General features: G+C 70.9%; 55 protein-coding genes, 1 tRNA gene and 1 pseudogene (1 of these 57 cut by a window edge). 27 read left to right on the top strand and 30 right to left on the bottom strand.

All coding sequences use genetic code 11. From position 1 onward, the window contains the following. The 3 genes from ACIQ7Q_RS33030 to ACIQ7Q_RS33020 form a co-directional block, all read left to right on the top strand. Nucleotides 1-1,097: the 3' portion of an acyl-CoA dehydrogenase family protein gene (locus tag ACIQ7Q_RS33030; protein WP_403870492.1), read on the top strand. Its footprint begins 55 nt before the window's first position; 1,097 of the gene's 1,152 nt are visible here — the last part of the coding sequence; its start codon lies off the left edge, out of view; its stop codon occupies nt 1,095-1,097. Between the two features lie 85 nt (nt 1,098-1,182). Next, nucleotides 1,183-1,470 carry a YiaA/YiaB family inner membrane protein gene (locus ACIQ7Q_RS33025; protein WP_100106388.1) on the top strand — a complete coding sequence of 96 codons (288 nt, stop codon included), beginning with the start codon at nt 1,183-1,185 and terminating at the stop codon, nt 1,468-1,470. Between the two features lie 67 nt (nt 1,471-1,537). Beyond that, the gene (locus ACIQ7Q_RS33020) at nt 1,538-2,176 is read left to right on the top strand and encodes a TetR/AcrR family transcriptional regulator (protein WP_403870489.1); all 639 of its coding nucleotides are present in this window, start codon (nt 1,538-1,540) and stop codon (nt 2,174-2,176) included. A gap of 3 nt (nt 2,177-2,179) precedes the next feature. Here the strand turns inward: ACIQ7Q_RS33020 and ACIQ7Q_RS33015 are convergent, their stop codons facing one another. Further along, nucleotides 2,180-2,641 carry a MaoC family dehydratase gene (locus ACIQ7Q_RS33015; protein WP_403870486.1) on the bottom strand — a complete coding sequence of 154 codons (462 nt, stop codon included), beginning with the start codon at nt 2,639-2,641 and terminating at the stop codon, nt 2,180-2,182. A 100-nt stretch (nt 2,642-2,741) separates the two neighbouring features. Here ACIQ7Q_RS33015 and soxR point away from each other — a divergent pair, with 100 nt between their 5' ends. Next, nucleotides 2,742-3,221: a redox-sensitive transcriptional activator SoxR gene (gene soxR, locus ACIQ7Q_RS33010; RefSeq protein WP_403870484.1), complete on the top strand. Its 480-nt coding sequence runs from the start codon at nt 2,742-2,744 to the stop codon at nt 3,219-3,221. Nucleotides 3,222-3,276: 55 nt separating this feature from the next. Here the strand turns inward: soxR and ACIQ7Q_RS33005 are convergent, their stop codons facing one another. Then, the gene (locus ACIQ7Q_RS33005; RefSeq protein ID WP_403870481.1) at nt 3,277-4,350 is read right to left on the bottom strand and encodes an RNA ligase (ATP); all 1,074 of its coding nucleotides are present in this window, start codon (nt 4,348-4,350) and stop codon (nt 3,277-3,279) included. A gap of 144 nt (nt 4,351-4,494) precedes the next feature. On the opposite strand from ACIQ7Q_RS33005, the gene ACIQ7Q_RS33000 reads away from it, so the two are divergent. Then, nucleotides 4,495-5,241, top strand: coding sequence for a hypothetical protein (locus ACIQ7Q_RS33000; RefSeq protein ID WP_403870479.1), 747 nt, complete (start codon nt 4,495-4,497; stop codon nt 5,239-5,241). An 87-nt stretch (nt 5,242-5,328) separates the two neighbouring features. Here the strand turns inward: ACIQ7Q_RS33000 and ACIQ7Q_RS32995 are convergent, their stop codons facing one another. The 4 genes from ACIQ7Q_RS32995 to ACIQ7Q_RS32980 form a co-directional block, all read right to left on the bottom strand. After that, nucleotides 5,329-5,940, bottom strand: coding sequence for a hypothetical protein (locus ACIQ7Q_RS32995; protein ID WP_403870476.1), 612 nt, complete (start codon nt 5,938-5,940; stop codon nt 5,329-5,331). A 101-nt stretch (nt 5,941-6,041) separates the two neighbouring features. Further along, the gene (locus ACIQ7Q_RS32990) at nt 6,042-7,346 is read right to left on the bottom strand and encodes a serine-threonine protein kinase (protein WP_403870473.1); all 1,305 of its coding nucleotides are present in this window, start codon (nt 7,344-7,346) and stop codon (nt 6,042-6,044) included. A 78-nt stretch (nt 7,347-7,424) separates the two neighbouring features. After that, on the bottom strand, nt 7,425-8,741 hold the full coding sequence (locus ACIQ7Q_RS32985; RefSeq protein WP_403870470.1) for an erythromycin esterase family protein: 1,317 nt from the start codon (nt 8,739-8,741) through the stop codon (nt 7,425-7,427). 85 nt (nt 8,742-8,826) lie between these two features. Then, on the bottom strand, nt 8,827-10,065 hold the full coding sequence (locus ACIQ7Q_RS32980; RefSeq protein WP_403870467.1) for an exo-beta-N-acetylmuramidase NamZ domain-containing protein: 1,239 nt from the start codon (nt 10,063-10,065) through the stop codon (nt 8,827-8,829). Between the two features lie 162 nt (nt 10,066-10,227). Here ACIQ7Q_RS32980 and ACIQ7Q_RS32975 point away from each other — a divergent pair, with 162 nt between their 5' ends. Genes ACIQ7Q_RS32975 through ACIQ7Q_RS32965 form a run of 3 tightly spaced genes read left to right on the top strand, consistent with a single transcriptional unit; the run spans nt 10,228 to nt 13,285 of the window. After that, a complete protein-coding gene (locus ACIQ7Q_RS32975; protein WP_403870465.1) occupies nt 10,228-10,992 on the top strand; it encodes an SDR family oxidoreductase in 765 nt (254 codons plus the stop codon). After that, nucleotides 10,989-12,644: an AMP-binding protein gene (locus tag ACIQ7Q_RS32970; RefSeq protein ID WP_403870462.1), complete on the top strand. Its 1,656-nt coding sequence runs from the start codon at nt 10,989-10,991 to the stop codon at nt 12,642-12,644. The genes ACIQ7Q_RS32975 and ACIQ7Q_RS32970 overlap by 4 nt, the downstream gene beginning before the upstream one ends. A 47-nt stretch (nt 12,645-12,691) precedes the next feature. Beyond that, nucleotides 12,692-13,285, top strand: a complete 594-nt coding sequence (locus tag ACIQ7Q_RS32965; protein WP_403870459.1) for a TetR/AcrR family transcriptional regulator — start codon at nt 12,692-12,694, stop codon at nt 13,283-13,285. Between the two features lie 368 nt (nt 13,286-13,653). Here ACIQ7Q_RS32965 and ACIQ7Q_RS32960 read toward each other — a convergent pair whose 3' ends face one another. The 9 genes and pseudogenes from ACIQ7Q_RS32960 to ACIQ7Q_RS32920 all read right to left on the bottom strand — a co-directional run bounded on the left by ACIQ7Q_RS32960 (nt 13,654) and on the right by ACIQ7Q_RS32920 (nt 19,873). Next, nucleotides 13,654-14,868: an acyl-CoA dehydrogenase family protein gene (locus ACIQ7Q_RS32960; RefSeq protein WP_403870456.1), complete on the bottom strand. Its 1,215-nt coding sequence runs from the start codon at nt 14,866-14,868 to the stop codon at nt 13,654-13,656. Between the two features lie 7 nt (nt 14,869-14,875). After that, the gene (locus ACIQ7Q_RS32955; protein WP_403870454.1) at nt 14,876-15,895 is read right to left on the bottom strand and encodes a phosphotransferase family protein; all 1,020 of its coding nucleotides are present in this window, start codon (nt 15,893-15,895) and stop codon (nt 14,876-14,878) included. 183 nt (nt 15,896-16,078) lie between these two features. After that, nucleotides 16,079-16,993, bottom strand: coding sequence for an MBL fold metallo-hydrolase (locus tag ACIQ7Q_RS32950; protein ID WP_403870452.1), 915 nt, complete (start codon nt 16,991-16,993; stop codon nt 16,079-16,081). Between the two features lie 135 nt (nt 16,994-17,128). Next, nucleotides 17,129-17,425 carry a hypothetical protein gene (locus ACIQ7Q_RS32945; protein WP_403870449.1) on the bottom strand — a complete coding sequence of 99 codons (297 nt, stop codon included), beginning with the start codon at nt 17,423-17,425 and terminating at the stop codon, nt 17,129-17,131. A 193-nt stretch (nt 17,426-17,618) separates the two neighbouring features. Next, a pseudogene (locus ACIQ7Q_RS32940) lies at nt 17,619-17,784 on the bottom strand (IS630 family transposase); the annotation flags it as partial. A 68-nt stretch (nt 17,785-17,852) separates the two neighbouring features. Beyond that, nucleotides 17,853-18,392 carry a GNAT family N-acetyltransferase gene (locus ACIQ7Q_RS32935; protein ID WP_403870446.1) on the bottom strand — a complete coding sequence of 180 codons (540 nt, stop codon included), beginning with the start codon at nt 18,390-18,392 and terminating at the stop codon, nt 17,853-17,855. Between the two features lie 210 nt (nt 18,393-18,602). After that, a complete protein-coding gene (locus tag ACIQ7Q_RS32930) occupies nt 18,603-18,899 on the bottom strand; it encodes a DUF202 domain-containing protein (RefSeq protein WP_403870444.1) in 297 nt (98 codons plus the stop codon). Beyond that, complete coding sequence (locus ACIQ7Q_RS32925; protein WP_403870441.1) at nt 18,896-19,288, bottom strand: YidH family protein; 393 nt, start codon at nt 19,286-19,288, stop codon at nt 18,896-18,898. Before ACIQ7Q_RS32925 ends, ACIQ7Q_RS32930 begins: the two co-directional genes overlap by 4 nt. Nucleotides 19,289-19,336: 48 nt before the next feature. After that, nucleotides 19,337-19,873 carry an NUDIX domain-containing protein gene (locus ACIQ7Q_RS32920; protein ID WP_403870438.1) on the bottom strand — a complete coding sequence of 179 codons (537 nt, stop codon included), beginning with the start codon at nt 19,871-19,873 and terminating at the stop codon, nt 19,337-19,339. An 83-nt stretch (nt 19,874-19,956) separates the two neighbouring features. On the opposite strand from ACIQ7Q_RS32920, the gene ACIQ7Q_RS32915 reads away from it, so the two are divergent. From ACIQ7Q_RS32915 to ACIQ7Q_RS32905, 3 genes are all read left to right on the top strand, one after another. Beyond that, a complete protein-coding gene (locus tag ACIQ7Q_RS32915; RefSeq protein ID WP_403870435.1) occupies nt 19,957-21,612 on the top strand; it encodes an FAD-binding dehydrogenase in 1,656 nt (551 codons plus the stop codon). 218 nt (nt 21,613-21,830) lie between these two features. Then, a complete protein-coding gene (locus tag ACIQ7Q_RS32910; RefSeq protein ID WP_403870602.1) occupies nt 21,831-22,496 on the top strand; it encodes a molybdopterin-dependent oxidoreductase in 666 nt (221 codons plus the stop codon). Further along, entirely contained in the window at nt 22,438-23,088 is a 651-nt protein-coding gene (locus ACIQ7Q_RS32905) for a cytochrome b/b6 domain-containing protein (RefSeq protein ID WP_403870432.1), read from the top strand. The genes ACIQ7Q_RS32910 and ACIQ7Q_RS32905 overlap by 59 nt, the downstream gene beginning before the upstream one ends. 56 nt (nt 23,089-23,144) lie before the next feature. Here the strand turns inward: ACIQ7Q_RS32905 and ACIQ7Q_RS32900 are convergent, their stop codons facing one another. Both ACIQ7Q_RS32900 and ACIQ7Q_RS32895 read right to left on the bottom strand, forming a co-directional pair. Next, nucleotides 23,145-24,542 (bottom strand): gluconate:H+ symporter, encoded by a 1,398-nt coding sequence (locus ACIQ7Q_RS32900; RefSeq protein WP_403870429.1) that lies wholly within the window; start codon nt 24,540-24,542, stop codon nt 23,145-23,147. A 9-nt stretch (nt 24,543-24,551) separates the two neighbouring features. Continuing rightward, the gene (locus ACIQ7Q_RS32895) at nt 24,552-25,061 is read right to left on the bottom strand and encodes a gluconokinase (RefSeq protein WP_403870426.1); all 510 of its coding nucleotides are present in this window, start codon (nt 25,059-25,061) and stop codon (nt 24,552-24,554) included. 152 nt (nt 25,062-25,213) lie between these two features. On the opposite strand from ACIQ7Q_RS32895, the gene ACIQ7Q_RS32890 reads away from it, so the two are divergent. The 4 genes from ACIQ7Q_RS32890 to ACIQ7Q_RS32875 all read left to right on the top strand — a co-directional run bounded on the left by ACIQ7Q_RS32890 (nt 25,214) and on the right by ACIQ7Q_RS32875 (nt 29,461). Then, entirely contained in the window at nt 25,214-25,915 is a 702-nt protein-coding gene (locus tag ACIQ7Q_RS32890; protein WP_403870423.1) for a FadR/GntR family transcriptional regulator, read from the top strand. 223 nt (nt 25,916-26,138) lie between these two features. Next, complete coding sequence (locus ACIQ7Q_RS32885) at nt 26,139-27,596, top strand: amino acid permease (protein WP_403870420.1); 1,458 nt, start codon at nt 26,139-26,141, stop codon at nt 27,594-27,596. Nucleotides 27,597-27,746: 150 nt separating this feature from the next. Beyond that, a complete protein-coding gene (locus ACIQ7Q_RS32880) occupies nt 27,747-28,832 on the top strand; it encodes an S-(hydroxymethyl)mycothiol dehydrogenase (RefSeq protein WP_403870417.1) in 1,086 nt (361 codons plus the stop codon). After that, the gene (locus ACIQ7Q_RS32875; RefSeq protein WP_403870415.1) at nt 28,832-29,461 is read left to right on the top strand and encodes an MBL fold metallo-hydrolase; all 630 of its coding nucleotides are present in this window, start codon (nt 28,832-28,834) and stop codon (nt 29,459-29,461) included. The genes ACIQ7Q_RS32880 and ACIQ7Q_RS32875 overlap by 1 nt, the downstream gene beginning before the upstream one ends. Here ACIQ7Q_RS32875 and ACIQ7Q_RS32870 read toward each other — a convergent pair. From ACIQ7Q_RS32870 to ACIQ7Q_RS32860, 3 genes are all read right to left on the bottom strand, one after another. Further along, nucleotides 29,434-30,378 (bottom strand): RluA family pseudouridine synthase, encoded by a 945-nt coding sequence (locus ACIQ7Q_RS32870; protein WP_403870412.1) that lies wholly within the window; start codon nt 30,376-30,378, stop codon nt 29,434-29,436. The two genes, ACIQ7Q_RS32875 and ACIQ7Q_RS32870, sit on opposite strands and share 28 nt — an antisense overlap. A 21-nt stretch (nt 30,379-30,399) precedes the next feature. Beyond that, entirely contained in the window at nt 30,400-30,723 is a 324-nt protein-coding gene (locus ACIQ7Q_RS32865) for a DMT family transporter (protein WP_403870409.1), read from the bottom strand. A 73-nt stretch (nt 30,724-30,796) separates the two neighbouring features. Next, nucleotides 30,797-30,884, bottom strand: a tRNA-Leu gene (locus ACIQ7Q_RS32860). A 192-nt stretch (nt 30,885-31,076) separates the two neighbouring features. Between ACIQ7Q_RS32860 and ACIQ7Q_RS32855 the strand changes: the two genes are divergently transcribed. The 3 genes from ACIQ7Q_RS32855 (at nt 31,077) to ACIQ7Q_RS32845 (ending at nt 33,739) form a co-directional block, all read left to right on the top strand. After that, on the top strand, nt 31,077-32,402 hold the full coding sequence (locus ACIQ7Q_RS32855; protein ID WP_403870406.1) for a M20/M25/M40 family metallo-hydrolase: 1,326 nt from the start codon (nt 31,077-31,079) through the stop codon (nt 32,400-32,402). Nucleotides 32,403-32,576: 174 nt separating this feature from the next. Further along, nucleotides 32,577-32,810, top strand: a complete 234-nt coding sequence (locus ACIQ7Q_RS32850) for a chaplin (RefSeq protein WP_403870403.1) — start codon at nt 32,577-32,579, stop codon at nt 32,808-32,810. A 143-nt stretch (nt 32,811-32,953) separates the two neighbouring features. Beyond that, nucleotides 32,954-33,739 (top strand): chaplin family protein, encoded by a 786-nt coding sequence (locus ACIQ7Q_RS32845; RefSeq protein ID WP_403870401.1) that lies wholly within the window; start codon nt 32,954-32,956, stop codon nt 33,737-33,739. Between the two features lie 102 nt (nt 33,740-33,841). Here the strand turns inward: ACIQ7Q_RS32845 and ACIQ7Q_RS32840 are convergent, their stop codons facing one another. Beyond that, nucleotides 33,842-34,030 carry a DUF5703 family protein gene (locus ACIQ7Q_RS32840; RefSeq protein WP_100106356.1) on the bottom strand — a complete coding sequence of 63 codons (189 nt, stop codon included), beginning with the start codon at nt 34,028-34,030 and terminating at the stop codon, nt 33,842-33,844. A gap of 47 nt (nt 34,031-34,077) precedes the next feature. Here ACIQ7Q_RS32840 and ACIQ7Q_RS32835 point away from each other — a divergent pair, with 47 nt between their 5' ends. Beyond that, complete coding sequence (locus ACIQ7Q_RS32835; RefSeq protein ID WP_403870399.1) at nt 34,078-34,737, top strand: hypothetical protein; 660 nt, start codon at nt 34,078-34,080, stop codon at nt 34,735-34,737. 79 nt (nt 34,738-34,816) lie between these two features. On the opposite strand, the gene ACIQ7Q_RS32830 is transcribed toward ACIQ7Q_RS32835, so the two are convergent. Together ACIQ7Q_RS32830 and ACIQ7Q_RS32825 are read right to left on the bottom strand one after the other, a co-directional pair. Continuing rightward, entirely contained in the window at nt 34,817-37,174 is a 2,358-nt protein-coding gene (locus ACIQ7Q_RS32830; RefSeq protein ID WP_403870396.1) for a helix-hairpin-helix domain-containing protein, read from the bottom strand. After that, nucleotides 37,171-38,154: an aldo/keto reductase gene (locus tag ACIQ7Q_RS32825; RefSeq protein ID WP_403870393.1), complete on the bottom strand. Its 984-nt coding sequence runs from the start codon at nt 38,152-38,154 to the stop codon at nt 37,171-37,173. Before ACIQ7Q_RS32825 ends, ACIQ7Q_RS32830 begins: the two co-directional genes overlap by 4 nt. Before the next feature lie 130 nt (nt 38,155-38,284). On the opposite strand from ACIQ7Q_RS32825, the gene ACIQ7Q_RS32820 reads away from it, so the two are divergent. From ACIQ7Q_RS32820 to ACIQ7Q_RS32810, 3 genes are all read left to right on the top strand, one after another. Beyond that, nucleotides 38,285-39,334: an LLM class F420-dependent oxidoreductase gene (locus tag ACIQ7Q_RS32820; RefSeq protein ID WP_403870390.1), complete on the top strand. Its 1,050-nt coding sequence runs from the start codon at nt 38,285-38,287 to the stop codon at nt 39,332-39,334. A 223-nt stretch (nt 39,335-39,557) separates the two neighbouring features. After that, nucleotides 39,558-40,343: a ferritin-like domain-containing protein gene (locus tag ACIQ7Q_RS32815; RefSeq protein WP_403870388.1), complete on the top strand. Its 786-nt coding sequence runs from the start codon at nt 39,558-39,560 to the stop codon at nt 40,341-40,343. A gap of 1 nt (nt 40,344) precedes the next feature. Beyond that, entirely contained in the window at nt 40,345-41,886 is a 1,542-nt protein-coding gene (locus ACIQ7Q_RS32810; protein ID WP_403870385.1) for a hypothetical protein, read from the top strand. A 45-nt stretch (nt 41,887-41,931) separates the two neighbouring features. Here ACIQ7Q_RS32810 and corA read toward each other — a convergent pair whose 3' ends face one another. Next, nucleotides 41,932-42,924, bottom strand: coding sequence for a magnesium/cobalt transporter CorA (corA, locus tag ACIQ7Q_RS32805; RefSeq protein WP_403870382.1), 993 nt, complete (start codon nt 42,922-42,924; stop codon nt 41,932-41,934). A 68-nt stretch (nt 42,925-42,992) separates the two neighbouring features. Here corA and ACIQ7Q_RS32800 point away from each other — a divergent pair, with 68 nt between their 5' ends. The 4 genes from ACIQ7Q_RS32800 to mshC all read left to right on the top strand — a co-directional run bounded on the left by ACIQ7Q_RS32800 (nt 42,993) and on the right by mshC (nt 46,527). Next, nucleotides 42,993-43,694: a histidine phosphatase family protein gene (locus tag ACIQ7Q_RS32800; RefSeq protein WP_403870380.1), complete on the top strand. Its 702-nt coding sequence runs from the start codon at nt 42,993-42,995 to the stop codon at nt 43,692-43,694. A 129-nt stretch (nt 43,695-43,823) separates the two neighbouring features. After that, complete coding sequence (locus ACIQ7Q_RS32795) at nt 43,824-44,414, top strand: DUF3090 domain-containing protein (RefSeq protein WP_403870377.1); 591 nt, start codon at nt 43,824-43,826, stop codon at nt 44,412-44,414. Beyond that, the gene (locus tag ACIQ7Q_RS32790) at nt 44,378-45,205 is read left to right on the top strand and encodes an SCO1664 family protein (protein ID WP_403870374.1); all 828 of its coding nucleotides are present in this window, start codon (nt 44,378-44,380) and stop codon (nt 45,203-45,205) included. Before ACIQ7Q_RS32795 ends, ACIQ7Q_RS32790 begins: the two co-directional genes overlap by 37 nt. Nucleotides 45,206-45,297: 92 nt before the next feature. After that, entirely contained in the window at nt 45,298-46,527 is a 1,230-nt protein-coding gene (gene mshC, locus ACIQ7Q_RS32785) for a cysteine--1-D-myo-inosityl 2-amino-2-deoxy-alpha-D-glucopyranoside ligase (protein WP_403870371.1), read from the top strand. A 233-nt stretch (nt 46,528-46,760) separates the two neighbouring features. On the opposite strand, the gene ACIQ7Q_RS32780 is transcribed toward mshC, so the two are convergent. From ACIQ7Q_RS32780 to ACIQ7Q_RS32755, 6 genes are all read right to left on the bottom strand, one after another. Then, the gene (locus ACIQ7Q_RS32780) at nt 46,761-47,864 is read right to left on the bottom strand and encodes a PAC2 family protein (RefSeq protein ID WP_403870368.1); all 1,104 of its coding nucleotides are present in this window, start codon (nt 47,862-47,864) and stop codon (nt 46,761-46,763) included. Between the two features lie 174 nt (nt 47,865-48,038). Further along, entirely contained in the window at nt 48,039-48,713 is a 675-nt protein-coding gene (locus ACIQ7Q_RS32775; RefSeq protein ID WP_403870365.1) for a FadR/GntR family transcriptional regulator, read from the bottom strand. A gap of 104 nt (nt 48,714-48,817) precedes the next feature. Continuing rightward, a complete protein-coding gene (locus tag ACIQ7Q_RS32770) occupies nt 48,818-50,446 on the bottom strand; it encodes an FAD-dependent oxidoreductase (RefSeq protein WP_403870362.1) in 1,629 nt (542 codons plus the stop codon). 12 nt (nt 50,447-50,458) lie between these two features. Next, the gene (glpK, locus tag ACIQ7Q_RS32765; RefSeq protein WP_403870360.1) at nt 50,459-51,985 is read right to left on the bottom strand and encodes a glycerol kinase GlpK; all 1,527 of its coding nucleotides are present in this window, start codon (nt 51,983-51,985) and stop codon (nt 50,459-50,461) included. 53 nt (nt 51,986-52,038) lie between these two features. After that, nucleotides 52,039-52,830, bottom strand: coding sequence for an MIP/aquaporin family protein (locus tag ACIQ7Q_RS32760; RefSeq protein ID WP_403870357.1), 792 nt, complete (start codon nt 52,828-52,830; stop codon nt 52,039-52,041). A 234-nt stretch (nt 52,831-53,064) separates the two neighbouring features. Further along, entirely contained in the window at nt 53,065-53,829 is a 765-nt protein-coding gene (locus tag ACIQ7Q_RS32755) for an IclR family transcriptional regulator (RefSeq protein WP_403870354.1), read from the bottom strand. Nucleotides 53,830-54,068: 239 nt separating this feature from the next. Here ACIQ7Q_RS32755 and ACIQ7Q_RS32750 point away from each other — a divergent pair. After that, nucleotides 54,069-54,292 (top strand): homocysteine S-methyltransferase family protein (locus ACIQ7Q_RS32750; RefSeq protein WP_403870351.1); only part of this gene is annotated, 224 nt, incomplete at its 3' end.

Genomic DNA, 54,292 nt, shown 5'->3' with positions numbered 1-54,292 from the left:
TCGTCGACCGTGAGATCACCCCGCACGTGGTCGAGTGGGACCGCGCGGAGAGCGTCGACAAGGCCATCGTGAAGAAGCTGGGATCGCTCGGCTTCCTCGGCCTCACGATCGACGAGGAATACGGCGGCTCCGGCGGCGACCACCTCGCGTACTGCCTGGTCACCGAGGAACTCGGCCGTGGCGACTCCTCGGTGCGCGGCATCGTCTCCGTGTCGCTGGGCCTCGTGACCAAGACCGTCGCGGCCTACGGCACCGAGGAGCAGAAGCGCCACTGGCTGCCCAGGCTCACCGCGGGTGACGCGCTCGGCTGCTTCGGCCTCACCGAGCCCGGCACCGGCTCCGACGCCGGGAATCTGACCACCAGAGCGGCAGCCGACGGCGACGACTACGTGATCAACGGCTCCAAGATGTTCATCACCAACGGCACCTGGGCCGATGTGGTGCTGCTGTTCGCCAGGACCAACGACACGCCCGGCCACAAGGGCGTCTCCGCCTTTCTCGTCCCCACCGACACCCCCGGGCTCACCCGCCGCACGATCCACGGCAAGCTCGGCCTGCGGGGACAGGCCACCGCCGAGGTCGTCCTCGAGGACGTGCGCGTCCCGGCGTCGGCCATGCTCGGGCCCGAGGGCAAGGGGTTCTCCATCGCCATGTCCGCGCTCGCCAAGGGGCGGATGTCGGTCGCCGCGGGCTGCGTGGGCATCGCGCAGGCGGCGCTTGACGCCGCCGTCGGCTACGCGAAGGAGCGCGAGCAGTTCGGCAGGTCCATCGCGCACTACCAGCTCGTCCAGGAGCTGATCAGCGACATCGCCGTCGACGTGGATGCCGCGCGGCTGCTGACCTGGCGGGTCGCCGACCTGATCGACCGCGGCCAGGACTTCGCCACCGCCGCTTCGAAAGCCAAGCTGTTCGCCTCGGAAGCCGCCGTCAGGGCCGCCAACAACGCCCTCCAGGTCTTCGGAGGCTACGGCTACATCGACGAGTACCCGGTCGGCAAGCTGCTGCGCGACGCGCGCGTCATGACCCTGTACGAGGGCACCAGCCAGATCCAGAAGCTCATCATCGGCCGCGCCCTGACCGGGGTCTCCGCGTTCTGAACACCCGGGCGCGGCATGCCGGGTGAGTACGCACCTGAGTAGTAGCGCGCATGCCGGGCGCGCTGCGGGCCGCGAAGCTGGGCGCATGAGCGAGACACCCGTCAAGCAGCAGAACACCGCGGCGTATTACGGTCAGGCCGTGGCCTCCTTCGGCATCGCGCTGGGGGCCGTCGCCGTCGGTATCTTCAACATGGAAACGGACGCCTGGGTGCGGGCCTTCCTCGGCATCGCGGTCCTCTATCTGACGACCTCGGCCTTCACCCTGGCCAAGGTCGTACGCGACCGGCAGGAGGCCGGTCAGATCGTCAGCCGCGTCGACCAGGCCAGGCTCGAGAAGCTGCTCGCGGAGCACGATCCGTTCCAGAAGCTCTGATCAGGCTCTAAGCGCTTGCTCACCGTCGGGGTATGGTGTTCGTCCTGTGCCACGGAAGGGACGAGTGATGAGTGCGGCTGACCAGACGGCGGGCCCGGAGGCCGACGAGGACAAGCCGTGGGACGAGGTCACCCCGGAGGCGGCGAGGAAGCTGCTCGTGGCCGCGGTCGAGGCCTTCGCGGAGCGCGGATATCACGCCACCACCACGCGGGACATCGCCGGCCGCGCCGGTATGAGCCCGGCGGCGCTCTACATCCACTACAAGACCAAGGAAGAGCTGCTCCACCGGATCAGCCGGATCGGGCACGACAAGGCGCTCGAGATCCTCAACGCCGCGTACGACGGCCCGGGCGCGCCCACCGAGCGGCTCGCCGACGCGGTGCGCTCCTTCGTCCGCTGGCACGCCGGGCGGCACACCACCGCCCGCGTGGTGCAGTACGAGCTCGAGGCGCTCAGCGACGCCCATCGCACCGAGATCTTCGGTCTGCGCCGGCAGAGCGACGCCGTGGTGCGCCGCATCCTCGAGGAGGGCGTCGAGGCAGGCGAGTTCGACGTGCCGGACGTGCCCGGCACCGCCGTCGCCGTGCTGTCGCTCTGCATCGACGTGGCGCGCTGGTTCAACACGCAGGGCCGCCGGACGCCCGACGAGGTCGGCGCGCTCTACGCCGACCTCGTCGGGCGCATGGTGAGCGCTCAGAAGAAGTAACGCTCAGAAGAAGTAACGGGACACCGACTCCGCCACGCACACCGGCTTGTCGCCGCCCTCGCGCTCGATCGTGACGAGGGCGGTCACCTGTACGCCGCCGCCCGCCTCCTCGACGCCCTGGAGCACCGCGGTCGCGCGCAGCCGCGAGCCGACCGGCACGGGGGAGGGGAAGCGGACCTTGTTGCTGCCGTAGTTGATGCCCATCTTCATGCCCTCGACCCGCATGACCTGGGGCACCAGTGCCGGCAGGAGCGACAGCGTCAGATAGCCGTGGGCGATCGTCGTGCCGAACGGTCCGCTCGCGGCCCGCTCTGGGTCCACATGGATCCACTGGTGGTCACCGGTCGCGTCGGCGAAGAGATCGATCCGCTTCTGGTCGACCTCCAGCCAGTCGCTGTGACCCAGTTGCTCGCCGACCCCGGCGCGCAGCTCCTCGGGGGAGGTGAAGATCCTCGGCTCTGCCATGTCCCTGGCCCCTGACTCTCGACGACTGATGTCTAAGCGCTTGCTCAGCATGGTCGGGCAGGCGCCCTCCTGTCAACGACGGACCAGTAGGCTTCTGGGAGTGCCACAGATTCCAGAGAAGATCCACGAGCTCACGGTCGGCCAGCTCTCCGCGCGAAGCGGCGCCGCCGTGTCCGCCCTGCACTTCTACGAGTCCAAGGGCCTCATCAGCAGCCGCCGCACCAGCGGGAACCAGCGCCGCTACAGCAGGGACGCCCTGCGCCGCGTCGCCTTCGTGCGCGCCGCGCAGCGTGTCGGCATCCCACTCGCCACCATCAGGGACGCCCTCGCGGAACTGCCCGAGGAGCGGACGCCCGACCGCGACGACTGGGCGCGGCTCTCCGAGGCCTGGCGCGGTGAACTCGACGAGCGCATCACGCAGCTCGGCCGGCTCCGCGACCACCTCACCGACTGCATCGGCTGCGGTTGCCTCTCCCTGGAGACGTGCGTCCTGTCCAACCCGGACGACGTCTTCGGCGGCCAACTCACGGGTTCGCGGCTGCTGCCGGAGCGGCGGCGCGCCAAGGACGACGGCGCCTGACACACGTGAGGGCGGGCCCGCACCCCCGTGCCGGGCCCGCCCTCCTGCGCGGGTCCTACTCGTACTCCGTGCCGCCCTTACGGGTCAGATACGCCGGGCTCACCGCCTTGGCGATGGCGCGCCCGCCGGTGACCGGGCTGTACCGCTCCACCGCGGAACGGACGACCACGCCCTCGCGCATATGCAGCTTCCTGCCCGACACCGTCTCGCGGCCGCTCGCCAGCTCCAGCACCTCGTCCGCGTCGTACGGGCCCTCGAACAGCCTGGGAACGACCGGCAGTTCACCGTGGAGCACGGTCGCCGGATCCAGCCAGCGCAGCCGGCCGTCGATCTCCGCCGAGATGTCGAAGACGGCGTAGCCCAGTCCGTCCTCCGCCCGGGCGTTCTTGCCGTAGCCGAGGTCCTGGACGCCGGCACCGTACACCTCGGCGAACACCCCCACCCGGCTCGCACCGAGCCGTTCGGCGATGCGCGCCGCGATCTTGGGCACGCCGTTCCCGAGGACCGCGCGCCAGTACAGGTTGGCCGAGTCCCTCCTGAGCGCCAGGCCCTTGGCGCCGAACCCCTTCGAAGAGACCTGCACCCGTCCGCCGTCCGCAGTGCTGTACGTGGTCAGGCAGGCCGTTCCGTGCAGCTTCTCGGTGATCACGACCGGCTCGCCGGGCTCGAAGATGCCCGGGTAGCGCTGCAGGTTCTCGATGTCCACCCACGGCAGCAGGTCCGGCGCCGCTTCGACGTCGCCGCTCATCCGGGGCGGGATCGGAGGCGACCACTTGGTGATCGAAAGCCGCTCGGCGAAGTCCGTGCCGTCGGCGGCCGCCCGCACCAGGTCGACGTCCACCAGCGCGCTCGGCCGGCACACGATTCCCTGCGACAGTTCGCCGCGCAACCGCACCGCCTTGACCCGGTTGGCGTCCCCGCCCGCGAGCCGACCGGTCAGACCCAGCTCGTCCACGAGCTCCGCCGGGAGCACGGCCTGCTCCGGGATGTAGAGCGCGGCATCGCCGGTGCGGTAGACGCCCTTGGCGACGACCGCCCGGTAGAGGCCCACCTGGGCCAGCTCCAGGGCATTGGCGTTCGGGTGCTCGTGCACGGTCAAGAGTTCGGCGGTGACGCGCAGCGTCGACATGTCAGGGCTCCTTGATGGTGTTCCGCATCGCCGCCAACTGTGCCGCCGCGGAATCCGGTTGGCCCACCGGTTTGCCGACTGGTAGCGTCGCGCTCTTCGGCGGGCCGAGGTCGCGCCCGGAGTACTCGACGGGACGTGGCGCACATGGCCTCCCCAGCACTCACCGCCGCGGTGGACCGCATACGCGCGGTCTTCTCCGGCATGACGAGCCCCGGTGAGACGGGCTGCGGTCTGTGCCATCTGCCGGAGGAGACGGCGCTGTTGGGCGTCCCCGACGTGGAGCTGCCCGGTGACGTCCTGGAGATGTTCGCCCGCGAGGTGCCGGACCACTTCGACGACCACTCCGCCGCCATGCGCCGGATCCTGCCGCAGCTCGCCGAGCGGCTGGCCGCACGCCGATTCGGGTCGCTGAATGCCTACGACCTGACCGGACTCGGGCGCTCCGGCTGGCGGACCTGGCCGACGGAACAGTGCGACGCGATCCGGGAGTTCCTCGACGCGTGGTGGGCCGACACCGTCAGCACCCCCCTCGATGTCCCCTACGTGCTCGAGGTCTTCCAGGCCTGCGTGACCGCAGGCCTCACCGTGACGCCCTGTCTCGCCACGTGGGCGGCGCAGCCCACCGGCGGGCCGGCCGACGCGTATCTCGAGGCCTTCGTCGCTTGGTGGATCGAGGAGCTGCTCTACGAGGACACGCGGGTCATTCGCTGGTGGTGCGACAGCACACGCGACGAGCCTGACGCGGAGCTCCGGGCGTGGGTCCTCGAACACGCCCCCGCCCGGCTCCGCGCACGAGGCGCCGACCCACTGCTGCTCTTCCAGACCGGCCTGCTGGCACTGCCCCGCGAGCAGCGGTTCACCGAAGAGGCCTGGGCCGGCGCCCCCGTCTGACGCCTCCGGCCCGGCCCACGGTGGTCCCGGGTCCACGCGCCGGAACCAGCGAGTCCCGGGCCCCCGTCCCGGGACTGCGGTGCCGCGTCATGCGACGGAGGCGAGCTCCCGGCGTCCTGCCCGCTTCGCCGCCGCCACCGCGTCCGGCGTCAGCACCGGCTGCGGCACCACGATGCCGCAGCCCGCGCAGACCGGTCCGATCCACGGCTCGTGCTCCAGGTCCTGGCGCCAGACGATGTGCGTTCCCCCGCACACCGGGCAGGCCGCCGCCGGCTCCGCCTCCAGCGCGCCGATCAGCCGGCGCAGCACCTCGCCGAGCGGTGCCGACGGGTGCTCCGCCGGTACGTCACAGCGGGCCACCCCGTTCCCGCCCCAGGTCCTTCGGTGCCAGTCGTCGATGTGTCCGGGCCGCCGCAGCCCCTCGTGCTTCTCCCGTTTGCGGCGGTCCGCGAAGTTGTCCTCGTAGGCGAGCCAGACGGCCCGTGCCTCTTCCAGTTCGTCGAGCGCGGCCACCAGCCGCGCCGGATCCGGGGCCCTGTCCTCGGGATCGATACGGTGCCTGCCGCACAGGTGATCCCACGTCGCCCGGTGCCCGTACGGTGCGAACCGCTCCAGGCACTTGCGCAGCGAATAGCGCCGTAGCGCCAGATCGCACCTCGGGTCGCGCACCTGTCTCGCGAGACTCCGGAAACCGGCCATAGCACTGCCACCTCCGTCGCTGGTACATCGGCGTTGAAGAATGGACGTAGGAGTGCCCGATTCGGCTCCATCGAAAATACCGACGCGCCTCTTCGGCCGGATCACGCCCCTGGCCCGGTGTCCCCGATCCGGGCCGCCGTGAGAATCATCCGGGCGAGTTCCTCATGACAGATGTCGCCGTGTGCGCCCGTCGGAGGCCCTCCCCGGCGCACCACCCGCGAGGCGTCGACGCTGACGCAGCCCGACGCCGGCAGCCCGGACCGCAGCGCCTCCTCGAGCGTCGGCCGGGGCGTGTTCGCGACGGCCTGTATGCCGTCGTGGCCCATCGCCCACCAGCGGCGGTCGGTCCCCACCGCGGCCGGATCGCCCGCGAGGCCCGACACCAGCGGGTAGAACACCCCGAGCGCGGTGTCGTGGCGCGAGTGGCAGGCCACCACGGGCCCGTCGACCCGGTGCTGGAGGCCGGCCAGCACACCGCAGCGGTGCGGGGCGTGGGGGAGGCTGCCGGCGAACGCGTAGTGCGAGAAGGAGGCTTGAAGCAGCGTCACCGACTTCACGTTCCGCGCGCCCTCGGGCAGGCCGCGCAGCGCGAACGCGGCCAGCCGTGCGCCGTGGCTGTGGCCGACGAGATGCACCCGCACTGCGGCCGCGGACCGGGACAGCCGTCCCAGCAGCGGGCCGAGGCCCAGCTCGCCGACCGTGCCCGCCCGCCGCTTCATCGCGTAGTACGTCGTCTGCCGCAGCAGTTCCTTCGCGCCCCGCCACGCCGCTCCGGGCCCGCCGCCCGGACCGGCGATGTTCGGATGCCCGCCCTGCTCCCGGTGGAGCGCCGCGGCCAGCCGCAAGCACAGCGTGAGGGTGTCCTCGTAGAGCACCGCAGGCGGGCTCTGCTCGTCCCGTGGCAGGTCCTCGGCGAACGGCGCCTCGAGCCCTCCTGGCGGGACGGCCGTCAACTGCCGGGCCAGCATGCCGAATTCAGCGAACGCCGCCCGGGACGCGGGCTGTTCCTCGAGCAGCCACGCGAGGCGCTGCACCGTCGCCCCGTGCCCGGCGAACAGGCAGGAGAGCAGGTCCCGCGTCGCCCCGTCCAGGCCCGGGCCGTACGCCGGTGCTCCCTCGGCCCACTCGGTGTCGGGGAACGGCTCGTCCGGGAACCTCATCGAGGGCCACAGGACACCGGCGTACCCGACGTGCACGCCGGGCAGCCCGGCGAGCAGTTTGGGGAAGGGGGCGAAGAACGACGAGTGCAGCCTGCGGGCGACGGCGGGGGAGTTGTTCCAGCCATGTGCGAAGACCACGAGATCGGTGACGTCCAGCCCGGCCGATACGTCGTACGGACCGCCGTCCGGGTCACCGTCCGCGTCGAAGCAGATCTCCCGGTACGGATGCACACTCATCCCCGCCATGGCACGCCCCTCCCCTTGCGTTCCGCTGCTGACCCAGCATCCTGCGCAAGAGGAGAAACGGCCATACACCGTGAGCGGTCAGAGTCGTTCGGCAGCGGTGACGCGGTGCAGATGGATCAGGACGTCGTACGACGCGGCCAGCCGCAGCGGCTCGGGCTCGGCCGGCCAGGCGTTGCCGATGTCGCGCGAGGGACGGGTGCCTCCCAGCCACGCGCGGGCGGCCCGGGGAGCGGTGCGCAGGTCCAGGTAGTAGTCGCGGCGCGCCACGCGCTCCAACGTGTGCTCATTGCTGCCGGGTGCCGGCCCGCCCACCGAGAAGGTGCGCAGCGGTTCCGCGGGGTCGGTGGTGTCCAGCGCGTTGAACGAGCCCTGGCCGAAGGTGAATCCGACACTGACGTAGTCGTCGCCGACCATTTCCCGCAGGAACGTGCCCTGGACCTTGGGGTACTGCTCGGGGTTGTTCGTCTCGAGGCGGACGTGGCCGTTGTGGGCGGAGAGCAGCATGCGGTGCCCGGTCTGCCGCTGCCACCACACCGTGTTCTCCGCCATAACCTGGTCCCGGTAGCGCATCGCCGCGCCCACCTGTGCGGGGTCGAACAGGTCGTAGGAGAACTCGGTCCCGGTCTGCGCGATGGCCCGCGCGTGCTGGAGGACCCATGCGTGCCTCTCCCGGTCCGGACCGGGCCGCCTGCTCTCCAACAGCGCGAGCGCCCGCCTGACGTCCTCCGCCATGGCGCGGCGTTCCACCAGCGGCCGGTTCAGCCGGTCCTTGATGGTCTCCCCGACGCCGCCGGCGGGCCGGGACGCCCGGTACAGCCGCTGGAACTCGGGCAGCAGGTCCGGATGGTGCAGGGCGACGTAGCCGGTCACCTCGTCGAAGAGCCGTGGGCCCGCGTAGGCGAGGTCGTTGCCCATGAACTGGACCTGCCGGTGCGGATGACGCAGATTGTGCCGCCGCATCCAGCGGATCAGGTCCAGGTATTCGCGGGTGTGCCAGATCAGGTACGACTCCTGGAACTCCTCCCGCATGATCGTGCGCGGGTCGCCCTTGCCGTGCAGGACGTAGTCGTTGAGGCGGAGCCCGGCGCTCCAGTTCGCCTCCAGCGCGTAGGTGGTGAAGCCCTTGTGCTCGACGAGATACCGGAACAGCCGGTGTTTGGTCGCGAAGAACTCGTGTGAGCCGTGGGTCGCCTCACCGACACCCACGATCGTCGCGGAGCCGACCATCCGCTCCAGCGGTCGCAGCTCGGAGAGCGGCTGAGCGATCCGCGCGAGTTCGCGCACGGGTGTGTCGGGACGGGGCTGTGCCCGCACCGGCCCCGCCACCACGAGCGAGAGCATGGCCGGAACGAGCAGCAGCCAGATCCGTAAGGGGTGACGCAGTAACTGGTCCATGGATCAAGCCTGTCGGCGCGGCACCGGGCCGGGCCAGCGGGCGGGCACCCCGGTAGGGGGTGGGGACTACCCCACCGCCTCATGTTCAGTAGCGCAGGTACCGCTTCCGTACGGTGGTGAACGCGGCCAGTTCGTCACGCCAGGCACCGACGACCTCGTCCGTGTCCGCGCCCGCGTCGATCAGGGTGCGGACCTTCGTGGAGCCGGTCAGCTTGTCGATCCAGTTGTCCGGGCGCCAGGCGAATCCGCTCCAGCTCCGCTTCGCCGTCACCAGCAGGCCGATACCGGTCCGGACCGGGTCGTAGCACTCGCGGTCGTGGACGTGGAGCTGGACGCCACCGACGGTCTTGCCCTGGAACTTGGAGAACGTGGGCGCGAAGTACGCCTCGCGGAAGCGGACGCCCGGCAGGCCGAGTTCGTTCGCGGCCTGGGCCCAGGCCGGGCCGATTCCCTCAGCGCCCAGCAGCTCGAACGGACGGGTGGTGCCACGCCCCTCCGAGAGGTTGGTGCCCTCGAACAGGCAGGTGCCCGAGTACACCAGCGCCGTCTCCGGGGTGGGCATGTTGGGGCTCGGTGGGACCCAGGGCAGGCCCGTCTCGTCGAAGAAGTCGCCCCGCCGCCAGCCCGACATCCGCACGGCGTCGAGCTCGACCGGCCGGGTCAGGAATTCTCCGTTGAACAGCAGTGCCAGTTCGGCGACCGTCATGCCGTGCGCCTGCGCGATGGGCTCGCGTCCCACGAAGGTCGCGAACGCCTTGTCGAGGACAGGCCCGAGGGCCGCCCTGCCGGTCACCGGGTTCGGCCGGTCGAGGACGACGAAGCGCTTGCCGGCCAGGGCCGCCGCCTGCATGCAGTCGTACATCGTCCAGATGTACGTGTAGAAGCGTGCGCCCGCGTCCTGGATGTCGAAGACGACGGTGTCCACGCCCGAGGCCGTGAAGATGTCGGCCAGCGGCTGACCGCTCTTGAGGTACGTGTCGTAGACGGGCAGTCCGGTCGCCGGGTCGTCGTAGCGGCCCTCGGAGCCGCCGGCCTGCGCGGTGCCGCGGAAGCCGTGCTCGGGGCCGAAGACCGCGAGGAGGTTCACCCGGTCGTCGGCGTGCATGACGTCCACGATGTGGCGTACGTCCCGTGCGATGCCCGTCGGGTTGGTGACCACGCCGACGCGCTGCCCGGACAGTGCCGCGTATCCGTCGGCGGCCAGGCGTTCGAAACCGGTGCGCACCCGGCCGCGGCCGGAGTGGGCCGTGACGGGTGAGGGGGCGGCGGCCAGTGCCCCCACCGCGCCGCCCGCAGCCAGCAAACCCCGTCTGGACAGGCTCATAGAGCTACCTCCGCGATCGCCTCATGTCATGACCACTGCACGCTAGCGCTCATGTCCGTGCCGGGGAACGACCCCGGCACGTGGTTGTGCCCGCCTCTTCCGTTAGGACATACCGACTGGTTAGTCTGCCCCGACGGGGGTCGGACGCGAAAGGCGGAGCTGATGAGTGCGGTGCAGGGCGCTGGGGTTGTGGTCACGGGCGCGGGCGGCGGGATCGGAGCCGCACTGGCGCGCAGATTCGCCGCCGAAGGCGCCCGGGTCGTGGTCAACGACATCGACGCCGGCAAGGCGAAGACCGTGGCCGACGAGATCGGCGCCACCGCCGTACCCGGCGACGCCTCGAAGATCGTGGACGAGGCCCGCGACGCCCTCGGCGGCGTCGTCGACGTCTACTGCGCGAACGCCGGACTCGGCTCCGGCGGCGACGCCTTCGCCGACGAGGACATCTGGGCCGCGGCATGGGACGTCAACGTCATGGCGCACGTACGGGCGAGCCGGGCGCTGTTGCCCGACTGGCTCGAGCGCGGCAGCGGACGCTTCGTCTCCACCGTCTCCGCCGCCGGACTTCTCACGATGATCGGCGCGGCGCCGTACAGCGTCACCAAGCACGGCGCCCTGGCCTACGCCGAGTGGCTCTCCCTCACCTACCGCCACCGCGGCCTCAAGGTGCACGCGATCTGCCCGCAGGGCGTACGCACCGACATGCTCACCGCCAGCGGCACGGCCGGCGAGCTTGTGCTCCGGCCGACCGCGATCGAACCCGAGGACGTGGCCGACGCCCTCTTCGACGCCATGGACGCGGACCGCTTCCTGGTCCTGCCGCACCCCGAAGTCGCCGACTACTACGCCGCCCGCGCCACACAGAACGACCGCTGGCTGGCCGGCATGAACCACATCCAGCAGAAGTGGGAGGAGACCGGCCGATGACCTCCTCCATATATGCCGCGAAACCCTGGCTCGGCCGGCTCACCGACGCACAGCGGGCCGCCGTCGCCCCGCCCGCGACCGTGGTGCACTCCTTCCGCTCCGCCGTCGCCCGCGCCCCCGAACGCACCGCCCTCGCGTACTTCGACGGGCGCATGAGCTACCGCGAGACCGACAAGCTGTCCGACTCCGTCGCGGGCCGTCTCGCCGCGCGGGGCGTCGCCCGCGGCGACCGGGTCGCGCTCATGCTCCAGAACACCCCGCACTTCGTGATCGCCCTGCTCGGCGCGTGGAAGGCCGGCGCCACCGTCGTCCCGCTCAACCCGATGTACAAGTCGGGCGAGGTCGCGCATGTGCTCGCCGACGCAGAGGCCACCGCGCTGATCTGCTCGGACCGCGCCTGGGAGGGATACCTGCGCGACTGCGCCGCCGCCTCACCGGTACGGATCGCCCTCACCGCCTGCGAGCTCGACCTCCAGACGCGGGGCGACGCGCGCGTCCTCGGCTTCGAGCGCACGGCGCCCGCCGAGGACGCCGACGACCTGCTGACCGTCGCCCGCCAGGGTCTGCCCGCCCCGGAGGGCCGCGACCTCACCGCCACCGACGTGGCGTTGATCAGCTACACCTCCGGCACCAGCGGCACCCCCAAGGGCGCCATGAACCTGCACGGTGGCATCACCTACAACGCCGAACGCCAGCGCACCGGACACCCTGTACCCGACGGCGCCTGCTACTTCGCGCTCGCGCCGCTGTTCCACATCACCGGCATGGTCTGTCAGCTGGCCGTCTGCCTCGCCAACGCGGGCACCCTGGCGCTGGCGTACCGCTTCGAGGCGGGCGTCGTCCTCGACGCGTTCCTCGAGCACCGCCCCGCGTACACCGTCGGACCCTCCACGGCCTTCATGGCGCTCGGCGCCCACCCCTCCGCCACCCGCGAGCACTTCGACTCCTTCGCGGTGATCTCCTCGGGCGGGGCCCCGGTGCCGCCCGCGCTCGTAGAGAAGTTCCGCGCCGGATTCGGCCCCTACATCCGCAACGGCTACGGGCTCACCGAGTGCACCGCGCCGTGCGCCTCCGTGCCGCCGGAGCACGAAGCGCCCGTCGACCCCGCCTCCGGCACCCTGTCCGTCGGCATCCCCGGCCCCGACACGGTCGTCCGGATCGTCGACGACACCGGCGAGGACGTGCCCTTCGGCGAACAGGGCGAGATCGCGGTCAGCGGACCTCAGGTCGTACCCGGCTACTGGCGGCTCCCGGAGGCCACCGCGCACGCCTTCCCGGACGGCGAACTGCGCACCGGCGACATCGGCTTCATGGACCGCGAAGGCTGGCTCTACGTCGTCGACCGCAAGAAGGACATGATCAACGCCTCCGGCTTCAAGGTCTGGCCCCGCGAGGTCGAGGACGTCCTCTACACCCACCCCGCCGTGCGCGAGGCGGCCGTCGTGGGCATCGCCGACTCCTACCGCGGTGAGACCGTGAAGGCCTACGTCAGCCTCCGGCCCGGGTCGGCGGCCGAGCCCGCCGAGATCTCCGCGTACTGTGCCGAGCGGCTGGCGGCCTACAAGTACCCGAGGGAAGTCGAGATCCTGCCGGAGCTCCCCAAGACGACAAGTGGGAAGATCCTCAGGCGGGAACTGCGTTCCCTCGCGTAACAGACGCACCACACAGCAAGGAACGAAAAGAAAGGCGGGTGGCGGCAATGGCCAGGACGACGGACGGGGACGGCACCCCCGTCCCGCAGAGGCTGCTGGCCGCCGCCACCCGCCTCTTCGCCGAGCGCGGCTACGACCGTACGTCGGTACAGGAGATCGTCGAGGCGGCCGGTGTCACCAAAGGGGCGCTCTACCACTACTTCGGCTCCAAGGAGGACCTCCTCCAGGAGGTCTACGCCCGGGTGCTCCGCGTACAGCAGCAACGGCTCGACGCGTACGCGGACGCCGACGCGCCGGTGGAGACGCGGCTGCGGGACGCCGCGGCGGACGTGGTCGTGACCACCATCGAGAACCTCGACGACGCGGACATCTTCTTCCGTTCCATGCACCACCTGAGCCCGGAGAAGCACAAGCAGGTGCGCGCCGAACGCCGCCGCTACCACGAGCGGTTCCGCGCGCTGGTGGAGGAGGGCCAGGAGAGCGGCGTGTTCTCGACGGCGACCCCCGCCGACCTGGTGGTCGACTACCACTTCGGCTCGGTCCACCACCTGTCGACGTGGTACCGCCCCGACGGCCCCCTCACGAAGCAACAGGTCGCGGACCACCTCGCGGACCTCCTCCTCCGCTCCCTCCGCCCCTGACGCCGCCGGCCTTGTCGGGGCGCTGCCCCGAACCCCGCGGCTCGCTCCCCTACGGCCTGGCGGCCGCGGGAGGTGCCCTCAGCGAGGCTGGATGTGCCCCCGGCCGGCGGGGCTGGACCTTGCCCGCCCGTCGTGGCTCCGCCCCGGACCCCCGCGCCCCAATCTCCCCCCTACGGCCTGGGGAGGTGCCCCAGCGGGGCTGACTTTGTCAGCCCGTCCGGCGATTGAGGACACCGCGCGGAGCGCGGTACGGCTCCGGGCGGAACCCGGTTTCGGGAAAGATGAGGCCCCCCACGCCCGCGAGGCCGTAGGGGGAGGGGAGGGGAGCAGCCCCGCAGGGCCACCCACACGCCCCCGCCCCGCCCACCTCACACGTACTTCTTCAGCTCCCGCCGCGCCAGCGACCGCTGATGCACCTCGTCCGGCCCGTCCGCCAGCTTCAACGTCCGCGCCGCCGCCCACAGTTCCGCCAGCGGGAAGTCCTGGCTGACTCCGCCCGCGCCGTGCACCTGCACCGCCTTGTCGAGGATGTCGACAACCGCCCTCGGCGTCGCGATCTTGATCGCCTGGATCTCCGTGTGCGCCCCGCGGTTGCCGACCGTGTCCATGAGCCACGCCGTCTTCAGCACCAGCAGCCGGAGCTGCTCCACCGTCACCCGCGCGTCCGCGATCCAGTTCTGTACGACGCCCTGCTGGGCGATCGCCTTGCCGAACGCGTCACGGGACACGGCTCGCCGGCACATGAGCTCGATCGCCCGCTCAGCCATGCCGATCAGCCGCATGCAGTGGTGGATGCGGCCCGGCCCGAGCCGCGCCTGGGCGATCGCGAAGCCGCCGCCCTCCTCGCCGATCAGGTTCGACGCGGGCACCCGCGCGTCGGTGAAGACGACCTCCGCGTGACCGCCGTGGGAGTGGTCCTCGTAGCCGTAGACCTGCATGGCCCGGCGGATCTCGACGCCGGGGGTGTCGCGCGGCACCAGGATCATCGACTGCTGGCGGCGGACGTCCTCGCCGTCGGGGTCGGTCTTGCCCATGACGATGAAGATCTTGCAGTCGGGGTTCATCGCCCCGGAGATGTACCACTTGCGCCCGTTGATGACGTAGTCGTCGCCGTCCCGCTCGATCCGGGTCCGGATGTTGGTCGCGTCGGAGGAGGCGACCTCCGGCTCGGTCATCGCGAAGGCCGAGCGGATCTCACCGGCGAGCAGCGGCTCCAGCCACTGCTTCTTCTGCTCTTCGTTGCCGAACTGCGCGAGCACCTCCATGTTCCCGGTGTCCGGGGCCGCGCAGTTCAGCGCGGTCGGGGCGAGGTGCGGGCTGCGGCCGGTGATCTCGGCGAGCGGCGCGTACTGCAGATTGGTCAGGCCCGCGCCGTACTCGGCGTCGGGCAGAAAGAGGTTCCACAGGCCCCGCTTGCGGGCCTCCGCCTTGAGTTCCTCCACGATCGCGGGGGTGTCCCACGGGGAGGTGAGCGCGGCGCGCTGCTCCTCCGCGATCTGTTCCGCCGGGTGCACATGCTCGTCCATGAAGGCGAGAAGTTCGGCCCGGAGCTCTTCGGTGCGCGCGTCGAATGCGAAGTCCATGAGGTACTCAGCCTTCCTGGAGGGTGGTGAGGCCGTGCTCGATGAAGACGGGGACGAGATCGCCGATCTGGTCGAAGCCGGCGCCGACGGTCTGGCCGAGGGTGTAGCGGTAGTGGATGCCCTCGAGGATCACGGCGAGCTTGAACCAGGCGAACGCCGTGTACCAGGAGATGGCGGATGTGTCGCGGCCGGAGCGCTCGGCGTACCGCTCGATCAGTTCCGCGGGCGACGGGTGTCCCGCGGCACCCGCGGTGGTGCTGACGGGGGAGTCGGGCAGTTGCAGCGGCTTGCTGTACATCACCAGCAGGCCGAGGTCGGTCAGCGGGTCACCGAGAGTGGACATCTCCCAGTCCAGGACGGCCTTGATCCGGTCGTCGTCGCCGATCAGGACGTTGTCGAGGCGGTAGTCGCCGTGGATGACCGTGGCGGCCGGGGAGACGGGCAGTTCGCGGCCGAGCGCGGCGTGCAGCTCGTCGATGCCGGCCAGTTCGCGGACCCGTGAGGCCGCGAGCTGCTTGCCCCAGCGGCGCAGCTGCCGGTCGAGGAAGCCCTCGGGCCGGCCGAAGTCTCCGAGACCGACCGCCTCGGGGTCGACGGCGTGCAGGTCGACCAGGGTGTCGACGAGGGAGAGCACGGCGGCGCGGGTGCGCTCGGGTCCGAGCGGGGCGAGCTGTTCGGCGGTGCGGTACGGGGTGCCGTCCACGAACTCCATGACGTAGAACGGCGACCCGATGACCGACTCGTCCTCGCACAGCAGCACCGGCTGCGGCACCGGCACGGCGGTCGGGGCGAGCGCGCTGATCACCCGGTGCTCGCGCTTCATGTCGTGCGCGGTCGCGAGCACATGGCCGAGCGGCGGTCTGCGCACGACCCAGCGGGAGGCGCCGTCGGTGACGGCGTAGGTGAGGTTGGAACGGCCGCCCTGGATCAGCCGGGCGCTGAGCGGTCCGTCCACCAGTCCTGGCCGCTCGCGGTCGAGATGGCCGCGCAGCTGGTCGGGATCGAGACCTGGCGGGACTGAGCTCATGATGCGCACCTCCGGGGGGCGGTCCTGGGGAACGCGTTCATGATGACCGACCAGTCGGTATGTCGTCCAGTGTGCCGGTCGAAGCGATGCCTGGATCACATCGGAAGGCGGTCGACCAGGCGGCCGACCAGGCCGGTCGGATCGTTCCCCGCGGCGTCCGCCCGGAGCGTGCACCCGGATTCTTCAGGCGTGGCAGACCACCGGAACCCCGCCGTTCATCGCTGCCATGTCCGCGAACACCGCCACCGGGTCGAGCGGTGAGCCCTCCGGCAGCCCGTCCAGCTCCGCGTAAGCCCGGTGCAGGTTCGCCACCAGCCGTTCGCTCTCCCTGAGGGCGGCGAAGACCCCGAGGTCCGCCCCGCTCGCCGTCTCCAGCGGTGTGAGTCCCTTGGCGTGCCCTTCCTCCGCCAGTTCGGCGACGAACCGCAGATAGCGTTCGGTCGCGTCGTACGCGGACGGATCGGTGATCGGCCCGTGGCCGGGCACGACAATCTCCGCGCCGAGCGAGCGCAGCACGTCGAGGGCCCGCAGGGAGCCGCTCAAGGAGCCCATCGGCACGAACGGCGTGCCGTCGTTGAAGATCAGGTCACCGGTGAACACGATCCCGTGGCGCGGCAGGTGCACCACTGTGTCGCCGGGGGTGTGGGCGACTCCACCGGGGTGGATGAGCCGGACCTCGACGTCCCCGACGTGGACCGTCAGCCGGTCGTTGTACGTCAGCGTCGGCGCGGTGATGCGGATGTCGCCGAAGTCCGTCTGCGGCCAGATGAGATGGAGCTGGTGGCCCGCCGCGAGCAGCTCCCTCCGGCAGGAGTCGTGGCCGATGACGGTCGCTTCCGGGAGGAAGACTCCGTTGCCGTAGCTGTGGTCGCCGTGGTGGTGGGTGTTGACCACCGTGCGGGGGAGCGGGGCGCCGGTCGCCAGCAGCGACTCGCGCAGCGCCCTGGCCCGGCTCTCGGTGGCCGCGGTGTCGACGAGGAGCGTCGACTCCCCGTCACTGACGAAACCCGCGTTGTTCAGGCACCAGCCGCCGTCGGGCTGGACATAGGCGTGCACGTCGGGCGCGAGCTGGACGGTGCAGGGCTCGGTGGCAGGCAACTGGGCTCCCCCGGTCGAGGTCGAAGTAACCCTCAGAGCCTGCCAGTTGGTCCTCGGTCGGGGAACGGCGGGACCGGGCGTGTCGCGGCTCGACGCGCATCTGGTGCCACCGGTTCGCCGATGGTCGGCCTGCGCTCAGTGGTCGTCCCAGTGCCCGTCGTGGTGGGCGTGCCGGTGCCCGTCGTGGAGGTAGTCGACATGGTCGCCGTGCACGACCGCGGGGTGGCCGCAGCCGGCGCCGTGTTCGTGGACGTGCCCGCTGTGCGACACATGCTCGCCCGGCTCGCACTCGTCCCAGTGGCCGGAGTGCTCTCGGTGGAGATGTCCGTCGTGCGCGTAGTCCATGTGTTCGCCGTGCGGGATCTCTGCATGGCCGCAGGCCGGACCGTGGGCGTGCGGGTGGGCGGTGTGCTCGTGATGGGGGACGGTCATGGCGCTCACCTTTGGTGTTGTTCATGCCGATCTGTCTGGTTCCAGGCTAGTTCCGCATCAGGCAACATTTGCCCTGTCGGCGACGGGTGCGTAGGCGGTCAGGTGTGCCGCACTCCTCCGTAGCGGTTGGAGGTCGCCCGCCGCCGCCGGCGCGATGGGCGGCCGGGGCCCTTGTGTTGCCGCCACGGTCGGCCCACGACACCTCGGTGATCCGCGCCACCGGCATGCCCTGCGCCGACAGCAGAACCATCTGGGGCCCGCCGCCACGTCACCACCGACCCGGTGCCCCTGCGGACGACGCGCAGCAGTCGTTGCCCCTCGTCGCCGTCGATCTCTCGCCCCCGTACTCGTTCAACCACTCGCACAGCTCGACGCTCACGCACCTCCCAGGTCGGAAAACGCAGGCATCAACTCCCCGGAGCAGTGTTCACCGCCCCCGTTCACCGGCACCTTGTGTCGGTTGCAGCGTCCGGCGCATGCAGGTACGCGGCCACCGGTCCAGGCCATGCGCCGCTTCATTTTCCCGGATCCTGCGCAGCCCGGGAGGGACGTCGCTGTCGTTCATGGGCTGGAAGCCGCAGCGTGTGTAGTAGGCGGCGTTCCACGGAACGTCGGTGAACGTGGTGAGGGTCAGGGCGGGCATCCCCTCGCCGGTGGCCGAGTGCGCCAAGTGGTCCAGCAGGAGCCGCCCGATGCCGCGGCGTGCGTTGTCCGGATGCACCGAGACCTGTTCGACATGGAGGTTGCCGTCGACACGATCGGCGATCAGGTAGGCGACCGGGACGTCTGCGTCGTCGACCGCGACCCAGGCCAGCCCGGTCTGCTGGTACCGCGCGAGCTCGCTCAGCGAGAGCGGCTCGTCATCAGCGATCTCCGGCATGCCGATGTCGCGGAAGCACTGCCCAGCAGCCCTCTCGATGTCCTGGAGGGCGGGCAACTCGTTCAGGAGCACGGCTCGAATACGCATAGGGACATTGTCCAGGGCCAACAGGGCGGGACAGCGTCGTCAGCACGAAGACCTCGCCGGCATCCCCCGCCACCCGCCCTCGTACGTCGCAGAGGGAGACGTTGCCTGATGCGGCACTGGTCGGCACCACCGGGCCCGCCGCCCCCGCACATCCTTCGCCTCACCAGGAAACGAACGCTCGCCCAGGGGGACATCTGCGCACGCGCCGCGTCACACCACGATCGCCACCGCGAAGGCCGCCAAAGCCAGGACGCACACCACGGCCGCGATCGCCCCCCGCGCCGCCATGGCCGTCGGCCGGGCCGCTTCCATCGCGCCGATGCGCCGGTGGGCGACGGCCAGGAATCCCAACCACGCGACGAGGCCGAGTCCCGCCGCGAGCACCGCCTCCTGCGCCGCCTGCCTGGCCGCCAGCACCGCCACCACCGTGCAGGACAGCGTGGTGCGGCGCCACGCCAGCCGGGTCCGCTCCGGCTGCAGCCCCGGATCGCGCTCGGGAGCCGTCACACCTCACCCCGCGCCACGACCACCACCACCATCGCGATCGCCACGACGGCGATCACCACCGCGAGCAGCGCCGGGAACCGGGACGTCGGCAGGTCCTCGCCGCGGCGCATCGCCCGCTCGCACCGCACCCAGTGGTTCACGGCCCGCACGGCGCACGCCGCGCCGGCCCCGATCAGCGCGAGCGCCAGCCCGGCGCGCACTCCCCAGCGCAGATCCGGCAAGAACTGATCGACCGCGAAGCCGCCGCCGATGAGCGCCAGCGCGGTACGGAGCCAGGCGAGGAAGGTCCGCTCGTTCGCGAGCGAGAACCGGTAGTCGGGGGTCTCGCCCTCCTCCTCGAGCCGCCGGGGCGCGAACCACAGCCGCAGGCTCTGTACGAAGTCGCTCACGCAGCGCACACTACCCGCGGCTCCGCACGGGCGGCCCGGCCACCGGCCTCACCCATGACCCCGGCCCGCCCGGTGCACCTTGAGCCGCTCGTAGGCGGCCAGTCCGTCCGGTACCCAGTCCCACTCGCCGAGCCGCGCCTCGAGCTCCGCCTCGGAGAGGAAGGCGTGCCAGGCGACTTCCTCCGCCTGCGGATCCACCGGCAGCGCGCAGCGGACCTCGTACACGTACGACCACCAGGTCTGTGCGGGTTCGCCGCCACCGTCGTAGAGGAACTTGAACAGCGGTACGGGGCTGGGCAGTCCGCGCACCCCCAGCTCCTCCTCCGCCTCGCGCAGCGCCGCCTCGTCGTACCGTTCGCCCGCTCCCACGACTCCGCCGACGAACATGTCGTACCGGGAGGGGAAGACCAGCTTCGTCGGGGTGCGCCGGTGCACGAAGATCCGCCCCGTCGTGTCCCTGGCCAGGATGAACACGCACCGGTGGCGCAGCCCCCTGGCGTACGCCTCGCCGCGCGGCGCCCGGCCGACGACGCGGTCGTGCTCGTCGACGATGTCGAGAATCTCCTCAGCGCTCATGCCGCTCATCCAAGCACCGCACCGACAGGGATTGACTTGTTACTGAGCCGTACCGAAGATCGGGGCACCCGCCCGACGAAGGATGGAAGCCCATGGCGTACGACGCTGATGTGATCGTGATCGGGGCCGGCCTCGCGGGCCTCGTGGCCACCGCCGAACTCGTCGACGCCGGACGGAAGGTCATCCTTCTCGACCAGGAGCCGGAGCAGTCCATCGGCGGGCAGGCCCACTGGTCCTTCGGCGGCCTGTTCCTCGTCGACTCGCCCGAGCAGCGCCGGATGCGGATCAGGGACAGCCATGCGCTCGCGCTCCAGGACTGGCTCGGCACGGCAGGCTTCGACCGTGACGAGGACCGCTGGCCGCGCAAGTGGGCAGAGGCGTACGTCGACTTCGCCGCGGGGGAGAAGCGGTCCTGGCTGCACGCCCAGGGTGTGCGGTTCTTCCCCGTCGTGGGCTGGGCCGAGCGCGGCGGCTACGACGCGAACGGCCACGGCAACTCCGTCCCCCGCTTCCACATCACCTGGGGCACCGGCCCCGGCATCGTCGCCCCCTTCGAGCGGCGGGTGCGGGAGGGAGTCGCACGAGGGCTGGTGCAGCTGAAGTTCCGGCACCGGGTCACCGGCCTGGGCAGCAGTGCGGGCAGCCTCGACACGGTGAGCGGCGAGATCCTCGAGCCGTCGGACGCCGAGCGCGGCGCGGCGAGCGGCCGGGAGGCCGTCGGCGCCTTCGAACTGCGGGCGCAGGCGGTGATCGTCACCTCCGGTGGGATCGGCGGCAACCACGATCTCGTCCGCGCCCAATGGCCGAAGCGGCTCGGCATCCCTCCCCACAAGCTGCTCTCCGGCGTCCCCGCCCACGTCGACGGCCTGATGCTCGGCGTCGCGGAGCGCGCCGGCGCGAGCCACATCAACCGGGACCGGATGTGGCACTACACCGAGGGCATCGAGAACTGGAGCCCGATCTGGGCGAAGCACGGCATCCGCATCCTGCCCGGGCCGTCGTCGCTGTGGCTGGACGCACGCGGCAAGCGGCTGCCGGTGCCGCTGTTCCCCGGCTTCGACACCCTCGGCACGCTTGAACACATCATGCGTTCGGGCCACGACTACACATGGTTCGTGCTCGACCAGAAGATCATCGGCAAGGAGTTCGCGCTCTCGGGCTCCGAGCAGAACCCGGACCTGACGGGCAAGTCGATCCGCGACGTGTTCGTACGGGCGAGGGCGGATGTACCGGCGCCGGTCAAGGCGTTCATGGACAACGGCGTGGACTTCGTCGTGGAGAAGGACCTGAGCGCGCTGGTGCGCGGCATGAACGGGCTCACCGGGGACGGTCTGATCGACGAGACGGAGCTGCGCCGCGAGATCACGGCGCGAGACCGGGAGGTCACCAACCCGTTCACGAAGGACCTCCAGCTCATGGCCGTACGGGGCGCCCGGAAGTACCTCGGCGACAAGCTGATACGCACCGCCACGCCGCACCGCATCCTCGACCCGAAGGCCGGTCCGCTCATCGCCGTCCGGCTCAACATCCTGACCCGCAAGTCGCTGGGCGGTCTGGAGACCGATCTGTCGTCCCGGGTGCTCGGGGAGGACGGCGCCGCGCTGCCGGGCCTGTACGCGGCGGGCGAGGTGTCGGGCTTCGGAGGCGGCGGCGTGCACGGCTACCGCTCGCTGGAGGGCACCTTCCTCGGCGGCTGCATCTTCTCGGGTCGCGCGGCGGGGCGGGCGGCGGCGGCCGCGGTGGCGTAACGGGGGTTCGCCTGCAGTGGGCCCGCACCCCCCGTGTGTGACGAAACTCTGACGTCCCGCGCCGCCCCCTGGCCCTCCGCCCGCGCAAGTGCTCGAATCGAAGCGTGACGACTCACGAGCCCGACCCCGACCCCGAACCCGGCCCCGAGCCCGACCCTGCTTCCGGCGAGCCGGGCGAAGAGCACGGCGCCCCCCTCGGCCGACGGCTTGTGCTCGGCATGCTCGGGCTCGGTGCCGTCGGCGTCGCCACCGCGCCGTACGTGCAGCGCGGCATGGAGGCGTTCCTCGGGGCGGCGGCCGACAAGGACCCGACCGGGCTCAGCGGACTCCTCCCGAACGGAGGCGGTTTCCGCTACTACTCCGTCGCCGCCTCCGTTCCCCGCAAGGATGCCCGGAGCTACCGACTCAGGATCGACGGGCTGGTCGACAACCCCACCACCTACACACTCGCCGACCTGCGGTCCCTTCCGCAGACCCGGGTCGTACGGGACGTCCAGTGCGTCACCGGGTGGCGTGTGCCGGACACACCTTTCGAAGGTGTGAAGCTCTCGCATCTCCTGGACGCCGCCGGCGTACTCCCCGAGGGGCGGGCCATCCGTTTCACTTGTTTCGACGGCACCTACAGCGAGAGCCTGACCCTCTCGCAGTCCCGCCGCGACGACGTACTCGTCGCACTGCGGATGCAGGACAAGCCGGTCAGCCACACACACGGCGGCCCGGTCCGCCTCTATGTGGCACCGATGTACTTCTACAAGTCGGCGAAGTGGCTGTCAGGGATCACCGTCACCCCGGGCGTCGTCCCCGGCTACTGGGAGGAGCGGGGCTATGACGTCGACGCATGGGTCGGCCGGTCCAACGGCCGCACCGACACCCCCACGGTCTGAAGTACCCGCCCGCAGACGGAGATTCAGCCCCGCCGAGCGCTGGGTGCACCGCACGACAGCCGCTCTGACGCTGCTCTGCATCGCGACCGCCGCCGCCCTCTACGTCCCCCAGCTCGCCGAGTTCGTCGGCCGCCGCCACCTCGTGGTCACCGTCCACGAGTGGTCGGGGCTGCTGCTGCCCGTGCCGTTCCTGCTGGGTCTCGGCTCCCGCGCCTTCCGGGCCGATCTGCGCCGGCTGAACCGGTTCGCTCCGCACGACCGCGAGTGGCTGCGCGCCGTGCGCCGCCGCGACCGCTGGGCCTCCGCCCGGCCGGCGGGAAAGTTCAACGCCGGGCAGAAGATCTATGCGGCATGGATCGCGGGCGCCGTCCTCGTCATGCTCGGCACCGGGCTGCTGATGTGGTTCACCGACCTCGCTCCGCTGGTGTGGCGTACGAGCGCCACCTTCGTCCACGACTGGCTCGCGCTCGCCGTGGGGATCGTCGTCGCCGGGCACATCGCGATGGCGCTCGCCGACCCGGAGGCACGACGTGGCATGCGCACCGGGTCGGTCGAGCGCCAGTGGTCGCGCGACCGCCACTCGAAGTGGTGACGGCGAGCGCGGCGGACCGGCCCGTGCCCGATCCGCCGCGCTCGTGAGCGGTACGCCTACAACACGAGTGACAGCAGCAGCACGAACACGATGCCGACGACCGAGATGATCGTCTCCATCACCGACCAGGTCTTGATCGTCTGGCCGACGCTCATGCCGAAGTACTCCTTCACCAGCCAGAAGCCGGCGTCGTTGACATGGCTGAAGAACAGCGAGCCGGCGCCGATCGCGAGCACCAGCAGCGCGGCGTGCGATGTCGACATGTCGGCTGCGAGCGGGGCGACAAGACCGGCAGCGGAGATCGTGGCCACGGTCGCGGAGCCGGTCGCCAGCCGGATCGCCACGGCGATCAGCCAGGCGAGCAGCAGCGTCGGGATGGCCCAGTTCTCGGAGAACTCCAGGATCATCTGGCCGACACCGATGTCGATGAGTGTCTGCTTGAAGCCGCCGCCGGCGCCGACGATCAGCAGGACGCCCGCGATCGGGGCGAGCGACTTCTCGACGGTCGAGGAGATCCGGTCCTTGGTGAAGCCGGCCGCGCGGCCCAGGGTGAACAGACCCACGATCACGGCGGCGAGCAGTGCGATCAGCGGCGATCCGATGACGTCGGTGACCCGCTGCACGCCGTGCTCCGGGTTGTCCACGACGATGTCGACGAGCGCCTTGGCCATCATCAGGACGACCGGCAGCAGCACCGTGGCGACGGTGGCGCCGAAGCTCGGGCGCTTCTCGAGGTCGTCCGAGGCGCGCTGGGGGATCATCTTCTCGGGCGCCGGGATGTCGACCCAGCGGGCGGCGTACTTGGAGAACACCGGACCGGCGATGATCACCGTCGGTATGGCCACGACGAGGCCCAGGGCGAGGGTGACGCCGAGGTTGGCGCCGATGGCGTCGATCGCGACCAGCGGGCCGGGGTGCGGCGGTATGAGGCCGTGCATCACGGACAGTCCGGCGAGGGCCGGGATGCCGATCCGCATCAGCGAGTAGTTGCCGCGCTTGGCGACCATGAGGACAACGGGGATCAGCAGGACGATGCCGACCTCGAAGAAGAGCGGCAGTCCGATGATCGAGGCGATCAGCACCATCGCCCACGGCATCGCACGTCCGCCCGCCTTGGCGAGGATGGTGTCGACGATCTGGTCCGCTCCGCCGGAATCGGCGAGGAGCTTGCCCAGGATCGCGCCCAGCGCGATCAGCACGCCGACGCCCGCCACGGTGGAGCCGAGGCCGAGCGTGAACGAGGTGATCGTCTTGTCCAGGGGCGCACCGGCGAACGCGCCCAGCGCGAGCGACCCGATGGTCAGCGCCAGGAAGGCGTGAAGCTTGAACTTGGTGATGAGCAGGACGATGACGGCGATGCCCGCGAGGACGGCGATGCCGAGCTGGGCGTTGCCCGCCGAGGTGATCGGTTCGGCGGCCTCCGCTGCCAGCATCTCGACGCTGAGACTGGTCACGGTGATTCCTTAGCTTGCGAGTCGGCGCAGCGCGGCGACGGCTCGTTCGGTGATTTCTTCGGGGGTGCCGGACACATCGACGGCGACGCCTGCCTCGTCCTCCTCCAGCGGCTGGAGTGTCGCGAACTGCGAGTCCAGCAGCTCGGTGGGCATGAAGTGCCCCTTGCGCTCCCTCATCCGCTGCTCGATGAGTTCGCGGGAGCCGGTGAGGTGCAGGAACACGGCCTCGGGCGCTGCCGCCCTGAGCCGGTCGCGGTACTCACGCTTGAGCGCCGAGCTGGAGACCACTCCGCCCAGCCCCGCCCTGCCGTGTGCCCATTCGCCGATGGCGTCCAGCCAGGGCCGGCGGTCGGCGTCGTCCAGCGGGGTGCCGGCCGACATCTTGGTGATGTTGGCCGGGGGATGGAAGTCGTCGCCCTCGGCGTACGGGACGCCCAGGGCGGCGGCGAGCAGGGGGCCGATCGTGGTCTTGCCGGTTCCTGCCACGCCCATCACCACGACGACGTGGGGGGTGCTCATTGCGTGCCTCGCTGTCTTCGTCGACATTCGACATCGGTCCGTCGCGCTACTGAAACCTATTAGGTACGACGTATTCAAGAGTCTGAGGCATAAACGTCATACTTTTTGTTCTCGCGGCCGTGGTCGTGATCCACGCGCCGTAGGCTTTGCGCATGACCACAGAAGGCCGAGGGCTTCACACCCATGTGCTCGACACCCTCGGTCTCGCGATCACCGCGGGCCAGTACCCGGAGGGGAGCGTGCTGCGTACCGACGAGGTGGCGCAGCGCTTCGACGTCTCCCGCACCGTCGTCCGCGAAGTGGTCCGCGTCCTCGAGTCCATGCACCTGGTGGAGTCGCGGCGCCGTGTCGGCGTCACCGTGCGCCCCACCGAGGAGTGGAACGTCTACGACCCGCGCGTCATCCGCTGGCGGCTCGCCGGCGCCGACCGCCCGCGCCAGCTGCGCTCCCTGACCGTGCTGCGCTCCGCGATCGAACCGGTCGCGGCCGGCCTCGCCGCCGTCCACGCGACCCCAGAGCAGTGCGCTGCGCTGACCGAGGAGGCCCTCGGCATGGTCGCCACCTCGCGGGGCCATCAGCTCGAGGGATACCTGGAGCATGACGTCGCCTTCCACCGGGTCGTGCTCAACGCCTCCGGCAACGAGATGTTCGCCAGGCTCGGCGACGTGGTCGCCGAGGTACTCGCCGGCCGCACCCACCACCATGTGATGTTCGACGACCCGGACCCGGCGGCCGTGACGCTGCACGTCCAGGTTGCCGAGGCCGTTCGCGAAGGCGACGCGGAAAGAGCCGAGCGGCTCACCCGTGAGATCGCCGTCGGAGCCCTCCAGGAGCTGGACGTCCTCGCGCCCTGAAATCCATGACACCCTTGGTTCACCTTGTCGAAACCTCTGAAATACCTCAGATGTATATCTGAGTGAGGTTCGCCACTGCCAAAATCCAAGGGTGCCCCGACTATGAGGCCTTGGGCCTTTTCATGCCCGGAAGCCAGGTCAGGGCGCTCCCTTCCTTCACCCCCGGGAAGGCGCCGGCGCAGGCCGGGTACCGCACACCCCCTCACGAAGGCGAACGACCTCAATGAGTGACCGCACCATGGCTGCGGCCGACACGCCTGTCGCCAGCGCGACGGGTTCCCCCCACGTAGACGCCGGTGACGCCGGGTACCGCAAGGACCTCAAGTCGCGGCACATCAACATGATCGCCATCGGCGGCGCCATCGGTACGGGGCTCTTCCTCGGCGCCGGTGGCCGTATGGCCAACGCAGGCCCGTCGCTCTTCATCGCCTACGCGGTCTGCGGCGTCTTCGCCTTCTTCGTCGTGCGCGCGCTCGGCGAGCTCGTCCTCTACCGCCCCTCCTCCGGCGCGTTCGTCTCGTACGCCCGCGAGTTCATGGGCGAGAAGGGCGCCTACACGGCCGGCTGGCTGTACTTCCTCAACTGGTCGACGACCGCCATCGCCGACATCACCGCGGCCGCGACCTACGCCCACTTCTGGGCGATGTTCAGCGACATCCCGCAGTGGGTGCTGGCTCTGATCGCGCTTGCCGTGGTCCTCACCGCCAACCTCATCTCGGTGAAGTACTTCGGCGAGATGGAGTTCTGGTTCGCGATCATCAAGGTCGCCGCCCTGGTCGTCTTCATGCTCATCGGCATCTTCCTGATCGTGACCTCGCACGACATCGGCGGTCACACCCCGGGCCTCGCCACCATCGGCGACAACGGCGGCATCTTCCCCAGCGGTGTCATGCCGATGCTGCTGCTGATCCAAGGCGTCGTCTTCGCCTACGCCTCCGTCGAGCTGTGCGGCGTCGCCGCCGGTGAGACCGAGAACCCCGAGAAGATCATGCCGAAGGCGATCAACTCGATCATGTGGCGTGTCGGACTCTTCTACGTCGGCTCGGTCGTGCTGCTCGCGCTGCTGCTCCCGTACACCGCCTACTCCGGCGACCAGAGCCCCTTCGTCACCGTCTTCGACAAGCTCGGCATCCCGGGCGCGGCGGGCGTGATGAACCTCGTCGTCCTGACCGCCGCCCTGTCCAGCCTGAACTCGGGCCTCTACTCGACGGGCCGCATCCTGCGCTCCATGTCGATGTCCGGCTCCGCGCCCAAGTTCACCGGTGTGATGAACAAGGGCGGCGTGCCCTACGGCGGCATCCTGCTCACCGCCGCCTTCGGTGTCCTCGGCGTCCTGCTCAACTACGTCATGCCCGGCGAGGCCTTCGAACTGGTGCTGAACTTCGCCTCCATCGGCATCATCGGCACCTGGTCGATGATCATGGTCTGTTCGCTGCTGTTCTGGCACCGGTCCAAGGACGGCCGGGTGACCCGCCCGGCCTACCAGCTTCCCTGGGCCCCGTACACGCAGATCGTGACGCTGTTCTTCCTCGCCTCCGTTGTCGTCCTGATGTGGATGGACGAAGGCATCTCCCGCACCACCGTCAACTGCCTGCCGCTGATCGCTGCCGCGCTCGTCGGCGGCTGGTTCCTGGTCCGCAAGCGGGTCGCCGCCACTGCTGCCGCGAACAAGCAGCTCTGACCCCGACGACGAGGCCCCCGCGGGACATCCCGCGGGGGCCTCGTCGTGCCCGGCGCGCGTACGCCCGTCCCGCCGATCAGGGCCTCCGCGGCCGCGCACGGGCCATAGTGGGTGGCGACGTCAACTGCGCGAGGAAGGGCAGGTTCTGCGATGCCGCAGCAGGTGCAAGGTGTGATCGCACCCGGGAAGGACGAGCCGGTACGGGTGGAGACGATCACAGTCCCCGACCCGGGTCCGGGCGAGGCTGTGGTGGAGGTGCGGGCCTGCGGGGTCTGCCACACCGATCTGCACTACAAGCAGGGCGGGATCAACGACGATTTCCCGTTTCTGCTCGGCCACGAGGCGGCCGGCGTCGTCGAGTCGGTCGGCGACGGTGTCACCGACGTCCGGCCCGGGGACTTCGTGATCCTCAACTGGCGTGCCGTGTGCGGCCGCTGCCGCGCCTGCGAGCGCGGACGGCCCTGGTACTGCTTCGACACCCACAACGCCCGGCAGAAGATGACACTCGCGGACGGCACCGAGCTGTCGGCGGCACTGGGCATCGGCGCCTTCGCGGAGAAGACCCTGGTGGCCGCCGGACAGTGCACCAAGGTCGACCCCGAGGTCTCCCCGGCCGTCGCGGGCCTGCTGGGCTGCGGCGTGATGGCCGGCATCGGCGCCGCCGTCAACACCGGCCAGGTCGGCCGCGGCGACAGTGTGGCCGTCATCGGCTGCGGCGGCGTCGGCGACGCGGCCGTCGTGGGCGCACGGCTCGCCGGAGCGGCCAGGATCATCGCCGTCGACATCGACGACCGCAAACTCGCCACCGCGAAGAAGATGGGCGCCACCCACACCGTCAACTCGCGCAGCACCGACCCCGTCGAGGCCATCCGCGAGCTGACGGGCGGCTTCGGCGCGGACGTCGTGATCGAAGCCGTCGGCCGCCCGGAGACGTACAAGCAGGCGTTCTACGCCAGGGACCTCGCCGGAACCGTCGTCCTTGTCGGCGTCCCCACCCCGGACATGAAGCTCGAACTGCCTCTGCTGGACGTCTTCGGGCGCGGCGGCGCCCTCAAGTCCTCCTGGTACGGCGACTGTCTGCCCTCGCGCGACTTCCCGATGCTCATCGACCTGCACCAGCAGGGCCGGATCGACCTCGGCGCCTTCGTCACCGAGACCATCGGTCTCGGCGACGTGGAGAAGGCCTTCGCCCGCATGCACGAGGGCGATGTGCTGCGATCGGTGGTGGTCTTCTGATGACCGCCCGCATCGACCACCTGGTCACCTCCGGCACCTTCTCGCTCGACGGCGGCACCTGGGACGTCGACAACAACGTCTGGATCGTCGGCGACGACACGGAGGCGATCGTCATCGACGCCGCCCACGACGCCGACGCGATCCTCGCCGCGCTCGGCGGCCGTACCCTGCGCGCCGTCGTCTGCACACACGCGCACAACGACCACATCGACGCCGCCCCGGCGCTCGCCGCGGCCACGGGCGCGCCCGTCCTGCTCCACCCCGACGACCTGCCCCTGTGGAAGCAGACCCACCCCGACCGCGCCCCCGACGGCGACCTCGCCGACGGAGCGGTGCTCACCGTCGCGGGTACCGATCTGACCGTCCTGCACACCCCGGGGCACGCCCCCGGAGCGGTCTGCCTCCACGCCCCCGGCCTCACCAGCGTTTTCACCGGAGACACGCTCTTCCAGGGCGGCCCCGGAGCGACCGGCCGGTCGTTCTCCCACTTCCCGACGATCATCGACTCGATCCGGGACCGGCTGCTCACGCTGCCGCCCGAGACCGTTGTCCGTACCGGTCACGGCGACACGAGCACCATCGGGGCCGAGGCGCCCCACTTTCAGGAATGGGTCGACCGGGGCCACTGAGCGAGACCTCGCCGGCTCTCGAACCGGCGTTGCTCCTTCGTGACCGGGTCGGTGAACTCCAGCACGCGCGCCAGCAACTGCAGCGGACGCGAGAAGTCCTCCGGCCCCTCGGGCAGCACGACGGGAAACAGTGGGTCGTTCAGGATGGGCAGCCCCAGGCCGCTCATGTGGACCCGCAGCTGATGGGTACGGCCGGTGGCCGGCACCAGCCGGTACCGGCCGAGCCCTTCGCGTTCGGTGAGCAGCTCCACGCGGGTCTCGCTGTTCGGCTCTCCCGGCTCCTCCATGGCCGCGAGCACGCCGCGCTCCTTGACGATCCGGCTGCGCACGGTGCGCGGCAGCGCCACCGCCGGGTCGTACGGCGCGATCGCCTCGTACTCCTTCTTCACCTGCCGGTCACGGAACAGGGTTTGGTACGCACCCCGGTCCCCGGGCCGTACGACGAAGAGCACCAGACCCGCCGTGAGCCGGTCCAGCCGGTGCGCGGGCTGGAGCGCGGGCAGATCCAGATCGCGACGCAGCCGGGCCAGCGCCGTCTCCTTCACATGACTGCCGCGCGGCACGGTCGCCAGGAAGTGCGGCTTGTCGGCGATCACGACGTGCTCGTCACGGTGAACGATCCCGATGTCGAACGGCACCCGTTCCTCGACGGCGAAGTCCCGATGGAACCAGAGATACCGGCCGTTGGTGTACGGCTCGTCCCCGGCCACCGGACCGCTCTCGCCGACGAAGCGTCCGTCCCGCAGCATCTCCTCGACCCGCCCACCGCCTACCGCGCCCGCGTACCGGGCCAGCAGATGGTCCCGCACCGTGGGCCATGTGCCGTCCGGGTCCTCCGGCAGCCGCAGCCGCACCGGGTCGACACCGTCGCGCTGGGGGAGCGGGGCAGGCGGCGCCGCCCTGTTTCTGCGTCTCACCGACGAGACTGTATGCGGCCGTCAGTGCTTCATGCCGCCGAGATACATCACGGCCACCCCGATGACCACCAGCGCGATACCGATCAGCGTCGCGGGCTTCACGGGCTCGTCGAAGAGCAGCACGCCGCCCACGAACGCCCCCACCGTGCCCACGCCGGACCAGATCGCGTAGACGGGCCCCACGTTCAGCGTCTTGAGTGCCTGCGCCAGCATGACGAACGCCGCCGCGTAACCGACCACGACCAGCACGGTCGGTCCGGGACGGCTCAGCCCGTACGACGCCCGGAGCGCCAGCGTGCCGATCACCTCGGAGACGATGGCGCCCGCCACCAGAACGAATCCCATGGGCTCCACCTTTGGGTCGGGGAGGATCGTCGGCAAACACAAAGGTCCCCACGGAACTCCGTGGGGACCTTGCTGGTGTCCGAGGGGGGACTTGAACCCCCACGCCCGATAAAGGGCACTAGCACCTCAAGCTAGCGCGTCTGCCATTCCGCCACCCGGACAAGGTGTCTGTCTCGCGGCCCTGGGCCGTTCCGACGTGGAAAACCATAGCAAACATTCGACCCCCCTCGATCACCCCCTCGATCAGCCCTCGGCACGCCCTCGCCCCTGTGGCCGGCGGCCGCCCTTGGGCCGAGAGGCACGATGGCGAGAGGATGGGCCGACCACCAGCAGCGACAGCGGGAGGAATCAGCGTGAGCGAGTCGAACACGGCCCGGGCGGTAACGGGCGAGGACGAGGTCGTCGATCTCTGCCGTGAGCTGATCAGGATCGACACCAGCAACTACGGCGACCACTCCGGCCCCGGAGAGCGCGCCGCGGCCGAGTACGTCGCGGAAAAGCTCGCCGAAGTCGGCCTCGAGCCGCAGATCCTCGAGTCGCACAAGGGCCGCGCCTCCACCGTTGCCCGCATCGAGGGCGAGGACCCGTCCAGGCCCGCGCTCCTCATCCACGGTCATCTCGACGTGGTGCCCGCCAACGCGGACGACTGGACCCACCACCCGTTCTCCGGTGAGGTCGCGGACGACTGCGTCTGGGGCCGGGGCGCGGTGGACATGAAGGACATGGACGCCATGACCCTCGCGGTCGTACGGGACCGGCTGCGCAGCGGCCGCAAGCCCCCGCGCGACATCGTCCTCGCCTTCCTCGCCGACGAGGAGGCGGGCGGCACCTACGGCGCCCGGTATCTCGTCGACAAGCACCCGGGGCTGTTCGAGGGGGTCACGGAGGCCATCGGAGAGGTCGGCGGCTTCTCCTTCACCGTCAACGAGAACCTGCGGCTCTACCTCGTGGAGACGGCGCAGAAGGGCATGCACTGGATGCGCCTGACCGTGGAAGGGACGGCGGGCCACGGGTCGATGACCAACAACGACAACGCCATCACCGAACTGTGCGAGGCCGTCGGCCGCCTCGGGCGCCACACCTGGCCGGTCAGGGTCACCAAGACCGTCCGGTCCTTCCTCGACGAGCTCTCCGACGCGCTCGGTACCCCGCTCGACCCGGAGGACATGGACGCCACCCTCGCCAAGCTCGGCGGCATCGCCAAGATGGTCGGCGCGACCCTGCGCAACTCAGCGGCCCCCACCATGCTCGGCGCCGGCTACAAGGTGAACGTCATCCCGGGGCAGGCCACCGCCCATGTCGACGGACGCTTCCTGCCGGGCTACGAGGAGGAGTTCCTCGCTGACCTCGACCGGCTGCTCGGCCCCCGCGTCAAGCGTGAGGACGTGCACGGCGACAAGGCGCTGGAGACCAGCTTCGACGGCGCGCTCGTCGACGCGATGCAGGTCGCGCTCAAGGCCGAGGACCCCATCGCACGGGCCGTGCCGTACATGCTCTCCGGCGGCACCGACGCCAAGTCCTTCGACGATCTCGGTATCCGCTGCTTCGGCTTCGCGCCGCTCAAGCTGCCGCCGGAGCTGGACTTCGCCGGCATGTTCCACGGCGTGGACGAGCGGGTGCCGGTGGACGGCCTCAAGTTCGGCGTGCGGGTCCTCGACCGGTTCATCGACCAGTGCTGAAACGGTCCGCGGGTGCGCGGCGTGGGGCAGCTCGGAACGCTCCGATATTCGTCTGCGCGTGCGTTTGTGACTTGAAAGAGTGAATGGGGGTGACGGCTCGTAGCCCCGCTGCTTCCTCCTCGTTACAGGTGATGCGGTCCGCGGCTGGGATCGCATTTGCCAACAGGAGGAATAATGATCAAGAAGGTCGTCGCGACTGCGGCCGCCGCCGGTGGTCTGCTGCTCGCCGGTGCGGGCATGGCCATGGCCGACTCCGGTGCCCAGGGTGCCGCCGCGGAATCTCCCGGCGTCCTGTCGGGCAACCTGGTTCAGGTGCCGGCCCACGTGCCCGTGAACCTGTGCGGCAACACGGTCGACGTCATCGGCCTGCTGAACCCCGCCTTCGGCAACGAGTGCGCCAACGTGTGACGTTGTGAGCCGGTCCCACGGGACCAGGGCTTGAATTCGGGCGGCTCCGGAGTGTGTGTCCTGCACTCCGGGGCCGACCGCTTCCTCGACCCCTCGGCATGTGGCCAGGGGCATTCGTGAAGCTGGAAGGCAGGCAACAAGACATGCGACAGGTCACGCGCAAAGGCCTGATCACCGTGGCGGCCGCGGGCGGGGTACTCGCCCTCGGCGGCAGTTACGCGCAGGCGGACGCCGGAGCGAGCGGGGAAGCATCGAACTCCCCCGGCGTGCTGTCCGGGAACTCGATCCAGGCGCCCGTGCACGTTCCGGTGAACATCTGCGGCAACACCGTGGACATCGTCGGGCTGCTCAACCCGGCCTTCGGGAACACCTGCGCCAACACGTCCGGCTCGGACGGCAACGGCGGCGGTGGTTCCGGAGCCGAGGGCGAGGCGAGCAACTCGCCCGGCGTCGGCTCGGGCAACCAGATCCAGGCGCCGGTCCACGTACCGGTCAACGCCTGCGGCAACACCGTGGACGTCGGCGGTCTGCTCAACCCGACGTTCGGCAACGAGTGCGTGAACGGCTCGGACGGCAGCCCGGAGGAGCCCGGCACGCCCGAGGAGCCGGGCACGCCCGAGGAGCCGGGCACGCCCGAGGAGCCGGGCACGCCGGAGGAGCCGGGCACGCCGGGAACCCCGGAGACGCCGCAGACCCCGGGAACCCCGGAGACGCCGCAGACCCCGGGAACCCCGGAGACGCCGCAGACCCCGGGAACCCCGGAGACTCCGGAGGCGCCGAACACCCCCGGCCCGCAGAACGTCACGCCGCGTGGCGGGGGCGAGCTCGCGGAGACCGGCATCGGCACGCTCGACGTGCTGGCTCCGGCGGGCATCGGCCTGCTGCTGGCCGGAACGGTGCTGTACCGGCGCGCCCGCGCAGCGGCGTAGGCATGCGTGCCGGGGCCCTCGTAGGGGCCCCGGCACAGCCGTGTTCCAAGGAGCGGGTCCCGCAGTCGCGGGGCCCGCTCCTTCGTCCACCCGTCACTCCCGTCACCAGGTGGCGCGCACCTGGCGGATGATCCGCCGGCGCAGCCGCACCCTGCGGCTGCCGTCCCGGTGCAGGGTCAGTCGGTCCAACTCCCAGTGTCCGTACTCGGCATGGTCGGTCAGCAGACGGGTCGCCTCCTTGCGGGAGACCCCGCGCGGCACGTAAACGTCGACAAATTCGTATTCCGGCATCGCATCTATTGTGCGTGCAGCGCCCCGGTACGGATAGCGTCTGCACTATGTCTGATGCTGCGCAGCCCACCGCTGCCGAGGTACGTGCCGCCGCCGAGGCGGTCAAAGCCGCACTGGACCGTCACCTCGAGGCGGTCGAGAACCGCACGGGCGACGACGACCCGGCCGTCTACGACGCGTTCAACGCACTCGCCGCGGCGGCCGAGGCGTACGACGAGCGGCTCTACGACCGGTACGACGAGGTCACACCCTTCGAGATTCCTGGCGCTGATGACTCGCTGCCACCGTATGCGGGCCCGGAGGAGCCGAACGCGCTGAGCGTGCTGATCCGCCGGGACTACGCGGTGGTGGAGCCGCAGAGACTGCTCGCGCAGGCGCAGCGCATCGCCGACATCGAGGAGGACGAGGACCAGCGCGGGGTGAACGTCCCGGTCGTCGGTACGAGCGTGCACTCGGCCCTGGGGGTGCTCTTCGGGGAGTACGAACCCGACGAGATCGCTTCGCGACACAAGGAGTTCGGCCTCGAGGAGGGCGACTCCACCCTGTGGGTGTCCGCGGCAGACGAACTTCCCGAGCCGGGGGAGTGGCTGAGCGTCCCCTTCGACCAGGCGGACCCGGAACGCGTCGTCTGCCGCTTCGACGTCAGCTCGGTCTTCGACGAGGACGAGCTGCGCGAGGAACGGATGGATCTCGAAGGGGAGTCCTGACCCGGCTGTACGGACATCGTGCGCATGACCCGGCCCCCGGCCCGGGACGACCTTCGGCGGTCGTCCCGGGCCGGGGGCGTTACGGTGCGTCCGTCGGCGGCTGCTGCGCCTGAGGTGCGGGATCGGCCAGCAGGCCCTCCAACAGAGTCCGCAGCCGAGTGGTGCGCGGGGCTGTCGGCACCTCCGCCACAGCGCGCGGCAGCGCCTGGTCCACGCCGTGCACCACGGACAGGTGCCGCTCGGCGCGGCCGAACGCGGTGTACACCCATGGCCTGCTCAGCCCCTGAGCGGCGTCGCCCGGCAGGACGACGACCACTGCAGGCCACCGCATGCCCGCCGCCTGATGTGCGGTCATCGCCCAGCCGTGGCGCAGGACCGATTCGACGCGGTCCTTGGGCACCACGACCTGGATGCCGTCGCAGTCGAGATGCAGGCCGTCGGCGTCCGCGGAGACGACCGTTCCGGTCAGCGTCCGGCCGAGGGCCTGCGCGTAGGCGACCCGGTCGCCCGGGTCGAAGCCGGCGAAACGCCCGTCGCCCGGGTTGAGGCGCTGCTTCAGCGCCGCGTTGAGCGCGCGGGAGCCTGCGGATCCACCGTGGCCCACAGTGATCACCTGGGTCTGCTCGGCCGGCACCCCGATGGCCCGCGGCACCGAGTCGGCGACCAGCTGGACCGTACGGTGCACGGCCTCGCCGGCGTCCCGCACCGGGACGATCACGACCTCCTTGCCGGGGGCGGCCACCTGGTTCAGCTCTCCGACGCCGACGCCCGACAGCAGCTCGCCGATCGGCCCGGGATCGGGCGTGCGGGACGCGATCTGCGGGCACACCCGGGCGGCCAGGACATCCGCGAACACCCGGCCCGCTCCGGCACCGCCCAGCACACTGGGGTCGCCGCTGAGGACCAGCCGGCTGCCGTCCGGCATCGACTCCACCAGCAGTGCCGCGGTCTCGATGTCGAGCTGCGGCGCGTCCAGTACGACCAGCAGATCCAGTGCGAACGCGCCGTCCTCGTCCCGGCCGGGGCCGGCGAAGCCCGCGAGCAGAGCGGCGACGGTCACGCCGTCGACGTCCGGGCCCAGCCTGCGGCGGCCGTTCTCCCCGTGCACCGCCACGGCGGCCCGAAGGCCCAGCCGCCGGGCCGTCTCCACGAGGGCGACGGGCTCGGCCCGCGCCGCCTCGCCGCCCGTGTGCACGACCAGGCCATGCCCCGCGGCTGCCCGGACGAGCTCGGGCCCGTCCCAGACATCGGCCGGGCCGGTCCTGACCAGCCTGGCCAGCCCGTCCGCGAGGCTCTCCTCCGCCATGGCGTACCGGTCGAGCCCCAGCAGGACCTGTACGGCCTCCGCCGCCCCTGCGTCCTCCTCGCCCCCCTCGCCTTCCTCCAGTCCGTCCTGGAAGACCAGGACGGCACCGTCGGCGACGGCCTGCTGCACGGCCTCGTCCGGGTCCGGCACGGACCGCTCGGCGAGCGCGGAGCGTACGGCCGGAGCCTCGAGGGCCGTGTGCCCCTGGAGTGCGGCGCGCTCCAGCAGCCAGAGCACGAGCGCCGACGTGCGCCGCTCGTCGCCGGGTCCTGTGTCCCCGCCGAGCAGCGCGCGGGCGAAGCCGTCCGCCTGCTCGGGTCGTACACCCGGCACGGACAGCAGCTGCCAGGGGTCCTCTTCGAGCATGTCCGCGGCCGTCTCGCCGAGGACTTCCGCGACCTGCCCTGCGAGGGTTTCGGGCGCTCCGCCCTTCGTGAGCACCGCCCGCACGGCGGCGACGGTCTCCGGAGTCGCTGCGACAGCCGCCGGTTCGGCCGCCTTCGCGACCCGGACCGGCGGCGAGGCGACAGGAGCGGCGCGCCGGGGCTCCGGCGCGGGCGACCCGAAGTACGCCGCGCGCTTCTCGCCGCTCTCCACTGCCCGCACCGCGGCGAGCAGATCCGCGGCCTTGCCGCTGAGCTTCCCCCCGCTGGGCAACGGCCCGTCCTTCTCGGCCTTCCGCTGCTCGATCCGAGCCCTCAACGCCTTCTGCGCGGCGATCTCGGCCTCGGCCTCGCTGACCTCCGCACCCTTGGCCGCCGCCCCTTCGCCCCCTTCGCCCCCTTCGCCCCCTTCGGCGCCGCTGTCCGGCTCATGGCCCACGCCCGCGGCGTCCTCGTCGTCGGCCGCCGGGCCGTGCTCTGCCGGTTCGTCGTCGGTCCCGTCGGCCGCTCCTTCAGCCGGTTCGGCGTCGTTCGCCAAGCCGGGGCTCCCGCCCGCGTCCGCCTCGCCCGCGGCGCCCTCGTCGTCGGTCACCGTGCCGCGCTCCGCCGCATCGTCCGTCGCGTCCTTCGCGGCAAGCCCGTCCTCCGAGCCCGTGGCAGCCGGGTCGGCGGGTCCTGGCGGGGTGAGGCCGACGGGGTCGGGCTCGGCCGGGGGGCCGGGGGGCGTGCCCCGGGAAGACGCGGTCACAGCGTGCTCCAGTCCTGGTCCGGATAGTGGTGCACCGGTGCCGACACATCGTCGAGCGCCCGGCAGATCTCGTCAGGAAGACTAAGCGCCTCCACTGACAACGCCGCCGCGAGCTGCTGCGCGTTGCGCGCGCCGACGATGGGGGCGGCCACCCCGGGCCGGTCGCGCACCCACGCAAGCGCCACCTCCAGCGGTGTGGCCGCGAGGCCGTCCGCCGCTGTGGTGACCGCGTCCACGATGCGGCTCGCGGCCTCGTCCAGGTACGGCTCCACGAAGGGCGCCATCTGTTCCGACGCGCCCCTGGAGTCGGCCGGCGTGGCCGTCCGGTACTTCCCGGTGAGCACGCCGCGCCCCAGCGGCGACGACGGCAGCAGCCCCACGCCGAGGTCGAGTGCCGCGGGCAGGACCTCCCGCTCCACACCCCGCTGCAGCAGCGAGTACTCCATCTGCGTACTCGCGAGCCGTGTGCGCATCCCGGGAGCGGCCAGCTGCCAGGTCGCCGCCTTGGCCAGCTGCCATCCGCAGAAGTTCGACACGCCGGCGTACCGCGCACGCCCGCTGCTGACGGCGATGTCCAGGGCCTGCAGCGTCTCGTCCAGCGGTGTGTCCGGGTCGAAGGCGTGGACCTGCCACAGGTCCACGTAGTCCGTCCCGAGCCGCGACAGCGACGCGTCCAGCGCGGCGAGCAGATGACCGCGCGAGCCGTCGAAGCGGCGGTCCGGGTCCGGCACGCTGCCGGCCTTCGTGGCTATGACCAGGTCGCTGCGAGGCACCAGCCGCTCGACCAGCTGCCCGAGCAGATACTCCGCTTCCCCGCCGCCGTACACATCCGCGGTGTCGACCAGCGTGCCGCCCGCCTCCCAGAAGAGCTTCAACTGGTCGGCGGCGTCGTGCTCGTCGGTGTCCCGGCCCCATGTCAGGGTGCCGAGTCCGATCCGGGACACGCGCAGGCCGGTACGGCCGAGATGCCTCTGCTCCATGGGCGCTGAGATTACTGGCCAGGGCAGCACGCGGAGAGACCCTGTGGACAACCTCCCCCTGCCGGATCATCCGCGCCCGCGCTAGAGTCCCCGGCACAGGCACGTTACTGATCAGTAAGAGGGAGCGGTTATGCGGCTCGGCATCAACCTCGGCTACTGGGGCGCGGGCATGGACGGCGACAACCTCGCCGTCGCACAGGAGGCCGACAGGCTCGGCTACGACGTCTGCTGGGCCGCGGAGGCGTACGGCTCCGACGCCCCCACCGTGCTCAGCTGGGTCGCCGCCCAGACCGAGCGCATCGACGTCGGCTCCGCGATCCTGCAGATCCCGGCCCGTCAGCCCGCGATGACCGCGATGACCGCGGCCACCCTCGACTCGCTGTCCGGCGGTCGCTTCCGCCTCGGCCTCGGCGTCTCGGGGCCGCAGGTCTCCGAGGGCTGGTACGGCGTCAAGTTCGACAAGCCGCTCGCCCGCACCCGCGAGTACGTCGAGATCGTACGCAAGGCCATGTCCCGCGAGCGTCTGTCCTACCAGGGCGAGCACTGGACGCTGCCGCTGCCCGACGGGCCCGGCAAGCCCATCAAGCTCACGGTCCACCCGCAGCGCGAGCACATCCCGCTCTACATCGCGGCGATCGGCCCCAAGAACCTGGAGCAGACCGGTGAGATCGCCGACGGCGCCCTGCTGATCTTCCCCTCTGCCGACCACATCGAGGACACCGCGCTCCGGCACATCCGTACGGGTCGCGAGAAGGCCGGAAAGACGATGGACGGCTTTGACGTGTGCCCGACCCTGCCCCTCGCGGTCGGCGACGACGTGAACGGCCTGGCGGACATGTTCCGGCCGTACACCGCGCTGTACGTCGGCGGCATGGGCAGCCGCAAGCAGAACTTCTACAACCAGCTCGCGCAGCGCATGGGTTACGAGAAGGAGGCCGCCGAGATCCAGGACAAGTACCTCGACGGCGACAAGGCCGGCGCGGCGGCCGCGGTCCCGCACCAGCTGATCGACCAGACCGCGCTGCTCGGGCCCGTGGAGCGTATCGCCGACCGGATGCAGGCCTACGCCGCTTCGGGCGTCACCACGCTCACCCTCGCTCCGGCCGGATTCACGCTCGAAGAGCGGATCACCGCGCTGCGGGCCGGCACCGACGCGCTGGAGCGGGCGGGCCTCGCCTGAGAAGACCCTGGGAAGTCTGCGGCCGTGGTGGGGGCTCGGGGGTCTTCCCCGCCACGGCCGTCACGCGGTACAACGCGCGACGGCCGCGGCGGTTACTGCCGTGTGCCGCCGACCCTCTCATCCGTTCGGTGCAGCCGTCACAGCCACCTGTTGCCCGCCCGGGCGTCTCGCATTTGACTCGTTCTTTGCGGACGTCCCCAAGGCCCAGACGGAGGTGGCAGACATGCTCTCGGCCCGGAGTCTCTTCCAGGAGATCGTCGACTGCGACGACTCGTTCCGGCTCTTCTGCTCCATCGCCGCCAGTGGTGAGGACCAGGGAGGTTGGGAGAACGGCCGTATCGCCGCCCTCGTGCCCGAGAGCATGCGTGAGCTGGCCCCGAAGATCACCCGGCACGGTGCCGACGAGGACAAGCACGGCCGCCTGTTCAACGCGCTGCTCAAGCAGCGACAGTTGGACCCGGTGCCCGTGCCGCGCGAGACCGACTACACGATGCTGCTGGAGCAGCGGGGCATCGGCCTCGCCCACGAGAAGCTGCGCCGCGACGAGCCGCTGACCGAGCAGGACATCGTGGTCTACCTCTCGCACAGCCGCGTGACCGAGCAGCGGGCCGCCGACCAGATGGAGCTGCTGGTCAGATGTTTCGGGGATCATCCGGAGCTCGGCAGGACCATCCGCATGATCTGCGAGGACGAGGGCAACCACCTGGCCTACTGCCACGAGGAGCTGCTCCGTCTCACCGCCGCCGGACACGGGCCCACCGTCCGGCGTGTGCTGCGTGAGGCCGCACTCGCCGAGATCCGGGTCCACCGTGATGTGAGCCTCGCCGTCATGGCGCACATGGGTCGGGTGCTGCACTGGTCGAAGGCCAGGTCGGCGCTGCTGGCGGCCGGTATCCACGCGCGGTACGCGTACGAGCGGCTCGGTGGCTGGCGCCGCATGGTCGACCTCAGGATGCCGGAGCGCCGCGGAGCACTCGACGGTCCCGCCGCCACGTCACCCGCCTTCTGACGTGGGACAGTTCCCGGCCCTGGCGCCGGTCCGGCCAGGCCCCCGCAGCGGCCGCGGACCCGGCGCGGAGACCGTCACCGGGGGAGGCCTGCGGTGGATCGCCGCCGTGGCCGTCGCGTACACCCTCGTCCAGCTGGTCATGGCCGTCCCGGGGACGAGTCTCGGCTGGGACGAGACCGTCTACGTCAGTCAGGTCACGCCTGGCTCCGAACCGGCCTTCTTCAGCGCGCCGCGCGCCCGCGGCATCACCTTCCTGGTCGCGCCGCTGACGGCCCTGACCTCCTCCGTCGAGGCGCTCCGCGTCCATCTCGCCCTGCTGTCGGGCGCCGGACTGTTCCTGGCACTCGCGGTGTGGCGGACCCTGCTGCCCACCCGTGTGGTCGCCCTCGCAGGAGGGCTGTTCGCCGGACTCTGGGTCACCGTGTTCTACGGTCCGCAGGTCATGCCCAACCTGTGGGTCGCGCTTGGGGCACTGTTCACCGTCGGCTGCTTCCTGCGGGCCGCGCGCGACCGGTCCGACCGCGCCTGCCTGCTGGGCGCCGGTGCGGGCGTGGCGTTCGTCGCGCTCATGCGGCCGACGGACGCCTTCTGGCTCGTCGCGCCGCTCGTCGTCGTCGCCGTGGTGCCACGGACGGGCCGGCGGCCGGTCCTGCTGGTGGCGCTCGCGGCGGGAGCGGCCGCCGGATGCGCTCCGTGGATCGTCGAGGCCTACGCCGGTTACGGCGGGCTCGCCGCCCGCCTGAGCCGCGCCAGCGAGATCCAGGGCCACCTCGGACTGAACCTGGCCGTCGACGACCAGATCCGTGCGCTGGACGGCCGGACGCTGTGCCGGCCCTGCGACGTGGCGTGGCGGCGGCCGGTCACCGCCCTGTGGTGGTTCGTCCTTCCGCTCCTGGTCGCCGGGGGCGTCGTGATCGCTGCACGCCTACGGCGTGACCCCCTGGCACGCCCCTCCGTGATCCGCCCCTCGGCCGTCCTGGTGCCGACGCTGGCGGGCCTGGCGCTGGCCGTGCCGTATCTCCTGCTGATCGGGTACGCCGCGCCCCGTTTCCTGCTCCCCGCCTACGCGCTGCTCGCGTTGCCGGCCGCGGTGTGCCTCGGCCGGATCGCCCGGGCAGTGCGGCCGCGTGCGCTGTGCGTGACGGTTCTCGCCCTGGCGCTGGCCGGTCATCTGACGATCCAGTACTCCGTGCTGCAAGGCGCGGTGGACCGCAGCCGGGAGAACCGAAAGGCATTCGACCGGATCACCGCCGAGCTGCACCGGTACGGCGTCCGCGCGCCCTGTGTGATCAGCGGGGTGGAGGCGCCGCGGGTCGCCTTCCGCACCGGCTGCGCCTCTCGCCAGGCCGGCGGCCACGACGGCAGCATCACCCGGGCGGGCCTCGCCGCACTCGCGGACGAACGGCCGGTCGCCTACGTGGTGGAGGGGAAGGCCCGGCCGCCGGCGTTCGCCCGTGGCTGGCGCCGGCTGGACCTTCCCGGTCTGCCGGCCCGACCCGACCTGAGCGTCTACGTGGGCCCGGCGACCACCGCGACAGGCTGAGCGCGGCTCCGCCAGGGGCCCGCGCCGGGCTCAGCCGCGGCGGTGTCAGAGCCAGCCGCGCCGTTTGAACAGCCGGTACAGCCCGACGACCGCGACCGCCATGAGCAGCACCGTCGCCGGATACGCCCACGGCTGCTTCAGTTCCCACATGTACTCGAAGTTCATGCCGTAGATCCCCGCCACCATCGTCGGCACGGCCGCCATGGCCGCCCACGCCGAGATCTTGCGCATGTCGTCGTTCTGCCGGACGCCCATCTGCGCGAGGTGGGCGGACAGGATGTCCGACAGCAGCCGGTCCAGCCCCTCCACCTGCTCGTTCGCCCGCGTCAGATGGTCGCTCACATCGCGGAAGAACGGCTGCGCATGCTCATGGACGAACGGCACCCCCGCGCCGGCCAGCCGCGCCATGGGCGCCGCCAACGGTCCGGCCGCGCGGCGGAACTCGAGCAGCTGCCGCTTGAAGGTGTAGATCCGCGCCGCGGTGTTCTTCGCGTCCAGGCGAGCCGGTTCGAAGACCTCGGTCTCCATCTCCTCGAGGTCCACCTGGAGCTCGGCGGCGACGTCGAGGTAGTGGTCGACGATCGCGTCGCTGATCGCGTAGAGCACCGCCGTCGGCCCGTGCCGGAGTACGGCGGGCTCGGCCTCCAGCCGTTCGCGCACGTCGTGCAGCGGGGCACCCTCGCCGTGCCGGACGGTCACCACGAACGAGTCGCCTATGAAGACCATCAGCTCGCTCGTGGTGACGGAGTCGCTCTCCGGCTCGTACACCACGGGTTTGAGCACGACGAACAGCGAGTCGTCGTACACCTCGAGCTTGGGCCGCTGATGTGCCGTGAGTGCGTCCTCGACGGCGAGCGGGTGCAGCGCGAACTCGTCGGCGACATGGTCGAACTCGTCCGCCGTCGGCTCGTGCAGCCCGATCCACAGGAACGCGTCACCGGTGGCCCGTGCCTTGTCGAGGGCATCGGAGAAGTCGGATGGGCCCTCGGTGCGGCACCCGTCTCGGTAAATGGCACAGTCCACAATCACGGCGCGCATTCTTCCCTGCCCGCCCCCGGAGCACACCCCCGGCCCGCCCGGCAGGCGCTGAACGTAGGCTGGCCCCCATGGCCACGCTGATCCTCGTACGCCACGGACGTTCCACCGCCAACACCGAGGGGGTGCTCGCCGGCTGGACACCAGGGGTCCGCCTCGACGAGCGCGGAGCCGCACAGGCGGCCGCCCTGCCCGGACGGCTCGCCGGTGTGCCGATAGCGGCAGTGGTCTCCAGCCCGCTGGAGCGCTGCCGGGAGACCCTCGCCCCGCTCCTGGAGGCCCGGCCGGAGCTCCGCATGGAGACCGACGAGCGTATCGGCGAGTGCCACTACGGGGACTGGTCGGGGCGCAAGCTCAGTGAGCTGGCCGGCGAGCCCCTGATGGAGGTCGTCCAGCACCACCCGTCCGCGGCGTCCTTCCCCGGCGGCGAGTCCATGCGCGCCATGCAAGGCCGCGCGGTCGACGCGGTGCGGGACTGGAACGCGCGCGTCGACGAGACGCACGGCGAGGGTGCCGCCTTTGTGATGTGCTCGCACGGGGACATCATCAAGTCCCTGGTGGCGGACGCTCTCGGCCTGCATCTCGACCTGTTCCAGCGCATCCACGTCGAGCCGTGCTCCGTCACCGCGATCCGCTACACCCGCACCCGGCCGTTCCTGCTGCGCCTCGGTGACACCGGGGAGCTGGGCTCCCTGGCACCCCGCGCGGAAGGCCCCGAGGAGAAGGGCGACAGCGGCGACGCGGTCGTCGGTGGCGGTGCGGGCGCACCGTGATCGCTCCGCGCAGTAGGGTGGACGGGCCGAAAAGCTGAGTACCCGCACGAGGCAGAGACCACCCCGCGGACCGACGCGGAATCCGACGCAGAAACCGACCGATCCTTTCGATCCCAAGGGAGACAGAACGTGTCCCGTCAGGTGTTCCTCTACGACCCGCCGGAGCGCTTCGTGGCCGGTACGGTCGGGCTGCCTGGCCGCCGTACGTTCTTCCTACAGGCCTCCGCCGCAGGGCGCGTGACCAGCGTCGCTCTGGAGAAGACACAGGTCGCCGCCCTCGCCGAGCGGATTGACGAACTGCTGGACGAAGTGGTGCGCCGCACCGGGGGCAACGCGCCGGTGCCGGCCGTCGCCCCCGCGGACGTCTCCGACACCGCGCCGCTCGACAACCCGGTCGAGGAGGAGTTCCGCGTCGGCACGATGGCGCTGGCGTGGGACGGCGAGGAACAGCGCATGATCGTCGAGGCGCAGGCGCTCGTGGAACTCGAGGCGGACTCCGACGAGGACCTCGCGGAGGCCGAGGAGCGGCTGCTGCAGGACGAGGAGAACGGCCCGCCGATGCTTCGTGTGCGCCTCACCGGCGCACAGGCCAGGGCGTTCGCCAAGCGCGCACTGGACGTGGTGAACGCCGGCCGGCCGCCGTGCCCGCTGTGCAGCCTGCCTCTGGATCCGGAAGGACATGTATGCCCGCGGCAGAACGGATACCGACGGGGCGCCTGAGCACGACCGACGTGCTCGCGACCCTGTCGAAGGGTGAGCTGACGGTCCGCGGACGGGTGCGTGAGGCGTCGAACGCGGTGCTGTACTGCACGGCCTCCCACGAGGGTGAGGAAGTCCACTGCGTCTACAAACCCATCGTCGGCGAGCGCCCGCTGTGGGACTTCCCCGACGGCACCCTCGCGCAGCGCGAGGTGGCGGCGTACGAACTGTCCGAGGCGACCGGCTGGGGTCTTGTGCCGCCCACCGTCCTGCGCGACGGCCCCTACGGCGAGGGCATGGTCCAGCTGTGGATCGAGGCGGATCCCGAGGCCGCGCTCCTGGCGCTCGTCGAGGACGAGGAGCCGGGGGACGGTTGGAGGGCGGTCGGCTTCGCCGACATCGGCGAGGGCCGCACGGCGCTGCTCGTCCACGCGGACGACGTACGGCTGCGCAGGCTCGCGGTGCTCGACGCGGTGATCAACAACGGCGACCGAAAGGGCGGGCACCTGCTGCCCACGGCCGACGGCACGCTCTACGCGATCGACCACGGCGTCACCTTCAACGTCGACGACAAGCTCCGCACGCTGCTGTGGGGGTGGGCGGGGGAGCCGTTGCCCGCGGAGGCGACGGCCGCACTGGCGGCCCTGGGTGCCGCGCTCTCCGACAGCGGAGCACTGGCCACCCGGCTGGCGGAACTGCTCACCGCGGCCGAGGTCGCCGCCGTACGCGAACGGGTGGCGGCACTGCTCGCGTCCGGCAGGCACCCGGAGCCCTCGGGGGACTGGCCGGCAGTCCCCTGGCCGCCCGTCTAGACACAGCGCGGCCGGAAGCACAAGAGCGCCCAAACGGCCAGGACCAGTGATCCGGTTCGTATGCGGAAGCTCCGTCCGGTTAGGCTCATGACATGCATGCCTGGCCCGCTTCTGAGGTCCCCGCCCTGCCTGGCAAGGGCCGCGACCTCCGGATCCACGACACCGCGACCGACGGTCTGGTGACCCTCGACCCCGGTCCCGTCGCCCGTATCTACGTCTGCGGCATCACACCGTACGACGCGACCCACATGGGTCACGCGGCGACCTACAACGCGTTCGACCTTGTGCAGCGCGTGTGGCTCGACACCAAGCGGCAGGTTCACTACGTCCAGAACGTGACGGACGTGGACGATCCCTTGCTCGAGCGCGCGATCCGCGACGGGCACGACTGGACGGATCTCGCGGAGCGCGAGACCGCCCTGTTCCGCGAGGACATGACCGCGCTGCGGATGCTGCCGCCGCAGCACTACATCGGCGCGGTCGAGGCGATACCGGGGATCGTCCCGCTCGTCGAGCGGCTCCGCGACGTCGGCGCCGCCTACGAACTCGAGGGCGACGTCTACTTCTCCGTCGAGTCCGACCCGCACTTCGGCGAGGTCTCCCGCCTCGACGCCGAAGCCATGCGGCTGCTCTCCGCGGAGCGCGGCGGCGACCCCGACCGACCCGGCAAGAAGAACCCGCTCGACCCGATGCTGTGGACGGCCGCCCGCGAGGGCGAGCCGAGCTGGGACGGCGGCTCGCTCGGCCGCGGCCGCCCCGGCTGGCACATCGAGTGTGTCGCCATCGCGCTCGACCACCTCGGCATGGGCTTCGACGTGCAGGGCGGCGGCTCCGATCTCGCCTTCCCGCACCACGAGATGGGCGCCTCGCACGCCCAGGCGCTCACCGGTGAGTACCCGTTCGCCAAGGCGTACGTGCACGCCGGCATGGTCGCCCTCAACGGCGAGAAGATGTCCAAGTCCAAGGGCAACCTCGTCTTCGTCTCCAAGCTGCGGCGCGACGGCGTCGACCCCGCCGCCATAAGGCTGGCGCTGCTCTCCCACCACTACCGGGCCGACTGGGAGTGGACCGACGCGGTGCTCCAGGACGCGGTGGAGCGTCTCGCGCGCTGGCGCGCGGCCGTGTCCCGTCCTGACGGACCGTCCGCCGAAGCGCTGGTCGAGGAGATCCGCGAGGCTCTCTCCGACGATCTCGACGCACCCTCGGCGCTCGCGGCGGTGGACCGATGGGCCGCGCTCCAGCAGTCCACGGGCGGCACGGACGAAGGCGCGCCCGGGATGGTCTCCAGGGCGGTCGACGCTCTGCTTGGCGTCGCGCTGTAACTGGCCTCGCTGCAACCCGCCTTCGCTGCAACTCGTCTTCAGGGCCCCGCCCGGCACCCAGAGGTGTCGGGTGGGGCCCTGGGCTTTCGCGTGGGCCCTGTCGCTCCGGTCACGGCCGGGTGAGCCGCCGCCACTTCTGCGCCCTCTTACGGAAGTTGAACGTCCCTGAGAAAGCGGAGCGGGGTGGCGCCGGTCGTCCGGCGCCACCCCGCTCCGTCTGCGCCCCCTACGGCTCAGCTCTCCGACGATCCCGGGGTGTCGCCGCTGCTGCCGTCGTCCTCGCGGTCGTTGCGCCCGCCGTCGCCGTCGCCGTCGCCGTCTTCGCCGCTGTCCGCGGCGCGGGGTGGCTGCTCCCCGGTGTCGCCGCCGGACTCCGCGGGCGTGCCCGTGCCCATCTCCGGCTTCGGAGGCAGCGGGGGCTTGGTGCGGCCGCTCGCCGGGTCGCGCAGATACGAGCTGCCCTCACCGCCGTCCGTCGCGTGACCGCCGGGCCCTCCGCCGTCACGCCGGCGCAGATACCGCTCGAACTCGCGGGCGATGGCCTCACCGGACGCCTCGGGCAGCTCCGCGGTGTCGCGGGCCTCCTCCAGCGTCTGGACGTACTCGGCGACTTCGCTGTCCTCCGCGGCCAGTTGGTCGACTCCAAGCTGCCAGGCCCGGGCGTCCTCCGCGAGTTCGCCCAGCGGGATACGTACGCCGATGAGGTCCTCGAGCCGGTTGAGCAGGGCCAGCGTCGCCTTGGGGTTGGGCGGCTGCGAGACGTAGTGCGGCACGGCCGCCCACAGGCTCACGGCCGGCACGCCGGCATGGGTGCAGGCCTCCTGGAGGATGCCGACGATGCCCGTCGGCCCCTCGTACCGGGTCTCCTCGAGGTCCATCGTCCTCGCCAGGTCCGGATCCGAGGTGATCCCGCTGACCGGGACCGGGCGGGTGTGCGGGGTGTCGCCGAGCAGTGCGCCGAGGATCACCACCATCTCGACGCCCAGTTCATGGGCGAAGCCCAGGATCTCGTTGCAGAACGAGCGCCAGCGCATGGACGGTTCGATGCCCCGGACCAGTACGAGGTCGCGAGGCTTGTCGCCGCCGATCCGGACCACGGAGAGCCGTGTGGTGGGCCAGGTGATCTTCCGTACTCCGCCGTCCAGCCACACCGTGGGCCGGTTGACCTGGAAGTCGTAGTAGTCCTCGGCGTCGAGCGCCGCGAACACCTCGCCCTTCCACTCCCGGTCCAGGTGTGCGACCGCGGTGGAGGCGGCGTCGCCTGCGTCGTTCCAGCCCTCGAACGCGGCCACCATGACCGGGTCGATCAGCTCGGGCACCCCCTCGAGCTCGATCACCCAGTGCCTCCTTCCGAAGTTCCCTTTCGTACGCCCCAACCTTACGGCTTTCCCCGTCCCGCACCGCAGCCCCCGTGCACGGCTGGGTGAACTTGGGTGCGGTCGCACAAACATCGCAGCGCCGGGCACGGAACTCGCGGATTCATCCGAGCTGTGTGGCGAAACTTCGGGGCGCTACAGCGTGCAGCGGAGCCACTGCTCGACGCCTGCGACATGCACCGTCGCCCACGACCGCGCCGCCTCCCCGTCCCCGTCGCGCAGCGCCGACAGGATCGCCCGGTGCTCGTGGAGCGTGCGGCTGACCGCGTCCTCCTGGGTGACGCCGAGCCAGATTCGAGCGCTTGTGGTCGGCCCGGAGAGGCCGCCCAGCAGTGAGCGGAGCACCGAATTGCCCGACGCCTGAGCGATGCCCCGGTGGAAGTCCAGATCCGCCGCGACGAGTTCCTCGACGGACGGCTCGGTGCCGAGTGCGTCGAGCTGCGCGTCGAGTGCGTCCAGTTCGGCAGCGGAGATCCGGCTCGCCGCCATCGCCGTGGCGGCAGGTTCCAGGATGCGGCGCACGGCGAGGAACTCAAGCACCGTGTCGTCGTCCCGGTGGAAGTCGACGACGAGGCCCAGTGCCTCCAACAGCAGTTGGGGGTCCATGCTCGTGACGTATGTGCCGTCGCCCTGGCGTACATCGAGGACGCGGATGAGCGACAGCGCACGCACCGCCTCGCGCAACGAGTTGCGGGACAGGCCGAGTTGGGCCGCGAGCTCGCTCTCCTTCGGCAGGCGGTCGCCGGGGCGCAGCGCGCCGGAGACGATCATCCCCTTGATCTTCTCGATGGCCTCGTCGGTCACTGCCATGGCGTCGTACCCTCACCACACGGAAGACAGACATCGGATGTCTGAGCCTACAACGAGGGCGGCCCCGGGGGGCCGCCCTCGTGCGTGACGGGAAACGAACCGGATCAGGCCTTGCGACCCAGCACGTCCTCGACCCGGCCGCGGATCTCGTCCGTCGCGAGACCGCGGATCGTCAGCGTCGTACGGCGGCGCAGTACGTCGTCCGCCGTCTCGGCCCACTCGTGGTCGCGGGCGTACACGACCTGTGCCCAGATCTCCGGCGCGTCCGGGTGGATGCGTTCGGCCAGCGCCGGGTCCTCGTTGGCGAGGCGGGCGATGTCGAACGACAGCGAGCCGTAGTGGGTGGCGAGGTGACGGGCCGTGTCGGCCGCCATCCGCGGGCCGGGGGTGCCCCCGTCGACCAGCAGACGGTGCGCGACCGCGTTCGGGTTGGCGATACCGGGCAGCGGGAGCTTCTTCGGCAGGTGCGCGATCGGCTCCATGTCCTCGGCGAGCGGGCGGCCCGGCAGGGTCGCCAGCTTGTTCATCACCGTGCGGCCGATGTGGCGGAACGTCGTCCACTTGCCGCCGGCCACCGACAGCATCCCGCCGCGGCCCTCGGTCACGACCGTCTCGCGCTTGGCCTTGGACGTGTCGCCGGGTCCGCCGGGCAGCACGCGCAGACCCGCGAACGAGTACGTGATCAGGTCGCGGGACAGCTGCTGGTCCCGGATCGAGAACGCGGCCTCGTCCAGGATCTGCGTGACGTCCTTGTCGTTGACCGCGACATCCGCCGGGTCGCCCTCGAACTCCTCGTCGGTCGTGCCCAGCAGCAGCATGTCCTCCCACGGCAGGGCGAACGTGATGCGGTACTTGTCGATGGGCGTCGCGAGCGCGGCCCTCCACGGCGAGGTGCGCTTGAGCACCAGGTGCGCACCCTTGGACAACCGGATCGACGGGGCCGCCTCCGGGTCCTCCAGCCTGCGCAGGTGGTCGACCCAGGGGCCGGTGGCGTTGAGCACCAGGCGGGCGGTGACGCCGAACTCGGTGCCGTCAGTACGGTCCTTGAGCTCCGCGCCGGTCACCCGGCCCCGGGTGAAGCGCAACCCGGTGACCTCGGCGTGGTTGAGGACGGTCGCGCCCGACTCGACGGCCGCGCGGACCGTCATCAGCGCCATGCGCGAGTCGTTCATCTGGTCGTCGCCGTAGACGGCGACGGCCTTCAGGTTCTCCGTACGCAGCTCCGGCACGTCCCGCTGCGCCTTCGCCGCCGATATGACGTGGCCGACGCCGTCACCGAACGCGGAGAGCGCCGAATAGGCGAAGACGCCCGCGCCGAGCTTCGCCGCGCCGTGCGGCCCGCCCTTGTAGACGGGCAGGTAGAAGGTGAGCGGGTTGGCGAGGTGCGGGGCCACCTGGCGGGAGACCGCGCGCCGCTCGAAGTGATTCTCCGCCACCAGCTTCACCGCGCCGGTCTGCAGGTAGCGCAGACCGCCGTGGAGGAGCTTGGAGGAGGCGGAGGAGGTGGCGCCGGCGAAGTCGCCGGCGTCCACCAGGGCCACCCGCAGCCCGGACTGCGCGGCGTGCCAGGCGGTGGAGATGCCCAGGATGCCGCCGCCGATCACCAGGAGGTCGTACGTCGCCTTGGAAAGCTGCTCCCGAGTTTCGGCGCGGCCCGCTGCTTTGAGGGAAGACACAGCCGAGCCGGAGGCCGGGTGCGTCCCAGGGGCGGGGACGCTCTGCAGGGTGGTCATTCTTGCTCCTCGTCAGTTTTCCTCGTCGAGCCAGCCCATGGTCCGCTCCACGGCCTTGAGCCAGCTCTTGTACTCGCTGTCACGCTTGTCAGCGTCCATGCGGGGGGTCCACTCGGCGGCCCTGCGCCAGTTGGCGCGCAGCGCGTCGGTGTCCGGCCAGAAGCCGACGGCCAGGCCGGCGGCGTAGGCGGCGCCGAGGCAGGTCGTCTCGGCGACCATCGGGCGCACGACCGGTGCGTCCAGGAAGTCCGAGAGGGTCTGCATCAGCAGGTTGTTGGAGGTCATGCCGCCGTCGACCTTGAGTGCGGTCAGCTCGACGCCGGAGTCCTTCGTCATGGCGTCGGTGATCTCTCGGGTCTGCCAGGCGGTGGCCTCGAGAACGGCGCGGGCGATGTGCGCCTTGGTGACGTACCGGGTCAGTCCGGCGATCACACCGCGGGCGTCGGAGCGCCAGTACGGGGCGAACAGGCCGGAGAAGGCCGGCACGAAGTAGGCGCCGCCGTTGTCCTCGACCGAGGACGCGAGGGTCTCGATCTCGGCGGCCGAGTTGATCAGGCCCATCTGGTCGCGCATCCACTGCACCAGCGAGCCGGTGACGGCGATCGAGCCCTCGAGGGCGTACACCGCCTTCTGGTCGCCGATGCGGTAGCCGACAGTGGTCAGCAGGCCGTTGTAGGAGTTGACGGGCTCGTCACCGGTGTTCATCAGCATGAAGGTGCCGGTGCCGTAGGTGGACTTGGCCTCGCCCTTCCCATAGCAGGTCTGGCCGAACAGGGCCGCCTGCTGGTCGCCGAGTGCGGAGGCGACCGGGATGCCGTCCAGGGCGCCGCCCTTGGCGAGCCCGTACACCTCGGCGGAGGACCGGATCTCCGGCAGGATCGCCGCCGGGACCTCCATGGACTGCAGGATCTTGTCGTCCCACTCCATGGTGTGGAGGTTCATCAGCATGGTGCGCGAGGCGTTGGTGACGTCGGTGACGTGCACTCCGCCGTCGACTCCGCCGGTCAGGTTCCAGATGACCCAGGAGTCCATGGTGCCGAAGAGGATCTCGCCACGCTCGGCGCGCTCCCGCAGGCCCTCGACGTTGTCGAGCAGCCAGCGGGCCTTCGGACCGGCGAAGTAGGAGGCAAGCGGCAGGCCGGTCTCACGACGGAAGCGGTCCTGGCCGACGTTGCGTCCCAGTTCCTTGCACAGGGCGTCGGTGCGGGTGTCCTGCCAGACGATGGCGTTGTGGACGGGCTCACCGGTGTTCTTGTCCCACAGCAGCGTCGTTTCGCGCTGGTTGGTGATGCCGATGGCCTTGACGTCGGCGGAGGTGATGCCCGCCTTCTCGATGGCGCCGGCCACGACCTCCTGGACGTTGGTCCAGATCTCGGCGGCGTCGTGCTCCACCCAGCCCGGCTTCGGGAAGATCTGCTCGTGCTCCTTCTGGTCGACGGAGACGATCCGGCCGTCCTTGTCGAAGACGATGCAGCGGCTGGAGGTGGTGCCCTGGTCGATGGCCGCGATGAACGGGCCGGTGGTGTGTGCGTCGGTCACGGTCTGCTCCTGCTCGGGTCTGTCGTGTATACGGCTCGTGCTGCTCGAACGGCTCAGGCGAACGCGATGTTGTAGATACCCGCGGCGATGGTTGCACCGATCAGCGGACCGGCGACGGGTATCCAGGCGTAGCTCCAGTCGGAGCCGCCCTTGTTCGGCAGCGGGAGCAGGGCGTGCACGATGCGCGGGCCCAGGTCGCGGGCGGGGTTGATGGCGTACCCGGTGGGGCCGCCGAGCGAGAGACCGATGCCGACGACGACGAGGGCGACCATGAGTCCGCCGAGCGGGCCGAGGCCCTTGCCGCTGTCGTTGAGGCCCTGCGTGAGCACTGCGAGGACGAGCACGGCCGTGCCGATGATCTCGGTCGCGAGGTTCTGCCAGACGTTGCGGATCTCGGGGCCGGTGGAGAAGACGCCGAGCACGGGGCCGGCCTTGCCGCTGCCCTCCGCGTGCGGGCCTTCGATCGCCTTGTCGGCCGGGTCGCCCACGATCTCGCGGTCCGTGAGGTGCGCGTGGAACTGGCCGTAGTAGGCGACCCAGACGAGAGCCGCACCGATCATGGCGCCGAGGAGCTGGCCCGCGATGTAGACGGGGACGGTGCCCCAGTCGTTGTCCTTGATCGCTATGCCGAGGGTCACGGCCGGGTTGAGGTGGGCGCCGGAAAGGGCTCCGGTCATGTAGACCGCGGTCAGGACCGCGAAGCCCCACCCGAAGGTGATGGCCAGCCAGCCGGCGTTCTGAGCCTTCGAGCGCTTGAGCACGACGGCGGCGACGACGCCACCGCCGAGCAGGATGAGAACGGCGGTACCGATGATCTCGCCGATGAAGATGTCGGAGTTGGACACCCGCGACTCCTTTGTCCTTCGTCCAGGGGGAAGGCGAACCCCGGGTCCCTCCGGTGGTCCGCGCCCTCAGCAGAGGGCGTTCTCCCGGCCTGGCGTTGCCATACTCTAGCGTGTATTGCCGTTAGCTGTTCGACAATGCCGACCGGTGAACGGCAGTTTTGTCCTCCGGTAAACATGGCGTCAAGGGTTGCGTCGGGCGAAAACCGGATCGTTACCGGCGACGCGGCCGAGCGATCAGAAGCGCCCGGCCCCGAGGTCCCTGGAAACCGCGCGAGCGCAGTCCCGTACCGCCGCCACCAGCTCGGAACGCAGTTCTCCGTCGTTGCACACGCGCTCGACGGCGCCCGTGATGGCAACCGCCCCCACCGGCATGCGGCGCCGGTCGTGGATCGGGGCGGCGACGGCGGCCACGCCCTCCCAGGTCTCCTCCACATCGGCCGCCCAGCCGCGGGCCCTGGCGTGCTCGAGTACTGACTCGAATCCCTCGGGGTCGGTGACCGTATTCGGTGTGAAGGCCTTGCGCTCGACCTCCAGCGCCTCTGTGTGCGCCACTGGGTCGTAGGCCGCCAGTACCTTGCCGAGGGCGGTGGAGTGCAACGGCTGCATGGCTCCCACCTCAAGGACCTGCCGGCTGTCGTCGGGCCGGAAGACGTGGTGCACGACCAGCACGCCGTGCTGGTGCAGAACGCCGAGGTGGACGCTCTCGCCGCTGGACCGGGCGAGGTCGTCGGTCCAGACGAGGGCGCGGGCCCGCAGCTCGTGGACGTCGAGATAGCTGTTGCCGAGCCGCAGGAGCTCCGCGCCCAGCTGGTAGCGGCCGGAGGCGGCGTCCTGCTCGACAAAACCCTCCGACTGAAGGGTGCGCAGGATGCCGTGGGCCGTACCCTTGGCGAGATCCAGTGACGACGCGATGTCCGACAGGCCCAGACGCCGCTCACCGCCCGCGAGCAGCCGCAGCATGGCAGCCGCGCGCTCGAGCGACTGGATGTTCTTCGCCATCGGATCGGCCCTTCTCCACGCGGTTCGACAATGCTGAACACTATCGGTCGATGCCGACCTTGGTCACGGCGGACCGAGTATCTCGTGCCGCAGGTCAGTGAAAAAGCCGCTGAGCCGGACTCAGTCCGGCCCGTGGGACGCCTCCGCCCCCGACGGGCCCGCACCGCTACGCTGGCTGCGTGCGCCTTCCCCCCGGAAGCCGCAAAGCCGACAGCCGTCGCATCCCAGGGAGCACATCCATGGCCTCGTTGCCGACCCCCTCCGCTGACAGCCGGACCCGTATCGACGCCCTGCGCCAGGCGCTCGCCACCCGGGTGGTGGTGGCCGACGGGGCGATGGGCACCATGCTGCAGGCCCAGGACCCGACGCTCGAGGACTTCCAGGACCTCGAGGGCTGCAACGAGGTCCTCAACGTCACCCGGCCCGACATCGTCCGCTCCGTCCACGAGGCGTACTACGCGGT

It is taken from the genome of Streptomyces sp. NPDC096176 (assembly GCF_044763255.1).
In the GTDB taxonomy this organism is placed as follows: domain Bacteria; phylum Actinomycetota; class Actinomycetes; order Streptomycetales; family Streptomycetaceae; genus Streptomyces.
Note: the sequence above shows the minus strand (reverse complement) of the source record. Positions and strands in the feature narration are given on the sequence as shown.

What these genes read in the sequence shown, in the direction of transcription:
- ACIQ7Q_RS33025 (WP_100106388.1), top strand. Translation starts at nt 1,183, where the DNA reads ATGAGCGAGACACCCGTCAAGCAGCAGAACACCGCGGCGTATTACGGT.
- ACIQ7Q_RS33020 (WP_403870489.1), top strand. Translation starts at nt 1,538, where the DNA reads ATGAGTGCGGCTGACCAGACGGCGGGCCCGGAGGCCGACGAGGACAAG.
- ACIQ7Q_RS33015 (WP_403870486.1), bottom strand. Translation starts at nt 2,641, where the DNA reads ATGGCAGAGCCGAGGATCTTCACCTCCCCCGAGGAGCTGCGCGCCGGG.
- ACIQ7Q_RS33005 (WP_403870481.1), bottom strand. Translation starts at nt 4,350, where the DNA reads ATGTCGACGCTGCGCGTCACCGCCGAACTCTTGACCGTGCACGAGCAC.
- ACIQ7Q_RS33000 (WP_403870479.1), top strand. Translation starts at nt 4,495, where the DNA reads ATGGCCTCCCCAGCACTCACCGCCGCGGTGGACCGCATACGCGCGGTC.
- ACIQ7Q_RS32995 (WP_403870476.1), bottom strand. Translation starts at nt 5,940, where the DNA reads ATGGCCGGTTTCCGGAGTCTCGCGAGACAGGTGCGCGACCCGAGGTGC.
- ACIQ7Q_RS32990 (WP_403870473.1), bottom strand. Translation starts at nt 7,346, where the DNA reads ATGGCGGGGATGAGTGTGCATCCGTACCGGGAGATCTGCTTCGACGCG.
- ACIQ7Q_RS32985 (WP_403870470.1), bottom strand. Translation starts at nt 8,741, where the DNA reads ATGGACCAGTTACTGCGTCACCCCTTACGGATCTGGCTGCTGCTCGTT.
- ACIQ7Q_RS32980 (WP_403870467.1), bottom strand. Translation starts at nt 10,065, where the DNA reads ATGAGCCTGTCCAGACGGGGTTTGCTGGCTGCGGGCGGCGCGGTGGGG.
- ACIQ7Q_RS32975 (WP_403870465.1), top strand. Translation starts at nt 10,228, where the DNA reads ATGAGTGCGGTGCAGGGCGCTGGGGTTGTGGTCACGGGCGCGGGCGGC.
- ACIQ7Q_RS32970 (WP_403870462.1), top strand. Translation starts at nt 10,989, where the DNA reads ATGACCTCCTCCATATATGCCGCGAAACCCTGGCTCGGCCGGCTCACC.
- ACIQ7Q_RS32965 (WP_403870459.1), top strand. Translation starts at nt 12,692, where the DNA reads ATGGCCAGGACGACGGACGGGGACGGCACCCCCGTCCCGCAGAGGCTG.
- ACIQ7Q_RS32960 (WP_403870456.1), bottom strand. Translation starts at nt 14,868, where the DNA reads ATGGACTTCGCATTCGACGCGCGCACCGAAGAGCTCCGGGCCGAACTT.
- ACIQ7Q_RS32955 (WP_403870454.1), bottom strand. Translation starts at nt 15,895, where the DNA reads ATGAGCTCAGTCCCGCCAGGTCTCGATCCCGACCAGCTGCGCGGCCAT.
- ACIQ7Q_RS32945 (WP_403870449.1), bottom strand. Translation starts at nt 17,425, where the DNA reads ATGACCGTCCCCCATCACGAGCACACCGCCCACCCGCACGCCCACGGT.
- ACIQ7Q_RS32935 (WP_403870446.1), bottom strand. Translation starts at nt 18,392, where the DNA reads ATGCGTATTCGAGCCGTGCTCCTGAACGAGTTGCCCGCCCTCCAGGAC.
- ACIQ7Q_RS32920 (WP_403870438.1), bottom strand. Translation starts at nt 19,873, where the DNA reads ATGAGCGGCATGAGCGCTGAGGAGATTCTCGACATCGTCGACGAGCAC.
- ACIQ7Q_RS32915 (WP_403870435.1), top strand. Translation starts at nt 19,957, where the DNA reads ATGGCGTACGACGCTGATGTGATCGTGATCGGGGCCGGCCTCGCGGGC.
- ACIQ7Q_RS32910 (WP_403870602.1), top strand. Translation starts at nt 21,831, where the DNA reads ATGCTCGGGCTCGGTGCCGTCGGCGTCGCCACCGCGCCGTACGTGCAG.
- ACIQ7Q_RS32905 (WP_403870432.1), top strand. Translation starts at nt 22,438, where the DNA reads ATGACGTCGACGCATGGGTCGGCCGGTCCAACGGCCGCACCGACACCC.
- ACIQ7Q_RS32895 (WP_403870426.1), bottom strand. Translation starts at nt 25,061, where the DNA reads ATGAGCACCCCCCACGTCGTCGTGGTGATGGGCGTGGCAGGAACCGGC.
- ACIQ7Q_RS32890 (WP_403870423.1), top strand. Translation starts at nt 25,214, where the DNA reads ATGACCACAGAAGGCCGAGGGCTTCACACCCATGTGCTCGACACCCTC.
- ACIQ7Q_RS32885 (WP_403870420.1), top strand. Translation starts at nt 26,139, where the DNA reads ATGAGTGACCGCACCATGGCTGCGGCCGACACGCCTGTCGCCAGCGCG.
- ACIQ7Q_RS32880 (WP_403870417.1), top strand. Translation starts at nt 27,747, where the DNA reads ATGCCGCAGCAGGTGCAAGGTGTGATCGCACCCGGGAAGGACGAGCCG.
- ACIQ7Q_RS32875 (WP_403870415.1), top strand. Translation starts at nt 28,832, where the DNA reads ATGACCGCCCGCATCGACCACCTGGTCACCTCCGGCACCTTCTCGCTC.
- ACIQ7Q_RS32865 (WP_403870409.1), bottom strand. Translation starts at nt 30,723, where the DNA reads ATGGGATTCGTTCTGGTGGCGGGCGCCATCGTCTCCGAGGTGATCGGC.
- ACIQ7Q_RS32850 (WP_403870403.1), top strand. Translation starts at nt 32,577, where the DNA reads ATGATCAAGAAGGTCGTCGCGACTGCGGCCGCCGCCGGTGGTCTGCTG.
- ACIQ7Q_RS32845 (WP_403870401.1), top strand. Translation starts at nt 32,954, where the DNA reads ATGCGACAGGTCACGCGCAAAGGCCTGATCACCGTGGCGGCCGCGGGC.
- ACIQ7Q_RS32840 (WP_100106356.1), bottom strand. Translation starts at nt 34,030, where the DNA reads ATGCCGGAATACGAATTTGTCGACGTTTACGTGCCGCGCGGGGTCTCC.
- ACIQ7Q_RS32835 (WP_403870399.1), top strand. Translation starts at nt 34,078, where the DNA reads ATGTCTGATGCTGCGCAGCCCACCGCTGCCGAGGTACGTGCCGCCGCC.
- ACIQ7Q_RS32825 (WP_403870393.1), bottom strand. Translation starts at nt 38,154, where the DNA reads ATGGAGCAGAGGCATCTCGGCCGTACCGGCCTGCGCGTGTCCCGGATC.
- ACIQ7Q_RS32820 (WP_403870390.1), top strand. Translation starts at nt 38,285, where the DNA reads ATGCGGCTCGGCATCAACCTCGGCTACTGGGGCGCGGGCATGGACGGC.
- ACIQ7Q_RS32815 (WP_403870388.1), top strand. Translation starts at nt 39,558, where the DNA reads ATGCTCTCGGCCCGGAGTCTCTTCCAGGAGATCGTCGACTGCGACGAC.
- corA (WP_403870382.1), bottom strand. Translation starts at nt 42,924, where the DNA reads ATGCGCGCCGTGATTGTGGACTGTGCCATTTACCGAGACGGGTGCCGC.
- ACIQ7Q_RS32800 (WP_403870380.1), top strand. Translation starts at nt 42,993, where the DNA reads ATGGCCACGCTGATCCTCGTACGCCACGGACGTTCCACCGCCAACACC.
- ACIQ7Q_RS32790 (WP_403870374.1), top strand. Translation starts at nt 44,378, where the DNA reads ATGCCCGCGGCAGAACGGATACCGACGGGGCGCCTGAGCACGACCGAC.
- mshC (WP_403870371.1), top strand. Translation starts at nt 45,298, where the DNA reads ATGCATGCCTGGCCCGCTTCTGAGGTCCCCGCCCTGCCTGGCAAGGGC.
- ACIQ7Q_RS32775 (WP_403870365.1), bottom strand. Translation starts at nt 48,713, where the DNA reads ATGGCAGTGACCGACGAGGCCATCGAGAAGATCAAGGGGATGATCGTC.
- ACIQ7Q_RS32770 (WP_403870362.1), bottom strand. Translation starts at nt 50,446, where the DNA reads ATGACCACCCTGCAGAGCGTCCCCGCCCCTGGGACGCACCCGGCCTCC.
- ACIQ7Q_RS32755 (WP_403870354.1), bottom strand. Translation starts at nt 53,829, where the DNA reads ATGGCGAAGAACATCCAGTCGCTCGAGCGCGCGGCTGCCATGCTGCGG.